Annotated in this window: 40 protein-coding genes (2 of these 40 cut by a window edge); 20 read left to right on the forward strand and 20 right to left on the reverse strand. The window is 47.3% G+C overall.

Annotated elements, in window-relative coordinates; translation table 11 throughout:
• Together BUQ91_RS07915 and BUQ91_RS07920 are read right to left on the reverse strand one after the other, a co-directional pair.
• Nucleotides 1–527: the 5' portion of a TrmH family RNA methyltransferase gene (locus BUQ91_RS07915; protein ID WP_072826923.1), read on the reverse strand. It extends 229 nt beyond the left edge of the window; only the first 527 of its 756 coding nucleotides appear in the window; the start codon lies at nt 525–527; its stop codon lies beyond the left edge, outside the window.
• Between the two features lie 2 nt (nt 528–529).
• A complete protein-coding gene (locus BUQ91_RS07920; RefSeq protein WP_254842285.1) occupies nt 530–1,738 on the reverse strand; it encodes a TolB-like translocation protein in 1,209 nt (402 codons plus the stop codon).
• 227 nt (nt 1,739–1,965) lie between these two features.
• Between BUQ91_RS07920 and BUQ91_RS07925 the strand changes: the two genes are divergently transcribed.
• Both BUQ91_RS07925 and BUQ91_RS07930 read left to right on the forward strand, forming a co-directional pair.
• Entirely contained in the window at nt 1,966–2,346 is a 381-nt protein-coding gene (locus tag BUQ91_RS07925) for a hypothetical protein (RefSeq protein ID WP_074208959.1), read from the forward strand.
• A 20-nt stretch (nt 2,347–2,366) separates the two neighbouring features.
• Entirely contained in the window at nt 2,367–3,941 is a 1,575-nt protein-coding gene (locus BUQ91_RS07930) for a THUMP domain-containing class I SAM-dependent RNA methyltransferase (RefSeq protein ID WP_074208789.1), read from the forward strand.
• 72 nt (nt 3,942–4,013) lie between these two features.
• Here the strand turns inward: BUQ91_RS07930 and BUQ91_RS15690 are convergent, their stop codons facing one another.
• Together BUQ91_RS15690 and BUQ91_RS07935 are read right to left on the reverse strand one after the other, a co-directional pair.
• Entirely contained in the window at nt 4,014–4,154 is a 141-nt protein-coding gene (locus BUQ91_RS15690; protein WP_175566615.1) for a hypothetical protein, read from the reverse strand.
• 2 nt (nt 4,155–4,156) lie between these two features.
• On the reverse strand, nt 4,157–7,477 hold the full coding sequence (locus BUQ91_RS07935; RefSeq protein WP_175566616.1) for an InlB B-repeat-containing protein: 3,321 nt from the start codon (nt 7,475–7,477) through the stop codon (nt 4,157–4,159).
• Between the two features lie 233 nt (nt 7,478–7,710).
• On the opposite strand from BUQ91_RS07935, the gene ilvD reads away from it, so the two are divergent.
• The gene (gene ilvD, locus BUQ91_RS07940) at nt 7,711–9,567 is read left to right on the forward strand and encodes a dihydroxy-acid dehydratase (RefSeq protein WP_074208791.1); all 1,857 of its coding nucleotides are present in this window, start codon (nt 7,711–7,713) and stop codon (nt 9,565–9,567) included.
• 145 nt (nt 9,568–9,712) lie between these two features.
• Here the strand turns inward: ilvD and BUQ91_RS07945 are convergent, their stop codons facing one another.
• Complete coding sequence (locus BUQ91_RS07945; RefSeq protein WP_072826918.1) at nt 9,713–10,009, reverse strand: STAS domain-containing protein; 297 nt, start codon at nt 10,007–10,009, stop codon at nt 9,713–9,715.
• A 26-nt stretch (nt 10,010–10,035) separates the two neighbouring features.
• Complete coding sequence (locus tag BUQ91_RS07950) at nt 10,036–10,449, reverse strand: ATP-binding protein (RefSeq protein WP_072826917.1); 414 nt, start codon at nt 10,447–10,449, stop codon at nt 10,036–10,038.
• Between the two features lie 125 nt (nt 10,450–10,574).
• On the opposite strand from BUQ91_RS07950, the gene BUQ91_RS07955 reads away from it, so the two are divergent.
• Nucleotides 10,575–11,060 carry an NUDIX hydrolase gene (locus BUQ91_RS07955; protein WP_074208792.1) on the forward strand — a complete coding sequence of 162 codons (486 nt, stop codon included), beginning with the start codon at nt 10,575–10,577 and terminating at the stop codon, nt 11,058–11,060.
• Nucleotides 11,061–11,222: 162 nt separating this feature from the next.
• On the opposite strand, the gene BUQ91_RS07960 is transcribed toward BUQ91_RS07955, so the two are convergent.
• Both BUQ91_RS07960 and BUQ91_RS07965 read right to left on the reverse strand, forming a co-directional pair.
• A complete protein-coding gene (locus BUQ91_RS07960; protein WP_074208960.1) occupies nt 11,223–11,738 on the reverse strand; it encodes an LptE family protein in 516 nt (171 codons plus the stop codon).
• Nucleotides 11,739–11,806: 68 nt separating this feature from the next.
• On the reverse strand, nt 11,807–14,569 hold the full coding sequence (locus tag BUQ91_RS07965; RefSeq protein WP_083601179.1) for a fibro-slime domain-containing protein: 2,763 nt from the start codon (nt 14,567–14,569) through the stop codon (nt 11,807–11,809).
• A gap of 204 nt (nt 14,570–14,773) precedes the next feature.
• On the opposite strand from BUQ91_RS07965, the gene BUQ91_RS07970 reads away from it, so the two are divergent.
• Nucleotides 14,774–15,391 (forward strand): hypothetical protein, encoded by a 618-nt coding sequence (locus tag BUQ91_RS07970; RefSeq protein ID WP_074208794.1) that lies wholly within the window; start codon nt 14,774–14,776, stop codon nt 15,389–15,391.
• Between the two features lie 51 nt (nt 15,392–15,442).
• Here the strand turns inward: BUQ91_RS07970 and BUQ91_RS07975 are convergent, their stop codons facing one another.
• A complete protein-coding gene (locus tag BUQ91_RS07975; protein ID WP_074208795.1) occupies nt 15,443–15,790 on the reverse strand; it encodes a hypothetical protein in 348 nt (115 codons plus the stop codon).
• A gap of 120 nt (nt 15,791–15,910) precedes the next feature.
• Between BUQ91_RS07975 and BUQ91_RS15695 the strand changes: the two genes are divergently transcribed.
• On the forward strand, nt 15,911–16,075 hold the full coding sequence (locus tag BUQ91_RS15695; RefSeq protein WP_175566617.1) for a hypothetical protein: 165 nt from the start codon (nt 15,911–15,913) through the stop codon (nt 16,073–16,075).
• Between the two features lie 76 nt (nt 16,076–16,151).
• On the opposite strand, the gene pgk is transcribed toward BUQ91_RS15695, so the two are convergent.
• Nucleotides 16,152–17,408: a phosphoglycerate kinase gene (gene pgk, locus BUQ91_RS07980; RefSeq protein ID WP_072801299.1), complete on the reverse strand. Its 1,257-nt coding sequence runs from the start codon at nt 17,406–17,408 to the stop codon at nt 16,152–16,154.
• A 297-nt stretch (nt 17,409–17,705) separates the two neighbouring features.
• Here pgk and BUQ91_RS07985 point away from each other — a divergent pair, with 297 nt between their 5' ends.
• Both BUQ91_RS07985 and folB read left to right on the forward strand, forming a co-directional pair.
• Complete coding sequence (locus tag BUQ91_RS07985) at nt 17,706–18,746, forward strand: hypothetical protein (RefSeq protein ID WP_072826911.1); 1,041 nt, start codon at nt 17,706–17,708, stop codon at nt 18,744–18,746.
• Nucleotides 18,740–19,108: a dihydroneopterin aldolase gene (gene folB / locus BUQ91_RS07990; protein ID WP_254842286.1), complete on the forward strand. Its 369-nt coding sequence runs from the start codon at nt 18,740–18,742 to the stop codon at nt 19,106–19,108. The genes BUQ91_RS07985 and folB overlap by 7 nt, the downstream gene beginning before the upstream one ends.
• Nucleotides 19,109–19,239: 131 nt before the next feature.
• On the opposite strand, the gene BUQ91_RS07995 is transcribed toward folB, so the two are convergent.
• On the reverse strand, nt 19,240–20,769 hold the full coding sequence (locus BUQ91_RS07995) for a YifB family Mg chelatase-like AAA ATPase (protein WP_074208796.1): 1,530 nt from the start codon (nt 20,767–20,769) through the stop codon (nt 19,240–19,242).
• 12 nt (nt 20,770–20,781) lie between these two features.
• Nucleotides 20,782–21,114 (reverse strand): SpoVG family protein, encoded by a 333-nt coding sequence (locus tag BUQ91_RS08000; RefSeq protein ID WP_139255847.1) that lies wholly within the window; start codon nt 21,112–21,114, stop codon nt 20,782–20,784.
• Between the two features lie 236 nt (nt 21,115–21,350).
• On the opposite strand from BUQ91_RS08000, the gene BUQ91_RS08005 reads away from it, so the two are divergent.
• Nucleotides 21,351–21,881, forward strand: a complete 531-nt coding sequence (locus BUQ91_RS08005) for a carbohydrate-binding family 9-like protein (protein WP_254842287.1) — start codon at nt 21,351–21,353, stop codon at nt 21,879–21,881.
• 39 nt (nt 21,882–21,920) lie between these two features.
• Here BUQ91_RS08005 and BUQ91_RS08010 read toward each other — a convergent pair whose 3' ends face one another.
• A complete protein-coding gene (locus BUQ91_RS08010) occupies nt 21,921–22,676 on the reverse strand; it encodes an acyl-[acyl-carrier-protein] thioesterase (RefSeq protein ID WP_072827173.1) in 756 nt (251 codons plus the stop codon).
• 34 nt (nt 22,677–22,710) lie between these two features.
• Here BUQ91_RS08010 and BUQ91_RS08015 point away from each other — a divergent pair, with 34 nt between their 5' ends.
• Nucleotides 22,711–23,262 carry a pseudouridine synthase gene (locus BUQ91_RS08015; protein ID WP_072826908.1) on the forward strand — a complete coding sequence of 184 codons (552 nt, stop codon included), beginning with the start codon at nt 22,711–22,713 and terminating at the stop codon, nt 23,260–23,262.
• On the opposite strand, the gene BUQ91_RS08020 is transcribed toward BUQ91_RS08015, so the two are convergent.
• Together BUQ91_RS08020 and BUQ91_RS08025 are read right to left on the reverse strand one after the other, a co-directional pair.
• Nucleotides 23,255–24,454 carry a hypothetical protein gene (locus tag BUQ91_RS08020; RefSeq protein WP_074208798.1) on the reverse strand — a complete coding sequence of 400 codons (1,200 nt, stop codon included), beginning with the start codon at nt 24,452–24,454 and terminating at the stop codon, nt 23,255–23,257. The two genes, BUQ91_RS08015 and BUQ91_RS08020, sit on opposite strands and share 8 nt — an antisense overlap.
• A gap of 4 nt (nt 24,455–24,458) precedes the next feature.
• Nucleotides 24,459–25,304 (reverse strand): DUF4423 domain-containing protein, encoded by an 846-nt coding sequence (locus BUQ91_RS08025; protein ID WP_074208799.1) that lies wholly within the window; start codon nt 25,302–25,304, stop codon nt 24,459–24,461.
• A 179-nt stretch (nt 25,305–25,483) separates the two neighbouring features.
• Here BUQ91_RS08025 and BUQ91_RS08030 point away from each other — a divergent pair, with 179 nt between their 5' ends.
• Both BUQ91_RS08030 and BUQ91_RS08035 read left to right on the forward strand, forming a co-directional pair.
• Complete coding sequence (locus BUQ91_RS08030) at nt 25,484–27,217, forward strand: arabinofuranosidase catalytic domain-containing protein (RefSeq protein ID WP_074208800.1); 1,734 nt, start codon at nt 25,484–25,486, stop codon at nt 27,215–27,217.
• Nucleotides 27,218–27,320: 103 nt separating this feature from the next.
• Nucleotides 27,321–27,950 (forward strand): hypothetical protein, encoded by a 630-nt coding sequence (locus BUQ91_RS08035; RefSeq protein WP_072826904.1) that lies wholly within the window; start codon nt 27,321–27,323, stop codon nt 27,948–27,950.
• Between the two features lie 71 nt (nt 27,951–28,021).
• On the opposite strand, the gene BUQ91_RS08040 is transcribed toward BUQ91_RS08035, so the two are convergent.
• Nucleotides 28,022–29,941 (reverse strand): S8/S53 family peptidase, encoded by a 1,920-nt coding sequence (locus BUQ91_RS08040; RefSeq protein ID WP_139299712.1) that lies wholly within the window; start codon nt 29,939–29,941, stop codon nt 28,022–28,024.
• A 359-nt stretch (nt 29,942–30,300) separates the two neighbouring features.
• Nucleotides 30,301–31,938 carry a fumarate hydratase gene (locus tag BUQ91_RS08045; RefSeq protein ID WP_073318735.1) on the reverse strand — a complete coding sequence of 546 codons (1,638 nt, stop codon included), beginning with the start codon at nt 31,936–31,938 and terminating at the stop codon, nt 30,301–30,303.
• A gap of 445 nt (nt 31,939–32,383) precedes the next feature.
• Here BUQ91_RS08045 and BUQ91_RS08050 point away from each other — a divergent pair, with 445 nt between their 5' ends.
• The 6 genes from BUQ91_RS08050 (at nt 32,384) to BUQ91_RS08075 (ending at nt 50,081) form a co-directional block, all read left to right on the forward strand.
• Nucleotides 32,384–33,112, forward strand: a complete 729-nt coding sequence (locus tag BUQ91_RS08050; protein WP_074208802.1) for a hypothetical protein — start codon at nt 32,384–32,386, stop codon at nt 33,110–33,112.
• 300 nt (nt 33,113–33,412) lie between these two features.
• The gene (locus BUQ91_RS08055; RefSeq protein ID WP_074208962.1) at nt 33,413–39,817 is read left to right on the forward strand and encodes a glycoside hydrolase family 9 protein; all 6,405 of its coding nucleotides are present in this window, start codon (nt 33,413–33,415) and stop codon (nt 39,815–39,817) included.
• Nucleotides 39,818–39,883: 66 nt separating this feature from the next.
• The gene (locus tag BUQ91_RS08060) at nt 39,884–45,742 is read left to right on the forward strand and encodes a glycoside hydrolase family 9 protein (RefSeq protein WP_074208803.1); all 5,859 of its coding nucleotides are present in this window, start codon (nt 39,884–39,886) and stop codon (nt 45,740–45,742) included.
• 108 nt (nt 45,743–45,850) lie between these two features.
• Complete coding sequence (locus BUQ91_RS08065; RefSeq protein ID WP_072826898.1) at nt 45,851–48,142, forward strand: ATP-binding protein; 2,292 nt, start codon at nt 45,851–45,853, stop codon at nt 48,140–48,142.
• Nucleotides 48,142–48,516 carry a response regulator gene (locus tag BUQ91_RS08070; protein WP_072826897.1) on the forward strand — a complete coding sequence of 125 codons (375 nt, stop codon included), beginning with the start codon at nt 48,142–48,144 and terminating at the stop codon, nt 48,514–48,516. Before BUQ91_RS08065 ends, BUQ91_RS08070 begins: the two co-directional genes overlap by 1 nt.
• A gap of 8 nt (nt 48,517–48,524) precedes the next feature.
• On the forward strand, nt 48,525–50,081 hold the full coding sequence (locus BUQ91_RS08075; protein WP_074208804.1) for a sigma-54 dependent transcriptional regulator: 1,557 nt from the start codon (nt 48,525–48,527) through the stop codon (nt 50,079–50,081).
• Between the two features lie 24 nt (nt 50,082–50,105).
• On the opposite strand, the gene BUQ91_RS08080 is transcribed toward BUQ91_RS08075, so the two are convergent.
• The 3 genes from BUQ91_RS08080 to BUQ91_RS08090 form a co-directional block, all read right to left on the reverse strand.
• On the reverse strand, nt 50,106–51,158 hold the full coding sequence (locus BUQ91_RS08080) for a class I SAM-dependent rRNA methyltransferase (protein WP_074208805.1): 1,053 nt from the start codon (nt 51,156–51,158) through the stop codon (nt 50,106–50,108).
• 124 nt (nt 51,159–51,282) lie between these two features.
• Complete coding sequence (nrdR, locus tag BUQ91_RS08085) at nt 51,283–51,726, reverse strand: transcriptional regulator NrdR (protein ID WP_072826894.1); 444 nt, start codon at nt 51,724–51,726, stop codon at nt 51,283–51,285.
• 174 nt (nt 51,727–51,900) lie between these two features.
• Nucleotides 51,901–53,976, reverse strand: coding sequence for a transketolase family protein (locus BUQ91_RS08090; protein WP_074208806.1), 2,076 nt, complete (start codon nt 53,974–53,976; stop codon nt 51,901–51,903).
• Nucleotides 53,977–54,170: 194 nt separating this feature from the next.
• Between BUQ91_RS08090 and BUQ91_RS08095 the strand changes: the two genes are divergently transcribed.
• Nucleotides 54,171–56,732: an NPCBM/NEW2 domain-containing protein gene (locus tag BUQ91_RS08095; protein ID WP_074208807.1), complete on the forward strand. Its 2,562-nt coding sequence runs from the start codon at nt 54,171–54,173 to the stop codon at nt 56,730–56,732.
• Nucleotides 56,733–56,851: 119 nt separating this feature from the next.
• Nucleotides 56,852–57,671 carry the 5' portion of a glycosyltransferase family 2 protein gene (locus BUQ91_RS08100; protein WP_072826891.1) on the forward strand. Its footprint extends 92 nt past the window's final position, so only the first 820 of its 912 coding nucleotides appear in the window; its start codon is at nt 56,852–56,854; its stop codon lies beyond the right edge, outside the window.

A 57,671-nucleotide genomic window follows, 5' to 3' on the forward strand; every position in this document is an offset into this window, starting at 1 on the left:
TCGTAGCCGTTTTCCTTGTGCCATTTGATACATTCGAACGGATCGTCCCAACGCTTAATCGGAATCCATTCCTGACATCCACGTGCAGCACTTTTAACCGTCACATGGTCCGGGCCACAGCTGTAACCACTCAAATGCACACCTTCAAGGCCAAAACAATCCGTACTGCGAATGATGGAACCGACATTGAAAGCGCTACGCAAATTGTGAACAAGCACCGCAAATTGAATCGGCTTTTCATTGGCAACTTCGCGGTCGCCCGGTTCCTGTTCCAAATAAATGTCACGTTCAAAACCAAGACCAGCACGAGTGCGGAAGGTTTTGTACAAGTCAATCATCTGCGCTTGATTCTTGCCCACCAGGCGTTCAGATTCGGGCAAATGCAGCCACTCGGCGTAAGTTTCAAATTCACGACGAGCACGTGGCACATCGTCGCCCAACTGCAGAATAATGACGCGTAAAAGTTCCGCCAAGCGTTTGAACTTGGAGGTTTCTTTCATCGCTAAAAATTTTGGTTCAGTGTACATTGTTACTTCTGTGGAGCAAGTGCCTTCACGGCTTCGGTCAAGCGGTCAATCGCCTTGATGAGTTCATCCATCTTGGCTTCGCTCACGCCACCCTGCACGACAGTCGCGGCACTTGTAGCAGTCGCAGCCGCCTTCGCAACATCAGCGACAGCACTAGCTGCGCTCACCGGGACCTTACCAAACCAGATATCCGGCCAGCGGTCATTACCACTGTTGTACGTAATACGCGTTGCAGTTTCGACAGGTTCACCAATCTTCCACAGATAAAGTTCATAGTCGAACAAGTCATGGTCGTGACCCTTGTCCGTTGCGCCCCACACAAGCCACTTGCCATCCGGCGACAAACGCGGGAAGTATTCATGACTACGGCGGCCCGGCAAGTCCATCAACTTCACGTTCTTCGGAATTCCGAAGAAGCCGACCTTTTCCACCTGTTTACCATCTTTTGCAGTGAACCACAAAATTTCACTCGGAGCAGCCGTACCACCGTTACCCGTAGGGTTCACGCGATAAAGCTTAGAACCGTCAAAGTTCCAGTCAATTTGACAACCATCGCCAGACTTTGTCCAAGATTTCTTAGCCAAGTCCCACACGCCCGTTTCGCGCATAGAACCGCGGAGCGTAATGGCAAGATGCTTTCCATCCGGACTCATGTTCGGTTCCTGCAAAATCACGCCAGCCTTATTGAACGCTTTTTCGCCATCAAGCACAAGCGTTTCTTTTTTGCTTGCGAGGTCCATCGTAAAGACCTTGCCGGCACGGCTAAACACAATCGACTTGCCATCCGGACGCCAAGTGCCCCACGTTGCATTTTCGACAATCTTCGTCTCGTTCGTACCGTCAATACCGACAGTCCACAAGTCCCACTTTTCAGGGTAGTTTGCATCGTTTTCAGGAACCCAGCCAGCCTTGCTGCGGTTAAAGAGCACCTTCGAGCCATCAGGTGCTACACGCGGGAACCAGTCCACGTTATTGCTCTTGGTGAGCGCACGAACATTCGTTCCATCCGCATTCATAATCCAAATATCATGGAGGGAATTCGCACGGCTCGTAGACCAGACAATAGCCCCCTCAAGCTTACCCTTCAAGGCATCGAGAGCCTTCTGTTCTTCGGGAGTTGGATCGACAGAAGCACCCATCGGAGCCCCCTGTGCAGCAAACGCGGAAACGGCCAAAAAGCCCATCGCAGAAATCAAAGCAAACTTTTTCATTTTCATATTAAAAAAGATAGTAACACGCAGAAAAAAGTTTGAAAGAACGCCAAATATCGCATCATTTTTCCGCAAAAATAGCAGTAAGTTTTCCGTAAGATTTCTAACCGAATAAAATATACACATAGAGAACGCCTCGAGAACATTTAATGATTTTAACAGATTTTTTCGCAACCGCTTATGGAAACGTCAATATATTTTTACAACGAGTGAAGAGTGGAATGAAAATGAGATACCAGATTTTTAAAATCCTGCTACTAGCTGGAACCATAGCTACAGCTTGGAACTGCTCCGAAAGTGCGGCAGTTCAGGAACCTGCATCCAAAACCACAACAGGTGGTTTGGACATTCAAATTCCGCAAAACATCGTCGTAAGCGAGCCCAGTTACTTCTACCAACTTGGCACAAGCTATTATGTCATTGCACCGACAACCATGACCGTAAGCGATGGTTTTGGAAAAGTCATCGGTACATTCAATACATCCACAGGCGCCATCATGTCACTTTCTGGCGACATCATTGCTATCAACTTAGATTTGAGCAAGCTGCCCGTGGTCGCACCGACTAAACCTTCGAAGAACTTGATTGCGATTGATCTGGACATGTAGCAATTTTTATATTGCAGTCCATGAGTGACGCCTTCGACAAACGCATCAAAAAGCACATCATTGGAAAACCGCATCGTTTTTTGGCGGTAGTGCCACTCGGTTTCGAACAAACGCTCATTAACGAACTTAAGTCCATAGGCGTCGAAACATTCAATGCAAATAATCCTGCCGATCAGCCTCACATTGTTGGGGACGGCAAAGTTGAATTCACTGCAAAAATAACGGAAGCCTGGAAAGCGGTCGCATTCAGTCGCATTGCAAATCGCGTACTGATGCACATTGCAGACTTCAAAGCAGAAAACTTCCGCGAGCTCGAAAAGAAAGCCGCAGAAATCCCGTGGGAATTGTATTTACCAGACGACAAATGCGTAGGACGAGCGTCGCGACCATGCTTGCATGAGCATGACCGAGTCCAGCATTTGGGATTAGAGCGAAGCGATAATCCAAAGACAAGCAACGTCATCCCGAACTGCGCGAGGGATCCAGTTAAGTTCACCAACGCATTAAACATTCACGTTACTTGTAAACATTCTCGCCTGTACCACAGCGATGCCATCGCTGAACGTTTATATAAAATAATAAAAGGGGTAAGCCTCCCCCTCGCTCCTGCCGACACGGCATCCGCTACCCCCTCTGCGGGGGCACCCCGCAACGCCCCGATGCAAAACCTATACGTTACCCTCATTGATGACCGTTGCACCATTTGGCAAGACCTCGCCGGAGAAGAGCTCTACAAGCGCGGCTTTGAGCGATTCGTGAACGACGCCCCGCTCAAAGAAACCATAGCCGCTGCGATGATCTTCGAAGCTATAGAGATCCTTCGACTTCGTGCTACGCGCTCCACTCAGGATGACACTGAACATCCGCGAAACATCACCCTTATCGATCCGATGGCCGGCAGCGGCACATTCAGTCTCGAAGCCGCCAGCATTGCAAATAAAATCATCCCCGGCATATGCAGAGATTTTGCCCTCAAGCATCACCCCGCCTTTAAAGAAGCCACCTGGAATTTTATTACGCGAAGCGGCACACCGAACGATACAAGAAACAACACACCTTCACACGTCACCCTGAGCGAAGCAAAGGCCCCAGTAAAGTCTTGTAATGCGACAAAGCTTCCCATCATCGCTAAAATTCTAACGAGCGACATTTCCGAACGCTCCATCAAAATCATCAATCACAACGTAGATTGCAGCCCGCTCGCAAGCATCGAGCCTAAGCCCATCACTCCGCAAATCCGCGACTTTTTCTCTTATACTGCAAAAGAAATCGCAGATGCAAGCGGCAAAGCCTCCCCCATTATCGTACTGAATCCACCCTACGGCAAGCGTCTCGATTTCGATGCCCCAAAGCTATATACAAAAATAGGCCGTAAGCTTACAGAGCTTGGAAACGACCTTAAACAGTTCCACAAAGAACTTACGGTTGCCATCCTTGCACCCAAAGACGACACCCACGTAGGTTCCAAATATACTTGCACATCAAATCTATTGCGCGAATGTTCCGCGTTATCGCCCAAGCGCAATCCCACAGCAAAGCAAATCGTCACCAGCCATGGCGGATTTAGCCTTAATGTGTTTATCGCCAAAGTTTAAAGAAACGCAAAAAATTCCACGGACCGAAAAGATCCGTGAAAAAAGTTTATTCCATCTCAATGAAGGCTTTAATTAAGCCAAGCGATCTGTATCGCAAGGAATGGGAGCCTGTCCCACTTCACTATCGTTCGAAACATCCAATAAAGCAACTTGAGTTTTCAAGCCGACAACCTTCATATCAGGCGCAACGTATTCTCTTTTTTTCTGTTCCATAATTAATAAATCCTTACTCGTTTACCGTTATAATAATAAATTCCCTTAGCCGTTGGCTTAGCTTTCAATTTGCGTCCCAACATGTCGAACCAGCCGTCAAGCATTTTCACCTGACCAGGAGCAGCTTTCCACATGTTGAAAGCAGGAGCCGTTTCGCCAAATTTTTCCTGTTTTCCATCTACAATCACTATATCCATCGTTTCCGGCAAAGCAAATTCATCTATAGAAGCCAATGTTGCCGTTTTGGATAAGTATCCCGAAGCCACCTTTTGAGGTGCAGAGATCTTAGATTGAGGTGTATAGAGGAGGTAAGCGCGGAACGGATAAATGTATGCTTTTGCGACATTCCGTGCAAACTGTCCCACAGGAACGTTCTTCGTAGCCTTGGCTGTATAACCATAGGCAAAACCAAGTTCCTTGTCACCAGCAGCCCATTGCTTGTAAGAATACATTCCACGAAGTTCCCAGAGACCATCCGTGCTCTTAGTGTTTTTCGCATCACTTGTATTCATTACAACAGACTCGCCATCACCAATATTGAACGAGAGATGTTCCTTGGTGGTACGGATGATATACGGCTTATTGGCTTGAATCTTATCACCTTCCACAAGGCTAATCTGAACTTTTTTAGTTCCACCATCGTTTGCGACCCCTTTAAACTCATAGAATTCAGCACCATCGACCTTGCTCTTTGCAATGGTAAAGGGCAACACAATCGTAGAGTACATTTTATCATCATCAGTTTTGTTCACCGGGAACTTACGGTCGTAAGACACAAAGCTAACACCAATATCGCTATTAATATTAACCTTGCTCTTTGAACCGTTTTCCATCACAGCGCAATTCACGCCATTGTCCCTATAAATCTTAACAGCTCCATAGGTTTTAAATGCCGAGAAACTATTCCACTTTGCATAGAACGTCAAATTACCTTCAGTTCCACTCTTAATCTGTGTTACTGCAGATCCCGTGAACTTTTTGTTATCGTACCAACCATCAAACTTATATCCGCACCTAAACGGAGATTTCAATTCAATCACCTTACCATCTTCTACATCTTCATCAACATAACTATCTACATTCGCAGAATTGTTAACTCCACCGTCCAGCTCATACGTAATCTTATATGACAAGGCCTTCCATCTCGGGAACAGCATTATTGATGCATTCTCCTTGTATTCTGCACCTAAGTCATAAATCTTAGTACTATCGGCATTCAACCAGCCAACCTGTCTGAATTCTTCACGATGGAAATAATCTTTGCCCTTAAGCTTTACAGATTTTCCATAAACAAGAGTATCCGGAGCAAGCGTTCCGTATGCATCAGGACCCGCCAAATAGTAAATCACGTATTTTGTTGCTTCCCATTCAGCATACAAGTCCTTCTTGCCCGTTGTTCCCTTGGTCACCTGTGTTGCCTTTTCATTAAACTCAGCATCATAATACCAGCCCTTAAAGACATGGCCATCCTTTACAGGCGCTTCAAACATAAACGTTTCAGTATCAATATCATAAGATGCCGGATTCTTTGCGTTATTGGTTCCACCATCCAAATGATACTCGATATCATACTTTACTTTATTCCATTTAGCATAAAGTATCTCATTTTCGTTAATTACAGTACTTTCAAAATTAAACTTGTTTTCGCAAGTAGATTCAGTATACCATCCATCAAAAGCATAGCCTTCATCCGGAACAGGAGCTTCCGGAGCTGCTATTTTTTGCCCTTCTTCGGCAAGAACAAAGTCAACAACAGTCTTGCCACGGCCATTATCATTAAAAGCAACTGTATAGAAAACAGCTTCGTTCCAAACAGCATACAGCGTTTTTTCTGCAGTTATTGTCGGAAGAACATCAAGCGCCTCTAACGCTCCAGACTCACTAGCCCAGCCCTTAAAGTAATACTTTGTACTACTTTCTGCATCTGTATATGTGAATGGCAATTCCAAGTTATTCACGGAAACTCTTTCACCTTCGACCACAAGAACAGTTTCTTCTTCATTTCCATTGGGGAACTTTCCTGGAGCCGCACTAAGTGTCACTGCATAAACAGGTTTCCATACAGCATAAATTGTCATAACCTTGTTAACCAGTCCCAAATCACTAGCAGGTTCATTGGCATCACTCGTCAAAGCCCAGCCTGCAAAAGCAAAACCTTCACGGACCGGCGTCGTAATTTCATCGCCCGTAATAGTTTTTCCCCTTTCAATGAATTTCCTTTTCTTTGCCTTTGCAGGGAAAGCACCTTCATTCGCATTGAACGTCACCATAAAGCCATCAGCACCATAACCCTTTAAGGATACAGCCGAGTCTCCGGTAAACCAGGTTTCACCTTCTGTAATACTACAAGTGCCACTCGATTCCGTCCATACACCGCCATTCATCACACAAATGAATGGTTCACTATTAGGTTTTTTAACACCTTTAGAACCATCTTGCGTATTTTCTCCATTTATTTGACCAATACCAGCGTCAGCAGCTTCCGAATTATAAAAAGAACTTTCAACAACTAAAGCTTTATCGCCGAGTTGCTGACCAACAATACCACCAACATGGCCTGTTTCCGTACTTTCCAATGCACTCCCTTCATAAACGCAGGATTGTATTGTCACGGCATTATCTTTTGTCAATCCAACAATACCACCAACTTCAACATTCTTACCCGAAGCGCGAATTTCAACAGAACTCAAGCAATTCGTGATTGTACCATTGTGCAAGTTACCGACAATACCACCAACACCTTGCCCGTTACCACTTGTAATAATAGAACCAAACGCAGAACAATTTTCAATCGTTCCGCTCTGTTGCCAGCCAACAATTGCACCCACCGAAATCTGGTTAGATGAACCCACAACACCTATATTCGTGGAACTTTGGATATTCACTTTTTCAAGAACTAAATCTTTGACTTTTCCGCCAGCACCCAAAACACCAATAAAGGCGATATTCTGCCCATACCTAGGATCATCTTTCTGCTTAGCAATCGTTTCTCCATTGATAGTCAAGTTGGAGATAATGTGGCCATTACCATCAAAGACACCCGTATAATGCCTGTCACCGCCACCACCGCAAATAGGCACAAACAGATGATTGCCCATATCAAGATCAGTCATCAACTTAACATTGACTTTATAGTTCAGAGTACCTTGATCAGACTCTTTGATATTCAAAGAATCCGAAAGCCAAGCCAATTGAGCTTCGTTTTCAATCAAAAAAACGCCTTCAGTATTCTTACTTGGCTTTTCCTTGGAAACCCCATCCCAAGCTGCAAAAACTTGCCCCATGCCAACCACGAGGCTGATCAACATGATAATTCTTGTCATAGAGCTATACCCCTTCATTAAGATTCTCTTTTTGTTTAATATAGATTAAGACCAGAGTTTTCAAAATAAAATGTAATATTTTAATAACAATTTTTACATAAAATATATTACAAATCACAACAAAGCCTGTTTTTTGGTCCAAAAAACTTCATAATTGTGTGCAAATCCACTTTTTTTCTACATTTTGACCCAAAATTTGGCGCAGTAGCCGCCGCATTCATGAGGATTAAATTATGCCGAAACTTCGTTCGCTCAAGACTATGGAAGGCCGTGAAATGGCCGGTGCACGTGCCCTTTGGCACGCAACAGGAACCAAGGTTGAAGACTTTGGTAAGCCAGTGATTTGCGTCGTGAACAGCTACACTCAGTTTGTTCCGGGCCACGTACACCTCAAAGACTTGGGACAGGTTGTCGCCCGCGCTATCGAAGCCGCAGGCGGTGTCGCGAAGGAAATGAACACCATCGCTGTAGACGACGGTATCGCTATGGGCCACGACGGCATGCTCTACAGCTTGCCGAGCCGCGACCTCATTGCCGACTCCACCGAATACATGGCAAACGCTCACCGCGCAGACGCACTCGTTTGCATTTCTAACTGCGACAAGGTGACTCCGGGTATGCTCATGGCTGCCATGCGTCTTAACATTCCGGCAATCTTCGTTTCTGGCGGCCCGATGGAAGCTGGCCACGTCACGACGAAGGACGGCAAGGACCGCGCTCTCGACTTGATCGACGCCATGATTGATTCCGCCGACAACACAATCAGCGACGAAGAAGTGGCCGCCATCGAAGCAAACGCTTGCCCGACTTGCGGTTCCTGCTCCGGCATGTTCACCGCAAACTCCATGAATTCTCTTACCGAAGCTCTCGGCCTTAGCCTCCCGGGCAACGGCACCATCGTTGCAACGCACGCCGAACGTAAGAAGCTCTTCGAAGCTACCGGTAAGCGCATCGTGGAACTCTGCCACCAGTATTACGATTTGAACGACGAAAGCATCCTCCCGCGCAGCATCGCCACGAAGGACGCCTTCGAAAACGCCATGCGCCTCGACATCGCCATGGGCGGTTCTTCTAACACCGTTCTCCACTTGCTCGCCGTCGCTCAGGAAGCTGGCGTGGACTTCACCATGAAGGACATCGACCGTCTCTCCCGCAACACGCCGTGCATCTGCAAGGTCGCCCCGACCGTCCACAACATCCACGTTGAAAACGTGAACCGCGCTGGTGGCATCATGGGCATTCTCGGTGAACTCGACCGCATGGGCCTCATCCACAAGAATGCAAAGACTGTTCACGCCGCCACCATGGGCGAAGCTCTCGAAGTGAACGACCTCAAGCGTAACCCGAGCGCCGAAGCCAAGCAGCGCTATCTCGCAGGCCCCGGCCGCAAGTACAACATCGAAGCCTTCTCGCAGAACTTCATGTACCCCGACCACGACCTCGACCGCGCAAACGGCGCTATCCGCGATGGCGAACATGCCTACACCAAGGACGGCGGTCTCGCTGTTCTTTACGGTAACCTCGCTATTGATGGCAGCATCGTGAAGACCGCAGGCGTTGACGAATCCATCTGGAAGTTCACCGGTCCGGCAATCGTGTTCGAAAGCCAGGAAGAAGCCGTCGAAGGCATCCTCGGCAACAAGGTGAAGGCTGGCGACGTCGTCGTCATCCGCTACGAAGGCCCGAAGGGTGGCCCCGGCATGCAGGAAATGCTCTACCCGACCTCTTACCTCAAGAGCCGTCACCTCGGCAAGTCCTGCGCCCTCCTCACCGACGGTCGTTTCTCCGGCGGTACGAGTGGCCTCTCCATCGGCCACGCTTCTCCGGAAGCCGCCAACAAGGGTAACATCGGCCTCGTGCACACGGGCGACGTTATCGAAATCGATATTCCGAACCGCACCATCAACGTGGAACTCACCGATGAAGAACTTGCTGCACGCCGCAAGGAAATGGAATCTCGCGGCGCCAAGGCTTGGAAACCTGAAACCCGCAACCGCGTCGTGTCCAAGGCTCTGCAGGCATACGCTGCCATGGCCTCCTCCGCAGACAAGGGTGCTGTGCGCGACCTGAGCCTCATTGGTGTGAAGTAATTATAAAGATGATTCCCGGCACAAGGCCGGGATGACATACGGAATTGTCATGCCCGCGAAAGCGGGCATCTCCTTTTTATACAAAGAACGGCACCCCGCAGGTGCCGTTCTTTTTTAACATCCATACAAACTATGCATTCAGATTTTAGACAACCGTCAAAATATCTGAAAATCCCGTCACCTCAAAAATTTCTTTTATTTCATCACATACGTTCTTGATAACCATCGTGCCTTGCTTATTCATAACCTTCTGCGCAGCAAGCATAACACGCAAGCCTGCCGAAGATATATACGTCAGCTTAGCAAAATTAAATTCCAAGTCCGTAACACCATCCAACTTGCCTTGAATCTCAGATTCGAGCAAAGGCGCAGTCATAGTGTCCAAACGACCTTCTAGGGCAAATGACACCTTGGATGCATCCACATTTTTTTCGATTTTCATTCTAGCCTCGATTTTAGTTTAATAAATTAAGTCAGTTTTTTTACAACTGTTAAAACATTCTTTTGGCCATCGCGTTTGTATTCAACGCCGTCCATAATTTTCTTCACAAGAAAAATTCCAAGCCCACCAATTTCGCGATCTTCCGCCGAAAGTGTCACGTCCGGATCAGCCTTCGAAAGCGGATCATACGCTACACCTTCATCAATAAATGTCAACTTTGCGGTTAACACATCCTCGTTCACATGCAGGATGAGTTTCATATTTGCAGATCCCGAATAACGAACAACATTACTAAACAACTCATCAATGGCAACGCCAATTTGCGTAACAGCTTTCATTGACGGATGATAGGGTTCTAGAGAACTTTCAACAAACTCAGTAAGAGCCCTGACATTTTCGAACTTCGAATCAACTACAATTTCTTTAACGCAATTTTGCATAGTCCTAGTCGCATGTTTTGTAAAACATACAATAATTATACATTTATCTCGCAAGAAATGTCAATTTTTTTAGCAGGAACGCTCCCAAAAGCTTTATTTTACAAACAATTCTATATTTGAGCAGTATGATCAACACAACCCTCTGCTATATCGAACAAGACAACAAATACCTGTTGCTCCACCGAGTCAAGAAAAAAAACGACATCAACAAGGACAAGTGGATCGGCATCGGTGGCAAGTTCGAAGAATGGGAATCCCCCGAGGACTGCATCCACCGCGAGGCGCTCGAAGAAACCGGACTCTCATTGATACACCCCAAATACCGCGGCATTGTCACGTTCATCAGCGACGGCATGGACCAGACCGAATTCATGCATCTCTTTACGGCAACTGAATTTACGGGTTCGCTCAAGGACTGCGACGAGGGCGTACTGGAATGGGTGGACAAGCAAAAAGTGAAGGAACTCCCCCACTGGGACGGAGACTTGATATTCCTTGCGCTACTCGAACGAGGAGAGCCGTTCTTCTCACTAAAGCTGACTTATAAAGGGAGTACGCTCACGGAAGCTTTGCTCAACGAAAAAAAAGTCACACTCCAGGAATTTCTCTAGAGAAATACTTTTTACACTATTTTTCGGTATAATTTGATATTAGGGGCTTAACAAAACACATTAAAATAAGCATATTTGTAATACTCCAAACCAACCCCAGACTCGGCAAGATGCGCCTTCAAGCGATATTGCCGAGTCGCTTTTTTTTATTACCCTTTTCTATTACCACTTGGCAAGAGCGTTCGAGACAATCAGGTCTTGGAGTTTTTCAACGGCACGCGTCTGGCCATGGCGGTCTTCGGTCTCGTTAGCTTGGACGTCATAGACTCCATCAGCAGAAAGCGACTTGCTTTCATAGATGATTCTTTCTTTTACGTTATCGTAAAACTTTACTTCAACACGTATTGTAACACGATAAGTTTCCACATCGCTATTGCTATTATAGTTTTCAGGCTTGTTCGAATAGCTTAACAAAGTAATTTCAAAATCAGCATTGGCATCATTGTTCACCAAGCGCACACCGCCAGCATTGCGCTTGAACATATCGACAACAGCTGTATGGATGTTGTTCGCAAGTACCGGGTCAAGAGTCTTGTCATCGACCTCATGAATGTTGACGGTCTTGATATGGCTCGGAAGCGTACTTGCCGTAAAGCTATAGCAGCCCGAAAAAGCGCAAGCCAGCATAGCAAGCATCAAGGCAACAAACAGGCGAGAAATAAACTTACGATAAAACATAGTCACAATGTAGAAAAACACCCCGCGGCATAAACCACAGGGTGTTCAAAATTCTATAGAACTAAGCCTTATTTTTTCTGGGTTCTGCGGTAACCACGTCTAATCGTTTCGGTAGTACGCTGGAACGGCATGGTCATAGTCGTCGGGTTGTTACCATTACTTTCGTAGCAGTAAGTGTAAGCATCCTTCACAACCGTCATCTGGTACACATACGGACCCGTTGCAAGCAAGCGACCCTTATCCGTTACCGGATACATCTTGATTGTGGCAAGCATAGCACCCGTTGCACCATACATCGGCGTATCACCGCAGCCTGGCATCTTAAGACCAGCCGACTGAGTAGAAGAACGCAGACCATTCAAAGCATTTTCGAATTCTTCCTTAGTCACGCGCTTATTGTACTGGTTCACAAAGTGACCCAAGTGGTCAAACACGCGAATGTTCACATGGAACGGCTGAGTCGTCGGGAAAGACCAACTTGTGCAAGTTTCATTACTCTTTTTGCCCGGGACATTTGCAGAACCATCGTTATAGCAGAGAGTCTTGTTTTCATTCTGGCCTGCACCATACACAACAGAGGAGCCCACCGGCAAAGCAGTTGCACCCTGCGGACCAGATATCATAAGCGTTTCAGCATTGTCCTTAGCCCACTTGAGCGGGTCAGAATTGCTTACAGCCGGAATCGGAGTCAAAACAAGGTCAGCAGTCATGTCCGTCGGGAGCGTGCCGCTACCAGCAATGTCTGTAAGCGTTTGAGCTTCAGCGGTAAAGTCCGGACGGTCAAATGCCGGATCATCAGGAATAACAGGAGTCTGAGCGACAGCGGTATAAGAAATCTTACCCCACTTTTCGCGTTCATCGAAACCTTCCACATGCTTACCAGAAGAAGCAGCCACATAGAAGTTCACCTTCTGGGACCAAGCCATCAACTGAGTCCATTCCATAGCGGTATAGTTACCGCCATTGCCGTCGTCATTAAGACCCTGGCTGTACGGAACGTTGAATGCAAGACGGTCATCGCCCAAAAGGCCACCATCGATAACATTGCCATTCAAATCCTTCACGACACCTTCGAACTGGTACATCAAACCAGCAGCACCTTTGTCAATCGGGCCTGTCATCGTAGTTACATAGAAGCCATAGACCATCGTCACAACAGAATCCTGCCCCGTAATGGTCTTAAGCGGTGTACCATCAGGACCAAGCACAGTTATGTTGCGCAAAACAACCATAGACGGAACATTCGGATTGTTGATAGCAACAAGGCTAGAGTCAGCAAGCGGAACGTTCATGTACATGCTGTTATGAGAAATACCGTTTTCGTCAACCTTCACAACGACATCGTTCACCGTGGGCTGGCCATAGCGAGACGGAGCGAGTTCGGCAAGAGACGTGCGGATGTAAATGTTGGAACCATCGGATTGACGGTCAGCATAGAAGAAGTGCAAATGATGCCAAGTATCATCAGCCCAACCTGTTGCATCAGAAGCACCCAAGCAGTTTGTATAAGTAGCGAGAGGTTCACCTGCATGGCAACCATGGTTGTTCACAGCCAAAGTCTGGATATTGACCTTACCCGGAGCAGACAAGTGCGTACCGCCCAAGTCCACAACGAGCACACCATCCACGAAAATCCACATGTCATCGTCACCAGCGAATTCGAACACTTCCGGTGTCGGAATCTGGTTGGACTGCTTGTACTTAAAGCTAGCATAACCCATCATAGTAAAGGCGTAGTTACGGAGATGCTTCATGCCCAGTTTACCAGGGTGAGTGGCATCGTACATCACAGCAGCCTGCCAAGCAGCACTATGGCCAGAACCAGCCGAATTCGTGGCACGCGGACCACCCTGATTCAGCCATTCCTTGCAAAGTTCAAAGGTATTATTGCCCAAGAAGTCTGCCTGGTTATTCGCATACTGATAGTTATAAGGCGGGCAGAAAATGGAAAGCGTCTGCGGTTCAAACTGGTCACAAACACCGTTCGGCTGAATCGAAGCGTTACAGGGCTTGTTCATCACCCATTCTCTTGTAGTCGGGTTGATGCTATCCAGCGGAGAGTAACCACCATTATTATAGTTATAGTCGTAGACGTAGTATTTGGAATTCGGGTCTTTCGGAATATCCATCGTCGTATTCACGCGCTTGTTTTGACCCGGCACATCAACATACCACTGTTCAAAGAACTGGTTATCACAATACAAATTCGCTCTTTGAATGATAACGCCGTCATACATATCCAGTTTTTCACCATCCATCTTGGTGAAAAGCAAATAAGGCATCACCATTCCAGGAGTGTAAATAACCGGGTTAGACCAGTTCGTATTTCCAGCAGGGCACTTGTAGCCACTCACGTCATCTTTTGCGTTTTCGTAACCACGCAAAGTCACATCTGCACCGGTAACAGCATCTTTAGTCTTCTGGTTACATTCACCATATTTCAAGACCGGACCAAGAGATGTGTTCTGCAAATATCCTGGCAAAGAAAGATTAGCCTTCATCGGAAGACCATCAACGCCAATTTGGGTACCGAAACCATACTTTTCAAATGCATTCATGTTTCCACAGGTATTGTGGAGAGATGAGTTTCCATACCACACAGCATCGTAACCGAAGGCGTTCATTGCAGCGCCAGTAGCTGTTCTGTAGTTATAAATTTCGTTGATATGATTGACAGATTCTTCGGAGAAGTTTTCAAAGTCAGGGTGATTCGGTTGGAAATCGCGAATAACAATATCCAACGTACGGACATCCTGGGCAGCCGTTTGTGCAAAACCAACTACGGAGCAACCAAACAGAGCACCGAGAGTAATCCATCTATAAAATTTCATAATAGTCCAATCTCCACCTAATAATAGGTTACAACAATTCCACCTAAATATAAACCAATTAAAGTCAAATGAGGTTCGATGATAATGCAAAATATATGTAAAAACGTAATATATTTTACTTATCCTGAAAACACACGTATAATATGTGCAAAAACACCTAAAGGGCCACCCCTTTTTTAGACGGATTAGCTATTTTTCCAGCCCATGAATTGGTCCATTGTATTTTTCGTTGTCATGATGCTTTTGCTCTTGCGCATTTTGCGCCTGAGAATCCGCGCCAACAGCACCCGTTCGGAATCATTCAAGAGGCTTCCGCCCAAAGACCAGCTTGCCGTGCTCAAGGAATGCCTCCTGAACAACCCTTCCGAGGCAAATTTAAGGAATCTTGCCGATTTTTCAAAGCGCACATCGCTTGAAATCGACGTTGAAAGCTACCGTCCGTTCCTCAAGTCGCAGTTGGAAATTTTCGGCCGCAAGGACGCCATTGCCGACGACAACGAGCTTTACGCCAAAGAATGTGAGTGGATGGATGCGATTACGCCTTTAGAATTCGAGGAAGCCAAAGCGTTCAAGCAAGAAAACGAGACACAGAAATTTATCGAGCGCACTCTCGAAGGAATCGCCCGCCTGTACTCCGACGACGCCATTTTGAACGCACTGTCGGAACTTGCACCGGACTATCCGCACGCAAACGAGCTCGCCGAAAGCTACCGCGCACTCATGCAAGCCCGCGACGAAAGCCTTGCCGATGACAAGTCCCTCGAAAAGCTCCGCAAACAAAAAGAAGCCTGGGAAGAAGACCTGCTGAACGTGAGAATATAGACTAGGCTTTCAATTTCGTCATGCTGAGGGCAAAAAGCCCGAAGCATCCAGTTATTTTTCCAAAAAATCCAGCGCTTCGCCCGCCAGTTCCACGCAACGGTTGCACGGAATAATCTTGTTCGGGCGAATTTCCTGACATTTGGTGCATCCCTGCGCCCCACGCTTAAAGACTTCTTCAATCGCTTCGGCATGGTCCGGCTGCATCATCTTCGCTGCATAAAGCGCACCACACAAGCCATCAGGAGCCTTGCCACCGCCAAAAGCACGGAACATTTCGGCAGCCTTCACAGCCTCTTCTTCGGATTTGCCCGTTGCACGAGCGTAACCATAAGCTACAGCCATAGCACAATTACCACGCTTATCTGCATGAAATTTCTTCGAAAATTCGGCAATCGACATAAATGCTCCTTTGCTAAAGACACTGTAAATCTACAAAAATCATGTAAAAACGGTCTCTTTAAATGTCATTCCCACCCCCGAGCGGGAACCTCCTTTTCAAATGATTTTTATATTCATTACATGCCTAACGAAAACAACGACATCAAGAATCTCGACCTCGACCAACTCATCGGCAACATGAGTTCCATCAACAGCGAAGACTACTGGTTTACCAAGGTCTCAAAAATCGAAGAACACGACGAAACCGCCGAGCCAAAGCCGGATTCACAACAAAATCAGCAATAAAAAAGAAACCCTCGCGCAAACGAGAGTCTCTTCAAGATGGCGATCCCGGCTCAATGGCCGGGATGACTTTTAATGATTACTTATCAGTAAGCACTGCTACACCGGGGAGGACTTTTCCTTCGAGGAGTTCGAGGGAAGCGCCACCACCCGTAGAGGTGTGGGTCACCTTCTTGTCTGCGCCGTACTTCTTGGCAGCCGTAGCGGTATCGCCACCACCGATCACGGTGATTGCGCCAGCAGCGGTAGCTTCGACGATAGCGTCAGCCATAGCCTTGGTAGCCTTTTCAAAAGCTTCGAATTCGAACACGCCTGCAGGACCGTTCCAAACGATGGTCTTTGCGGACTTGATAGCGTTCACGAAGAGCTTGGTGGATTCAGCGCCCACATCGAGGCCCATCCAGCCAGCCGGAATGCCTTCAGCGTCAGAGACAGCCTTGGTAGCAGCGTCGGCAGCGAACTTGTCAGCAGCGATGTAGTCGACCGGGAGGATGATTTCCTTGCCAGCAGCCTTAGCCTTAGCCATGAGATCCGGAACGAGCTTGGCACCTTCTTCGTCAAACAAAGAAGAACCAATTTCGATGTTGTTGAGGACCTTCTTGAAGGTGAAAGCCATGCCACCGCCGATGATGATCTTGTCGGCCTTGTCGAGGAGGTTGTTGATGAGCTGGATCTTGTCAGCGACCTTTGCACCGCCGAGGATGGCGAGGAACGGACGCGGAGGATTGTTGAGGACCTGGTCGAATGCCTTGAGTTCCTTGTTCATGAGGAAGCCAGCGGCACGCTGCGGGAGTTCAACACCAGTCATGGAAGAGTGATCGCGGTGAGCGGTACCAAAAGCGTCGTTCACATAAACGTCAGCGAGCTTGGTGAGGCTTGCGCGGAATGCCTTGACGGCTTCCTTGTCGGCCTTTTCCTTAGTTTCAGTGCCATCAGCGTTCTTGATCTTGCGCTTGCCTTCTTCTTCGATGTGGAAGCGGAGGTTTTCGAGGAGGATGATTTCACCCGGCTTGATAGCAGCGCAGGCAGCTTCAACTTCCGGACCAACGCAGTCCGGGAGGAACTTCACCGGCTTCTTGATGAGTTCTTCGAGCTTCTTAGCAACCGGAGCGAGCGTGTACTTCATGTTCTTTTCGCCATTCGGACGGCCAAGGTGGGAAGCGAGCACGACGGCTGCACCCTTGTCGAGAGCGTACTGGATGGTCGGGAGAGCGGCTTCGATACGCTTGGTGTTGGTGATTTCGCCAGTCACCTTGTCCTGCGGAACGTTGAAGTCAACACGGATGAACACGCGCTTGCCGGCGAGTTCGAGATCTTCGATAGAAAGCTTTGCCATTATAGCACCTTCTTTTTAGGGTTAAAAATTACGGAAACAAATATAGCAATAAGAATAGCAATAAGAACTTAGTTGGTAGAACTTAGAGCTTATAAATAGTAAACAACAGCGCGCATCTTGTAAACGGATGTTTACAAACAAAACATAAAAGAGTAAAATTAACTCACATTTTTATCACACCAACAATTTATTAGCCCCAAAGTTGGTTCTTATCGAGAAAAAAAATTATATAATTTACTATTGGTGTTTTTTTTATATATTTTTCCAAAAAAAATTGGAATACTCGGAGTAGAAACGATGAAGCGTTCTTTTTTATTGGCCCTTTGCCTTTCCGCAGCTGCAGCATTCGCTGGAGTTTATGATATCGCTGATTTTACGGCTAAAGATGCCGTTATGTCTGACAATCAGGTTTTTGCCGCCAACGGTGGTCAGCCGTTGAGCACTGCAAGTGTCGAAGAAGCATCGGCCGTTCCGGCCGGCAATATCGTCTTGCGCCAGAAATTCGCTCAAGAATCCGGTCTTAACGCTTACCAGCTTTACATCGGCAGCGTTGGTGATGTTTCTTCCATGACCGCCTTGAGCGTTCCTACAGGAACCTCCTACAGCGACGTTGTTAAGGCTAAGCTTTATGCACGCCGCGGTATGAAGCCGGGTGACGATGCCGAAAAGGTCTATTTCGATGGTAAGTTTGTTTACCTCCCTGGTGCAACATCTGCAGTCGCATTCGTTAACGGTGTTCAAATCGATCTTAAGAATGAAGCTCCGGCAACCCAAAGCGCAGCAGCTCCGCAACAGGAATGTGATGAATTCGATGTTTCTTGCGATGAAGACATCATTGCAATGAAGAAGAACAAGAACGTCGATGTTTCGGGCGACTTGAACCAGTCTAATTCTTATGCCGACTCTCGCGATTACTCCGCATCCGCAGCAGCACAAGACGTTAAGGACCGTTTCGGTATTGCTGACGAAGTTCGCTTCTGGAGCGCAGTCGCTCTCTCGGCAGTAGCAGCAGGTAGTGCAGTTGTTGGCGTGCTCCAGCACATGAAGTCCAGCGAAGCAAACAAAGCCTATAAGGATCTTGAAAAGGTAGCCAACACCGTTGAAGGCAAGATCAAGGAAGCTTGCGGTACAGTCAACAATCCTGACAAGTGCGTGGCATTCTTCAAGACTACCACAGCAGACAAAGCCTTCATGTTTGACAACTGGAATTACGTAAACATTCAACAGAGAATGAAAGTCAACAAGGACACCAAGGATTCTTACGCAATGGGCCGCAATATCTGGTTCGGCGTAACAGCACTTTCCTTGACAACAGCTATCGTATTGTTTGCATGGTAATAGAACAAGGGCGAATCCGACTCAAAGATCTTCAATTTGATTGTATTGTAGGCATACTCCCCTACGAACGCGAACATGAGCAACCAATCATATTGAACCTAACCCTTTGGTTGGACTTTGCCAAAGCTGCACAAACAGAAGATTTAAACGAATCTATCGATTATGCAAAGTTGGCGGAAGAACTAAAAGGGTTCATCCGCCTTTCTTCTTTTAAGCTCGTCGAAACTCTTGTGGTAAAGACTGCTGAATACGTTCTAGAACATTATCCTAAAGCTAACGCAGTCGAAGTATCCGTCGCAAAGCCACAAGCTGTTCCCGGTTGCTTAGGAGCAGAAGCAAGCATTAAGATTAGTAGGCAGTAGGAAACAAAAGTAACTAGTTTCGAGTTACTAGTTACTAGAGAATTTTAAATCAACATCTTCTTTTGACCAATAACTAATGACCAAAGACTATTAACTAGTAACTAAGTTCTAGTAACTGCGGCAAAGCCGCTCTAGCCTTTAAATGCACGGTAGCGCAAGGCTTCGGACAAGTCCATGACGTCTACGGCAGATGCGCCACGCAGATCAGCAATCGTGCGCGCGACTTTTAACAACCTAAAATATCCGCGCGCACTCAATTCCATTTTGGCAGCAGCTGACACAGCAAATCGTTCCACATCCGGATTCATCGCTGCAAATTTTCGAGCATATTCCGAAGACATTTCTGCATTGGATTTAAAAGGCAAATTGCGGAAACGTTCACGCTGGACAGCTCGTGCTGCACACACGCGTCTGCGAATATCTGCAGACGACTCCCCTCGCCCTTTTACCGCAAACATTGCGGCATCTACAGGCGGCACGCTCACCTGAATATCAATACGGTCTAACAGCGGGCCCGAGATTTTTTCACGATAACGTTTACGAGCCTCAGGCAAGCAAGTACATTCGCGTTTCGGATCCATCGAATAACCGCAAGGACACGGATTCATTGCAGCCCCCATCATAAAACGCGCAGGCCAAACCACCGTTCCACTTGCACGACTTACCGATATTTCACCTTCTTCCATCGGCTCGCGTAACGCTTCCAACACGCTCCGGTTAAATTCCGGCAACTCATCTAGGAACAACACGCCGTTATGGGCTAAACTCGCCTCCCCCGGCAAAAGCCGCGTACCACCGCCTACTAGCGAAACCATCGAAGCCGAATGATGTGGAGAACGGAACGGCCTTGCCATCACCGGTTTAAAATCATCCGAATCACCAGCTCGCCTCGCACAAGAATGAATACGTGTCGTTTCTAGAATTTCCTGTTCAGTCATCTCGGGCAAAATTCCAGGCAAGCATTTTGCACAAAGCGTTTTGCCTGCACCCGGTGAACCGACTAGCAAAAAATTATGAGCGCCAGCAGCAGCAACTTCAAGAGCTCGCTTTACCGCATCCATTCCGACAACATTTTTAAAGTCAGGAACTTTATCGTCAACATCCACGCGGTACGAAGCAATTCCCTTTGCATCTTTCACATCTTGATTTGAATTGCGCTCCAAGATTTCAACACATTCACCGAGAGAATTAGCACAAACAAAATGAAGACCTTCCACCAGCGAGGCTTCTTGCATATTTCCTCGCGGAATGACAAGAACACAATCACGCTCTGCGACCAAATTCATTGCGATGGATAACACTCCACGGACAGGCTTCAACAAACCATCCAATGAAAGTTCACCCACAAAGACGTAACGATCTAATTGAGGGACCTCAATTTCACCCGTCGAGACAAGCATGCCAATCGCTAGCGGAAGGTCTAAAGCACTCCCCTCCTTTCGCAGATCCGCTGGAGACAAATTAACCGTTGTACGGAAACCTGTTACCACTTTTCCGATGGAGCGTATCGCCGAAACGACACGTTCTCGAGATTCCCTTACCGCATTGTCTGGCAGCCCAACAAGCGTAAAACCAGGTAAACCCTGAGCTGCATCAACTTCGACACTAACAGGAACAGCCTTTATTCCAAACAAGCAATAAGAACGGATTCTGCGAAACAATTTTCACCTACCTTATGCTACTGCGGCCTGGTATTTTTCGAGCACACAATTTTCGATATGTTCACGAAGTTGACGCGTAATCGGCAAGCATACGGTACGATAGTCTTCGCCCTTGTAGAACGTATCGATCGGATAACCGACAAACATTCCATTTTCACCGTCCATCACGCGAAGCCCACGAATCTGAATTTGGTCATTCAGCACAATCGTCGCAAGGCCTTTCATATGCCCGAGATTTGCGCCCTCCTTAAATGGGAACACTTGAACGTTCGTCACGGCAAGGCAATCAAAAGCCGGAGACATGGTGGGGATAGTCGATGTTTTCTTTTCTGTTTTTTCAGCCATTTTGGCCTCCTATTTTTTGAAGATTAGCCGCAGTCGAATACACTCGCATTCATGCGGAATCGCCACACATAATGCAAAACGCGTGCCAATCACAAAATTGGCGATTTTGAGCAAATTTCGCCATTTCTTTTCTAGAAAAAAAGTGATTAATCGATTTAATCACTGATTAATCACTTTTTTAGTTTATACAAAACAGTAACTTTTTCTAATTTCTATTCATGCTTTTAAAACCGAATATGAAATGGACGGCCAACCAGGGAATTATCCACCCGATGGTCACAGCCGAGTTTTCGCAAACCCCAAACAGCGCTATCGTCAAATTCACAATTGAAGAACCCGTAGATTGCTACCGCGCAGCCGTTCAAGAAGATAACGGACGAAGCTGGGAAGATTCCTGTGTGGAAATCTTTTTGCAGAACCCCGCCAATCCGGCTGAGTATTTCAACTTCGAAACGACAAGCCGAGGCTTTGTACTTGCCGCCCGCGGAACCGGTCGCGAAAACAGACAAACGCTCCCATTCGAAGCTATCGCAAAGATTAAACGCTCAGGCACAGCGCCAAGCATCCAAGACGATTCCGTTTATTGGACAATGACTGTTGAAATTCCTGCCGAGATTTTTGGAATTAAAGCGTTTGAGGCGCCCCTCCACGGAAACCTCTATAAGTGCGCCGATAAAGCAAATACGCCCCACTACTTGAGCGCATTCCGCATAGAAACAGAAAAGCCGGATTTTCACCGGCCAGAATTCTTTGATGTTTTAGGATAAAAGGCGATTCCGGCTCGGGGGCCGGAATGACAGACTCAGCTACATCATTCTGAGTTTCATCTCGAAGACGGCGCGGTCCGTTTCATCGAGAATGCGCATGTAAGTAGCACCATTGTGGTCTGCGCGGAAAATTCTCATCGTCTGCCCTTCCTCGGACTCGCCCAAGTAATGAACTTCGAGTTCTGACGGAATGCAGAGTTCCAAATCCGAAGCGCTAAACACGTTCAATGCAAGCTTCACATACTCGATGTTGTTCATGTGGTGCGACATATCGATATGCTGCGGCAACACTTTTTGCTGATAAACTTCTTCGTATTCTTCGGGTTTAACATTAAAGCGATCAAAATCATCCGTCATAAACGCTTCAGGGAAACCTTCTGTTGGGAAGTCCACCGAAGAAAGCCGCATCGGGCGATGGCGATCGAGACTCAAGCAGCACATTTCTTGTTTTGCAAAAATAATCGGTTCGCCTTCAATCGTCGTAATCGCAGTATTTTCATTCAAACGAATCAGTTGATTATCCGCCGGGAAAGACGTCGTCACAACCTTGTCGCGCCAGTACGGGCGTTTGAGGAACTTGAACTTAGCCTTGTAAACAACCCAAAAGCCGCCCTTTTCCTTCACCACAAAATTGTCCATTTTCATGGCGCCAAAATTCTCGGTAATATTATCCTGGATCATGAGCACCGTTTGAGCAAGTCCCATTTTACCAGACACATCAATATAAGCCGAAGTAATCGTTCTCGGCTTCTGAAACACTAGCGGATTTTTCGACAATGCGTAAATATCAATCATGGTTTTAATATAAATTTTTTTATCATTTGCGCAAATGTCGACCGTTATTATTTTCAACAAGCCATTCGGCGTTTTAAGCCAGTTTACTCCAGAATCGGGCCACCCCGCTCTGGATACTTTTGGATTTCCGCCGGGAGTGTATGCAGCAGGCCGTCTCGACCACGACAGCGAGGGGGCTTTACTCCTGACCGATAACGGCAAGCTCATCAAAAAACTTCTGGACCCCAAATACGAGCATCCGCGCACGTACTTGGCACAGGTCGACGGTCAGATTACCGAAGAAGCTGTTCGCAAACTTTCCAAAGGCGTCGACATCAAAGGTTACCACACCAAACCCTGCAAGGCAGAAATCGTCGAAGCCCCGGACTGGATTTGGAACCGCAACCCGCCGGTACGCTTCCGCGCAAACATTCCCACCAGTTGGGTAAAACTTACACTTATCGAAGGCAAGAACCGACAAGTGCGCCATATGACCGCAGCCGTGGGCTTCCCTACACTGCGTCTAGTCCGCGTGCAAATCGGGAACATTCCGCTTGGAAACTTAAAGCCCGGTGAATGGCGTATAGTTACAGATAAAGTTATTTAGTGATAAAATCACTCGGTTTGACACCATATAGTGTAACATCATCAAACCAGAATTCAGTATCGTCGTAGGCGGCTATCGAAATTGTTGTCACCGCCTTGCTGATAACCTCCCAGCCAAGGTTACCATAAAGGTCGTCGCGCGGTTTGAAGTCTGAAGGCTTTATACTGTAACGTTTCCACTCATCACTCGTCTTGAGCGTATCGTAAGCCAAAGTTTTTCCTTCTGTATTTGACGAGCCAAGCGTCTCGAGCGTAATCGAGATGACACCGTTTCCGCGAGCATAGTAGACAATGGAATCAATAGCAGACAAGTCACACGGAGAGTCTTCCTTGCAAATCCAAATTCCATAGAACGACCAATTTCCAAGCCTTGCCGAAGACTCCCAGTGAATAGCGTTCCCTTCGCGACCCGCTCCGGCCTCCACGATAAATTCCTCAATATCTTTGCGAGTTTCAGGCACCGTCGCCACATTCGGAGTAACCTTCACGCTCGTATCCGTAGCGGACATGTAACCCGCCTCGCGGATTCCGAGTTCCCTGATAATAAACTGCGCATCCGCAGATTCAAAATCCAGCACCTTGAAAGAATCCGGTTCAAACGCGTAAACATTCGAGCGCGTATCCTCGCCAGCACCAACCAACGCCGATTGTTCGACAACGCTATCACCCACAATGACGCGCAAGTCGTATTCATACGGCGGGAGCGAATCCATTTCGTAGAATCCCTCGCCATCGGTCTTTACCAGACGATCGGAGCCATACACCTGAACCCAAGCGTAGTCAACGCCTGCCGGCAGATAAACCCTTCCTTGCACGCTTCCCATCTTTTCGAGAACGAATCGCACAGAATCACCTTCGCGTACATCATCAGCAAGGATTTTCCTAAAAACACCTTCACCTTCATTGAGAATTTCAATCGTCACCGAATCGACATCAAGACCGTTCAAACGAATATATCCCAATGAATCAGCAACGTATTCTGCAAGGAATTCTTCTACAGAATCAGACTCAACGTTGCGAATAAAATCCACAGCACGAACGCGGGCCACCACATTTGATGCCGGTAGCGAGTCACTGCGAACAACCTGAATCAAAAAAGCATTTTGCGTTTCAACAGAACTAATGCCCGATACATCTCTATCGGAGCAGGCGCAAAGCGCAATCAACACGAGAAGTAAAAGCAACTTTTTCATCGTTTTACACCTCCTTTTTGGCGCTATCACCACCGGAAATGTCTGCTACCGGGTATAGTGCAAATACGAACTGCATGGCGCGATTCACATTTTTCACCTCTGCAGTCCTTTTTTGAACTTGCCGTCTAAATTCAAGAGCCATTTCATTCAAATCGTCAAAGCACTCATCGTCTACACCCACCAAGAGTGATGATATATTACGCTTGGCAGGTTCCACCGCAACAAGGGCATTCTGCGCCAAAGCCAAAAGTTGGTTTTGATAACTGCGAATGGCGGCAGTCTTTACAGCCGAACCCTCTGAAGTAAAATTAGCAACAGTCGTTGCATAACGTTCCGACGCAAGCGGTGTTATCAGTTTTAAATCCTTGAGAACCTTTATAGCTTCGCGCACTTGGTCCTCGGAAACTGTCGGTGAAATCTGTTTTACTAACCGTGAGACTTCGGCATGGCCACCATTCATTTCGATAAGAGCCCGCACTACAGGAATCCACCACTTGCTCAAGAAAAGATATTCGCTAGCACTGAACTTGCGCAAATCAACATCCTGGAGCGAAAGCGCCATCTTATAAAGCTTGTCTTTTTTTGCAGGAGATTTCGTCTTGGAGGCAGCCACTAAAATCTCGAAAATTTCACCATTGCGGCCTTTCAAATCCAGCAAGTTTTTTGCCAAGGGAATACTGCGACTTGGCAAATGGAGATCCTTATTCAACACGCGGAACATTTGACTCGTTTCGAGCCCAAGCTTTTGCCCCATCATTTTATAGGAATACAGCGGCATATCCAACTTGCGCTGGGTATAATAATTCTTGAGCAAATCCCTGTAATCACTGATTTCGTTAATGTTCAGCATAGGCAAATTCTCGAAAAATACAATTGTCCAATCAATAAAATAATCTATTACTTGCCCAAAAGCTCTTAAAGAATATATCGCCTTTGATAAATTTTCAATGAAATCTTATAAAGCACCCGTTCATTTTTGCTTTTTCTAGAAATATTTTTCTGGTAGAATACAACCAAGGGGATATTTGGATGATTAACAACACACTTACGTCTGTTGCAGCTTTTGTTGTGGCTGCAGCAGTTTCTCAGGCAATCGCGGAAGGCCCATGCGACATTTACGCAAAGGCAAAAACACCATGCGTTGCTGCCCACAGCTTGACACGCGCGCTCTACTCCAGCTACAGCGGGAACCTCTACCAAGTCCGCAGAGCCGATGGACAAACCAAGGACATTCCAGTCGAAGAAGCGGGAGGCTTTGTCAAATCCTCCGTACAAGACGACTTTTGTGCAGGCTCCAAATGCACAATTTCAATCATTTACGATCAGAGCAGCTACAAGAACGATTTGAAGAAATCGCCGCCAGTCTATTGGCTAAAAGAAGGCGCCAAGGAAGCGGACGCCAACAGAGCCCCGATTTACATCAGCGGGCGCAAGGCTTACGGATTCTATCGCGACGCCTGGTCCGCTACCGGTTACCGCAATAACAACACCAAAGGTGTAGCCACCGGCGATGAAGAAGAATCCATGTACATGGTGGTTGATGGCAAGCATTACAACGACTTGTGCTGTTTCAACTACGGAAACGCAGAAACGACCGGCAACGACGACGGCCCGGGAACTATGGAATGCATCTACTTCGGAAGCGACAAGGACTGGGGCGGCCCAGGACAGGGCAATGGCCCGTGGGTAGCCGCCGACTTGGAAGATGGTGTATTCAAGGGAAACGATGCTGGTTGGCAATGGGGCAAAACCCATACGACACCGTGGCCAAACGCACTTTCTATTGAAGCAGACTATGTAACCGCCATGCTGAAAGGCCCGAACGACGGAACGTTCAAACTCAAAGGCGGCAGCGCCCAAAAAGGAAAACTCAACACCATGTGGGATGGCCCACGCAAAAGAGGCTACAGCCCACGCAAGCTGCAAGGCGCCATCGTGCTCGGCAATGGCGGTGACGGCAGCGACGGCGGTGCAGGAACGTTCTTCGAAGGTGTGATGACAATCGGAAACCCGCCAGATTCCGTAGACGATTTGGTACAAGCAAACATTGTCGCCGCCGGTTACGGAAGCAAAATTGAGCTCAAGAAGCCTGATCCGATTGAACCGTTTAAGGATACGCTTACCATCCCGGGAAAAATCGAAGCAGAAAACTACGACAAGGGCGGCAACGGTCAGGGATTCTTGGACACCGACATTGAAAACGAGAATTCCCTCTACCGCGATGACAACGCAGGCCTCGACAGCGCAGAAGGCGCCATCATTTACGGCTGGGGTTATGCCGATGACTGGTTACGTTACACGGTAAAAGCGTCCAAGAACGACTCGCTCACGCTCACGACGCGCGTCGCCTCCCCAAGCGATAGCACATTCTTCTCCGTACTCGTTGACGAAAAGAACGTCGCCACCGTGATGGTCCCGAACACCGGTGACTGGAAGAAATTCGAAACGGTTACAGTCTCCGTGCCTGCAATTGCGGAAGGGGCACATGTGCTAAAAATAAAGATTGACAAGCCCTACTTCAATCTTGACTGGATTGAATTTGCAGTCGCCACATCCCAAACAGAATCCATCAAGTTTACAAGGCAAGCCGCAGCATCGCAAGTCTACACAGTTTACGATGTCCTTGGAAACCGTGTTACCTCATTCCAAGCAAACGAAAACGCTATACGTAACATTTGGGACAAAGTCCGCATAAATATGCCAGGCGGCATTTACGTCATCAAGACGATGAACAAAACCATTCGAATTTCAAATATAAAATAATACACCTCAAACCAAACTCACTTAAGTAGGTTTCGCAAGAAGCCTACTTTTCAATTATATAAAATTTTACTATTATTTTAATACAACCTAAAAAGGAGATTCTATGAAAAAAGTTTTATCGATTTCACTTGTTTTAGCAGCATTTGTACTTTCTAGCTGCGCTGTTCTGATGGGTACAAGGATGCAACCCATCGTTCTTGGAGATATGCTCATCTACGTCCGCGTATCAACAGCAAAAGCATTCATTGCAACAGGAATGCCCGAGAAACTCGAAATTGACACCCCATTCGACGCCAATGGCAGGTTCTATTACAAAAATGCCGTTCACGACACCACTAAAGGTATCGCCTCAGTTACATTAAATGATGAAGAATTAGAAATGAGCATGATACTCGCATCATACAGTAAAGCAGCACAAAACAATCCTGAAGTTTTCCAGAACGATATAAGCGATTCTTTAAAGACAACCAGAATTTTTTCTGCTTACGATGCTCTTTTCAAAGATTGTACAAATGAAAACCTAGTCGATGCCGACTATAATTCCGAAAAGAAGTATACTTACAGATGCTACAAAATAACACATGATGACGGAACGCCAGAGGACATGTGTCTCGCATCAAGATTAACAAAACAGGGAAACATTCTCCTTGTCATCATGCGAAGCTTCGCTTTCGGCACAAGTGTTAGAAACGAGCTTTTGGATGCCATTGAAAGCGTAGAATTCAAGGAATAATTTTTCAAAATAACGAATAAAAAATATCCCGCCGGTTTTACCGACGGGATATTTTGCATTCATCTAAACGATTACGCAGCCAAATCAAAGCCCAAAATCATTTGGCCATAATTTTCAGCTTCATCATCATCTTCATAAAGAACGATACGAACTACGATATAATCAGAATGTGCGGTAAATGCAACCTTTTCAAAGGCATTTGAACCATCAGCAGAAAAGTCAGCAGCACTAGAATTGTTTCTTGTATCAATATTATTCACATCATTACCTTCATAAATATAAAGGTCGAAATCTTGAGGAATCTTGCCAAGTTTCGCAATATCATCACCACTGCTCAACCATGAAATTGCAGCCCTAACATATCTTGTCGTAAAATCAGAAAGATTTACAACAAATCGTATTTCCTTTTTATTAGAACCACTATAATTTTTCATCAACTTATTCACATCACCAATCCAGAAACGAGAATCATGCATACATCCATAATTTGGATTTCCTCGTCCCGGCAATAAGCTGAAATAAGTAGGAGCATTAGAAGCACTAGCGCTCGTCAACAACACAGATTTGACAACTTCAGGATGTCTACGATAAAACGCATTGGTTGCCAAAAGATCAGAAACCATCCCTGCAGTATAAGCAGCAGCGGCTTCAGTACCGTCATAATACGGATCTTGTGCAGAAGTTGCCCCTGATGCAGAAGTATACTTTCTACCAATATCAGTCTTCCTTTCACCTTCATCAAAATAGAAATGGGAGTAATTATAAATTTCCGGTTTTGCAGAACCATTCACATAATCAGGATAAGTAGACTGTGCGTTACATTTGCCAATCCCTTTTTTGCAATACCTAGGAGTATTAGTAGGCGTATAAGCTGTAATCTTTTTTGTCGATTGATTAATAGCACCAACTGTAATAGCGTTTGCAGCATGGGCTTCATAAACAAAGTTCTTATTATTTGCAGATGCATTTCCGGCAGCTACAATTTCTACAGTACGATTATCATATATGAAGTTATCTAAATTTCGAGCAGTACTTGTATAATACAGACCTTTAGAAGTGCCTCCTTGCTTACCTTTACGGATTCGAAGACCCATATAAACGTTATCGTCTTCATAATATTCAGAAGAACCGATATAGACATTCGAATTTTTAGATGAATTCTTTATAATTTTATATGCTTTCGACACATCCATTTCATGTCCAGGGACAAAATTATAACTGGACGATGGTGTCTGAACATATTCAATGTAATCATTATGAGCCATCTTAATTGGCGTTGCATACGAAGGCATGTAAATACCAACTTTAGACCATTCAGGCAGCCATTCAGAATACGGTTGATAATCAATAACCCAACCATAATCTAAGCTATTTTGGTCTCCATACCAACTTTCAATGGACAATCTAGAAGAATGAGTTGCATTTCTTCTTATTGGTGCAAAATTACTATAATAGAGTTGTTCGCCATCTCCATAAGGTGATACTCGTTTTGGATTCGAGAAATTGAAATTATACTTAGATACGTCATACCCATTATTAACTGTATTTGAGTTCATATCCGTCTTACGAACAAAAGACGTAGCAGACGATCTAGATATATTTTTAAAATAACGATTCGACTTATCTATAAAGCCTTTTTCACCATCATACAACTTTTTTCCATAAGCTACGGCCGCGCTATATACAGGATTTGGATTGTACACTTGCAGATAATAGTAATCATCATTGTGGTTAGACCAGCCACGACTAAAATAAGCGCCTTCCATAGCTTTTGCATTTTTCAAAAGGCCCGATGCCCTTTTTGCAAGCGCATGATTTTCCAATGACGAACCAACTTTTTGTTCATTCTTCTTAATCTTGGAATAATCTATATCTCTATAGACCATCGGCGAGTTCATTTTACTGCCACGGCGGCCAAGAACGTCATAGTTCATAGAAGCTGCGAACGCCCCTACACAGCCAACAGCCATAATTAAAGTTAACTTTTTCATATATCTCCTTTATTTGAAGTCAACGAAATATAAAAACTTCAATTGCAACTTTATTTACAATAATACTACAACTTTTATATAAAATAATCAATTTACCTTATACTAACAATTTATACAAAATATCATGACATATAAACAAATTAATAACAAAACAAATTGCAAATTTCATTATTTTATACACAACGTTTCATTTATCATCATTTTTTTCACATCATCTTTTCAGCTTATCATAAAACATACAAGTCATTAAATAAACTTCTTATATATACAAAAGCGCCCCGCAAGCTCAAACTTGCGGGGCGTTTCTGTTTAGATCCTTCGACTCTGCCCTACGGGCTTCGCTCAGGATGACAAATGTGTTAGATCAAGCCTTCGAAGAAGTTGTTGCCCTTGTCATCCACGAGGATGAATGCGGGGAAATCCTTGATGGTGATCTTGCGGATGGCTTCCATGCCGAGTTCCGGGAAGGCCACGATATCGTTGGACAGAATGTTCTGTTCGGCGAGGATGGCTGCCGGACCGCCGATAGAGCCGAGGAAGAATCCACCGTACTTCTTGCAAGCGTCGGTCACGTCCTGGCTGCGGTTGCCCTTAGCGACCATGATCATCGAAGCACCCTTGCTCTGGAAGCGCATCACGTACGGGTCCATACGGTTAGCCGTCGTCGGGCCGAAGCTACCCGTCGGCATGCCTGCCGGGGTCTTGGCCGGACCGGCGTAGTAAATCGGGTGGTCAGAAACAACCTTGAGCACGGTCTTTTCTTCGTCCGTGAGTTCTTCACCGCGTTCCTGCTTGTCGAAGATTTCGGCAATCTTGGCGTGGGCCATGTCGCGGGCCACAATCATCGTACCCTTGAGGGAGAGACGCGTCTTCACCGGATACTTGGTGAGGTCGGCGAGAACTTCCTTCATCGGACGGTCGAGGTCGATTTCAACTGCCGGAGCGAGGTTCACGGCATTGCCAGCCGGGATGTAGTTTTCCGGATGGTGTTCCATCTTTTCGAGCCAGAGGCCGTTTTCGTCAATCTTGGCCTTGATGTTACGGTCAGCAGAGCAGCTCACGCCGATAGAAACCGGGCAGCTTGCAGCGTGACGCGGAGCGCGAATCACGCGAACATCGTGCACAAGGTACTTGCCGCCGAACTGGGCGCCAATGCCCGTCTTCTGGCAGATGTGCAGAACCTTTTCTTCCATTTCGAGGTCACGGAAAATACGACCACCTTCGGAACCGGAAGTCGGAATATCGTCGAGGTAGCCGCAGCTAGCGAGCTTCACCATGTGCGTGTTCATTTCGGCAGAGGTACCGCCAATCACGATAGCGAGGTGGTACGGAGGGCAAGCTGCAGTACCGAGGGTCTTCACCTTTTCGGCGAGGAACTTTTCCAAGGACTTCGGGTTGAGGAGTGCCTTGGTCATGGGCCAGTAATAAGTCTTGTTGGCAGAACCACCGCCCTTGGCGACGAAGAGGAACTTCATTTCGGCACCTTCTTCGGCGTGGATGTCGATCTGGGCCGGGAGGTTGCAACCGGTGTTCTTTTCTTCGTACATCGTCAAGGGAGCAATCTGGCTGTAGCGAAGGTTCTTGGTGGTGTAAGCGTTGTAGACACCTTCAGAAATCGCTTCGGCGTCATCAAAGCCCGTCCAGACCTGCTGGCCCTTGTGGGCAACGCAGATAGCCGTACCGGTGTCCTGGCAGAACGGGAGGATGCCCTTGGCGGCAACGCAGGCGTTCTTGAGCATGGTGAGGGCGACAAACTTGTCGTTATCCGAAGCTTCCGGGTCCTGGAGAATCTTGGCGACCTTGGCCGTGTGAGCCGGACGGAGGCAGAATTCAACTTCTTCGAAAGCAGCCTGGGCGATCTTGGTCAAAGCTTCCTTAGAAACCTTGAGAATCTTCTTGCCTTCGAATTCGGCGACGGAAACGCCATCTTTACCGAGATTTACGTATTCGGTAGTATCTTCACCGTGCTGGACGGTAGCTTCGTATTTGAATGCCATAGTAGTTTGGGCGCCAGAGGCGCAGTTGATAGTTAAAGGACAGGTCCACAGTCATTGGTCAATAGTCATTAGTTTTATTTAGGCGCCAAAGGCGCAATTATATCTAATAACCAATGACCAACTACTAAAAACCATATTTCGTTACTTTCGGCTGTAAAAATAATTCTTTCCACTGAATGTTACAAGTACTTTTGCAATAGACTGCAGAACTTAGTTACTAAGAGCCTTCGGCATTGTTACTAGTTAATAGAGAACCCTATTTTAAGATATTCTCGTAACTCAAAACTTGGGACTAGTAACTCATCTTATCCCCCGATTTCGACCATTCATCCCCCTTTTTCACATATTTTTTGAACTTTTTTACTTTTTTTATGACCAAAATCACATAAGATGTATTATTTTTGATAACGAAACAAAAAACTCATTTTTATAAGAGGATTGAATAATGAAAAAGATTCTGCTCGCCACGATGATTTCGGCAGCTATGGTTTTTGCAGCTCCGGCAGCAAAAACGGTTAGTAAGGCCGCCACAGCAAAGAAGGCTGTTGCCGCCAAGGTAGAAAAAGCAGCCGAAGCACCGGCCGCCGCAGAAGCAAAGGCAGCAGAAGCCACCGCCGCTGCTCAGACGCAGGCTGCAGCAGCTACTACTGCAGCACAGGCTCAGGCTACTGAAGCAACAGCTACTGCAACCCAAGCTGCTGAGAACACCGCAAATGCAGCTCAGGCTCAGGCAACTGCAACCGCTGACGCTGCACAAGCACAGGCCGCTGCAGCACAAGCTCAGGCAACCGCAGTAGTTGATTCCGCAAAGGCTCAGGCAACTGACGCCGCAGCAGCAACGCAAGCCCAGGCCGCAGCAACCGCAGACTCCGCTAAGGCTCAGGCACAAGCTGTCGTAGACACCGCTAAGGCTCAGGCCGCTGAAGCAACTGAAGTTCTCGAAGCCAAGGCTGCCGAAGCTCCTGTTGACTCCGCCGCTCTCGCCAAGGCCGAAGAAGAAAAGAAGGCCGCCGAAGCAGAAGCTCAGGCAAAGGCTGAAGAAGAACAGAAGAAAGTCGAAAACGAAACCAGCGGCACCGCAAAGTCTGCAGTCATGGACAATCCGTGGGAATTCATCGCTGTTTCCGCAGCATTCATCGCTTCTGTCCTCGTTATCATCTTCACTGGGGACTAATAAGCGATTCTAAAAACGCTTTGTTAAAGTTTATAGACCGCCCGAAAGGACGGTCTTTTTTTTTGAACAATTTAACTTTTGTAAACTTTTCAAAACACGGAAATTTTGAAAAAACAGGACCTAAAAAGTCTATATACTACACCCCAAGAAAAAAACGCAAAAATGGAGTATAATTTGAGAACAAAAAAACATTTATCCCAAAACTTTTTTTCATAAATAATCTATTTTATCTTTTGAGAGATTATAGCTAGAGGGCAAGACTTGTTTTGCCCGCTTTTTTGGTTATACAAAGGAGACAAAGTGAGTATTAAGAAGTTTCTGTTAGCATTGTGCGCAGCCACGACCGTAATGGCTGAAGATCCAACTCCTTATGAATTGCTTCGACCAGTGTTCCCATTAACATGGGATAGTACGGTATTTAAGGATTTCGACACCACTGTTACGAGAAAGCACAACGTTCTGCCGAAAAAACTAACTCCTAAAGAATATGCGCCGAACGCGATGATTCCTGATACGCTTGAACAAGCGTACTTGGACGCCATGAACGTCAAGATTTCCCCGATTCGTGTTAACCAAGCGGGTTATTTGGAAAGCGACCCCGAGCGTCAGTTCTATTACGTCGGTAACGAGACCACCTTTGAAGTTGTCGATATCGACGGAAAATCATTTGTACCAGCATTCACAGGAACACTCAAGCCTACAGGCAGCACCACATCATCTGATTGGACAATTGTTGCCGGTACAAACGCAGCAACAGCAGACCAAAAGCGTTATAAAGTTACCACATCCGGCCCTTCCGGAAAACTCATGTTCGGTAACATTCCTCAGAACGTGCCTACCGAAACCCGTCTCCGTATCAAGGTTGGCAACAATATTTCGAGTACATTCATCGTCTCTGAAAAAGTTTACTCCATGGTAAAAGATGCAGCGCTCAAGTTCTACGGCATCAACCGCAGCGGTTTTTCCGAATCATGGTTCCGCAATCGCCTAAAGAGCCATACGAAAGATGGCGGTGGTCTAGTTATAGATGGTCCATTAGATGCTGGTCGAGGATATTACGATGCATCCATGGCAGGAACTCTCGAAGGCGGTTACTACGACTGCGGCGACCACTTGAAGGAATCACAAACCCAGATGTATGCCTTCATGGTTATGGCTTTGATGGCCGCTGCCAATCCAGATGTTGACGAAGACCATTACGCATTTAACCAAAGTATCACCTCCACCACAGATGCTATCCCGGACATGCTCCGCGAAGCTAAACACGGAGCCGACTTTGTACTCCGTTCTTTCAAACGAGCAAAAGGCGTTGTTGACGACATGGCCCTCTCTATCGGTAACTACGGAACAGACCATGGCTGGTGGGGCCTCCCTGAAAACCAAGACTTTTTGCCTGTAGATACGTCTACAATTGCAAGGGACCGCGGTGGTCCAGCTTCAAGGCCGGTCCGTCTCGCAGAAATCGGTGCTAACGTTGGTGGCGAAACAGCAGCAGCACTCGCTTTTGTCGGCAAGATGTATAAGGACTATTTCCCCGAATACAAGGTTTTTGCAGATAGCTGCATCATGGTTGCCGAAAAGATGTACGATTTCGCCAAGGCTTTGGCACAAGGCAAAAACACCTATGATGGCGGAAAACAAATTGTTCACAACAAACAATTCGCTATTTCGTCTCCGGCATATAACGGAAATAACGAATTTGTAGATGACATGGCACTTGCATCCGTAGGCCTTCTCTACGCTACCGGCAAAAAAGAATATGCCGACGACATGATTCGAAACAAGAACATGTTCAAAGAGCAAGTTATTTCCCAGAATGGAGGTCCAGTATTCTTCGAAGGTGGTTGGTTTGTCACGGAAAACCAGGGATTCCTCAAGAATACAAAGAACACAAGCTGGGCAAACTCCTATGCCTATGCTCTTTACGCCCTCTATAAGTTAATTCTTGCAGACAAGACTAAAGCAACGACTGAATACGGCCTTACAGAAACTGAATGGCTAAACGCCGTCGAAGACTGCATTGCCAACATGATTGTAAACCTTGGCGATATGCGCTATGACGAAGGTGTTACAGAGACATTCCAATTCCCGAACGTCCCTAACATTTGGAAAAACAGCTCTGTTACTTACGACAAGATTTGGTACACGATGCACACGGACCAGACCTGGATTTACAACCGTTACCGCGCGGGCGACATTTTTGAAGTTCTTGCCTACGCCGAAATCGCAGCAGATATCGAAAAGAAAGGCATAGCACTCCCTGCTATGGGCACCCCAAACTGGAAAGCTGCCGAAGCAAAACAATTCGGAATCAACCAATTGAACTACTTGCTAGGCGTGAACCCATGGGATATTTCCTTTATCATGGGCGTTGGCGATAAGAACGATGCCCACCCACACCATCGTGCAGCCAACCCCGAAGGTAAAAACGTTCCCGGAGCAAACTACGTCTATAAAGTTCCTATCGGAGCCCTTTATGGCGCAGTACCTCCGAACCAGCACATGAATGGCTCTGGAGGAAATGCCGGCGGAGGAACCCTTTCTTGGGAAAATTATCAAATGTCCGAAGTCTGTATTGATGCAGCAGCAACGCTTGTCAGTACGGTTAGTCTTGCATCACAAAAAATCGACAAGACCGCTGCTCCAGACATTGACGTTGAAATCCGCCATGTGAGCTTGGATTCAGCCATCGTGACCGTCAAACTGACCCAACGCGGAACAGCTACAATTTCTTACGGCACAACCGAAGGCCAGTACAATCTGACGGCAACAGACGGAACCGCAGGCGTTCAGCATAATATCGTTCTCCGTGACTTGCAACCAGGTACTACCTACTATTTCTATGTCACAGGAGCTAACGCATACAAGCCTGAAAATACAAAGACCAAGTTCCGCGTCGATAGCACCCAGACTCCATATAGCTTCATGACGCTCCCCAATCTCGAAGACGCAAACATCGTGAATGTCACGGTTTGTAACGTCACTGCCGACAGTGCCGAAATCATGTGGTACACCCCCAACGGCGAATACGAATCCAAAGTTTACTGGGATACCATACCGCACTCTACGGCTGCAGAATTTGCATACAACACCGGAGCCGGTAACGCAGACGTCGCTGGCATTCCGACACAATTCCACTATGTGAAAATTGGCGGACTTAAAGAAAGCACGACCTACTACTTCATGGTCGAAAGTAACGGAATCATTGTAAACCTCAACGACAAGGGCGAACTTCTTAAATTCAAGACTCCTGTAACCTGGTACGACTTTAGTGTTCGTGGCTACCAATACATTTTCTCCGACATGGACTTCTTGAACCTGAACATTTACAACAACGAAGCAAGACCATTCGACAGCTTGACGCTCCGCCTTTACTTCACTGCATTGCCAGAAGAAGTTGACAGATGCGCAACCTTGATCGACTCCGATATCTGCTTTGCATACGATGAAGGTGGTTTTAGCGTTCCGTGCGAAAACGACCGCGAACTCAGGGACTTGATGAGAGCCGCGTTGCCAGTCCGCCTCGACGACACTTATGACCCGGCTACCGGTAAATATTCTTACTACTTCCCGGCCCCGCTCGGTTCTACCGTTATCAAGTCCCAGTCCCGCCTCCGCGTAGACTTCGGCTTCTCTTACGGTATTTCGAACGATGGTTACAAGACTTGCGAAACATTACGTCAACCCGGCAAGAAACGCTTTAGCAAGAACTCTGGCGACTGGTCTTGGCGCCCGCATAGTTACTTGGAAGATGGCGCCGATTACGAAGGCATGCCTGTATATGCCAAAGATTACGGCGATATTGACGTCAATGTTCCTATAGATCCTTATATTGCCGTTTATCGTAAAGACCAGTTCATCTGGGGTAACAGCCCGTCCAAGAAGGAAATGGAAACCAAGAGGGCTAACTACAGAATGGACCTCAAGTTAGACGCTCCGTTCAACCTTTCCAACGGTTCCCATATCAATATGGACCAGCCGAGCAGCATCGTCCACGTCAAGGGTCGAGTCAAAATTACCGAAGGCGGCTATGTGACAAAGATTTGGGCAAATGGTGTTAAAGTCACCGGCGAAGTCTTTGCAGAAGGAACCGATAGATGGATTCTGAACGAAGCCGGAACAGATGTCGTCGCAAAGTACGATATTCCGACTGACGAATGGGTTCTCGATATTCCTGTGAAGATGACGATCGGCAGCAATAAGGTCGACGTGACTATCTTTGCAGGCCCAGATCCAACATGTGATGCTTGCACTGAAAATGGCGGTTGCGCATTCGAGAACAGAACATTCTATGTGGAATTCTCTAAGGGCGATGCAACAGCTTCTATCTTGGTTCTCAAAGATGCAACAACAGGCACTCCGGTCATAAGCCCTGCTGCACCTGAAGGAACTACATTCATTATCGATTTGAAGGACGAAGACAAGAAGAAGACCAACCCCCAGACTCTCGAAGTTCAAGTCCTGAACAACAAGAAGAACGACATTCTCAAGGTGACCTTGACGGCTGACCCGGCAACACCGGGACACTATGTCAGCGCTCCGATTACCGCAATCAGCCACAGCAAGGAAACAAGGAACCAGACTTCTGAAATATCCTTCTTCGCAGGCGATACAATCGTGGTCACCTATATAGACCCGAACGACGAAGAAGATATCTCTAAGTATTCCTTCTTTGCCGAATCCAAGATCCCGTCGCCGCAAGTCGCTCTCGCCGAAGACAGCAATTGCGACAACAAGGCAGACCAGCTGAGAATCAAGTTCACGAACAAGCTTACTGAAGGCTACACACTCGACAGTATCCGCTACTTTATCGAAGGTATGGCAGATACAGTCAAGCTCCCGCTTGTTGCAGCCAACTATGCTGAAATGAACGAAATTCTCATCGCAATCGACACAAGTCTTATCCAGACCAATGCTAATCCGACAGGCAAGATTACGACTTACATTACCGACAAGGGAACCGCAAACGCAGAATTCATCAAGATTTCTGATGGCATCCTCCCCACTCTCGTAAGCGTATCTATCCTCGAAAAAGCAGACAACAGCGATCTCGACACCGTCATGATTGCATTCTCCGAACCCGTCATCCTCTCGTCTGTAAACGAATGGCCGCTCGTTATCGCTGGTACGGTTGGAGTTCCGACAGTTGTCGGAGCTGCTTCCACGACAAACAACGGCAAGACCTGGCAGCTGGTTATCAGCGGCAATGTCAACAATACACTCGTTCCGGTCGGAGCTTTGGCTAGCGCAAGAACCGCAGGCGGATTCACAATTACCGACCAGAACTTCAACCAAATTAATCCGCTGGGTTGCAACCCGAGTGTGCCTGTAACGCTCATTTCTCGCCCAGTCCCGATTTACTATGCAGAAATGGTTGACAAGGAAGGCGATGGCGTTCCGGACTTGGTCCACATCATATTCGAAAGAAAGCTCAAAAACAAGGATGTATTCGACAGTATCGTGACGATTTGGGGCAACCCGGGCATCACCCGCAGCTTCGTTACTACAGCAGATACATCTACCGGCGTAATCGTTCCGAAGGAAGCTTACTGGACCATCCGCGACTCTGTTTCGGCACCGTTCCAAGTCCAAGTCGATTCCGTCACAGTAAAGGATTCTGTCAACACCTATAGCATTATCGATATTACCATTCCAGCAACACACGCTTATCCATACGGCTCTACAAGCGGTGACAAGGACGGAAATGGAACAATTTCGCCGATGAAGGGCGTTGCAAACGGATTCTTCGAAACAAACTTCACATTGTACGACAAGTGCGCTCCGGTTATTTCTTCTGCAAGAATGATCAATAACGGAATACTCAACGTCAACATGTCTGAACCGCTCAACATGCTCGCATCGGGCAAATATATCCAGCGTGAACGTGACGAATACATTCCGTCTGAAATTCCGCAGGGTTCCGGCAGATCCTACATCTTCACCTATAACGAAAAGGATAACGTATTCCACGCCGGAGACCGCGTACGCCTTGTTCCGCAGACACTTGGTTCGGCTTATATCGACAAGAACAACAACGTGCCGACAATAGATAACCCCTACGTGCGCATCACCGGTGATGACAATGTTCGCTTTACGGTAACGCTAAAGGAACCTGTTGCTACACCGAAGGTCGGTGCTAACATCGGCCGTCCGGAACAAACGCAGAACGATGCATTTGTAACATCAGCAGTAATCAACGGCAAGCGTAACTTTATTAGTAGCAACGGGACATTCCTTGGTCAAGTGGATGATGCCGCTTACGTTAGCTCGGGTCCGAGTTTCGAAATTGAAGTCGTGATGCCTTCCGCAAGTTTCATAACACACGAAGGCTTAGCGATGTACGATTTCCACCTGAAGATTGTCACGGATCTCTACGATAACATTGGGCAGTATATCAACACTTACACGCTTGATATTCCGAAAGAAAACTTCGCAACGATCAGAAGCTTTACCGATAATGGAACCCTCAAGCTCAACGTCGAATGGGCCGCTAAAGACAACGAAGCACCAGTCGCCAAGAAGGGTCACAAAATCGGAACCGGCGCTTACATCGCTAAGTTTGACTTCACTGCAGAACCGTTCTGCGCAGCCAAATTCGATGAAGCCAACAACGATTACAAGGCCAAGTGTTCTGAAATCGGAGCTAAAGTCGGTAGAGTAACCAGCAACAAAACAAAGACCCTCGGCTTTAAGAGAAAGAAATAACAAAACAACAGCCCCAGGATTTAACAGTCCTGGCGGCTCTTTATTTTTAGAACAAAAGATAAACGTATGAAAAAACTATTCAGCATTATTTCGTTACTAGCACTGTTCTGCATTGACCAAGCCGCTGCAATACCTGCCGCAGAGCTTCCGAATATCGATAGGACGTGTACAAACTGCGACCGTCGATACTTGGACTCTATCAACGTCTACAACAGGCGCCCTATTCGCGTCAACCAAGTCGGTTTCAGACCTCAGGACAACAAGTACGCCTATGTTGCCGATACCAAGGAAACGACGTTCAAGGTTATCGACGCTAAAACCGGCAAGGAAGTCCCTGGTGGCGGGAACCTGGAAAAACTTGGAGTTTATCCAAAGCCAAACATATGGGTCAATGGAGCATTCAATTCCCTCGAAAGCGTCTATATATTCGGATCAAACGATTCCATCGCTTCGGGAACAGAGACCCTTTACAAAGCCGACTTTACACCGCTCTCGACAACGGGTGAATATTTCATCGTCATCGGAAACGATACATCAGCAACGTTCAACGTTCATCCGTCGATTTACAACGCCATTATGGAAAACGCGCTGCGCTTCTTCGGAGCACAGCGTTGCGGAGATACCGATTCTTGGTTCCATGGCGCCTGCCATTTGAAAGACGGCTCCGAAATCGGGCATGACCTCACCGGCGGTTGGCATGACTGCGGTGACCATTTCAAGGTTTCCGAAACCCTCGGCTATACCGCTTATGCGCTAGCAACAACATACATTGTCTACAAGGACAAAGCCGAAGACCGTTACGGCAAAACCTACGCCGACACATTCCCGGACGGCATTCCCGATATTCTCTACGAAGCAAAGATTGGTGCTGACTACATTTTCAAGCTCTACAAAGCGTCTAAGGCCGACAAACTCATAGATAAAGGCGACATGTACCACTCCATCGCCGTCGGTAGTGAAGACCACCAGTTCTGGGACGTTCCTGAAAAACAAGATGCACAGCCCCAAAGCAAGGGTGGTCCGCATCGCCATGTTGCTAAAGGAATTGGAACGGCATCCGGCATGTACATTGCAGCCCTTGCCTATTTCGCCATGGGTTGGAGCGAATTCGACCCCGTTTACGCCGACTCACTTGTAGAAGCCGCAAAGGATATTTATGCTAAAGTGATGAAGCCCGTATCTCCGACCACCGTCAACAATAGCCATAATTATAAAAATACAGAAGAACTCGGAGGATTTTACCCCGGTGGTTCTAGCGAAACGAACATGATTGACGATGCCGCCGCAGCAGCTCTTGCCTTGTGGTACGCCACAAAGGATACGATTTACCAATACGACCTCTACAAGAACACAGCTATCAACGACAACGCGACCAACTACTTCTACAACAACGAACCTAATGACGCAGGTCCGTATTTCAGAGCAGGTTACCTCGGTCTTGTCAGCGGCTTCTATCCGGGTGGATGGATGACGGACTTCGAAAACGTCCATTCTTATGTGTTATTCTCGTTCGTAAAGCTCATCCTTAAGGACAAAGAAACCGCGCAAATGTACAATGTGGGCGAACTGGAACGCGACACGCTTATCCAGCGCGCTACAAACGCACTCCGTCGCCTTACGGATGACGGGTCTGAAGGAGATGTCACCATTTACGAAAACCGATTCGGAAGCGTGACAGCAACAAAACCGTACAATCTTGTGTGGACCTCTAGCAACTGGGGTTTCAACCGTTACAACATGGGTGCCGCAAACGCCATCTTTATGCTCTCGGAAATTACGTCCGGTGCAGAAAAAGAAGCCTACAAGAACCTTGCTCTCGATAACATTTATTACAACATGGGCGCAAACCCCTGGGATATTTCGTTCATGATGGGTGCGGGCGACAAGAACTCGAACCACCCCCACAACCGCGCTGCAAACCCGGACGGCTACAATGCCGGTAGTATGCCGTACAAGTACAAATGCCCGAAGGGCGCTCTCATGGGTGGCCGCGCCCCCGACAAGACTTTGCTTGAAGACTGGAGCGATTATACGGCAACAGAAACCTGTATCGACTTCTCCGTGCAGCTCCTGATGCCGGCACAAAGCTTTGCAGAAACACTCCCGCCGGACAACGAAGGCCCGATATTCAGTAACATCATCGGAACGCCTATTACGGAAACTACCGCAGTTGTCAGCTGGGACGCCAACGAAGTTGCAACGGTAACCGTGTTCTATAACACCACTCCGGATGTAAGCACCGCAAAATCGGTCCAGCAAGAAAAAGCCTCCAAAGGCGGCTCTGTAACGCTTAAAGACCTTGTCCCTGGCCAGACTTACTACTTCTTCCTCGAAGGCATGGACACCAAGAAGAACCTCACGACGGATGATAACCATGGTTACTGGTACCAATTTACCATGACCCCGATCAGCACGACAATCAAGGGCGTCACCATTTGCCAGGTGGATCACCGCAGCGCAAAGATTTACTGGTGGAGCACCGACCGCTTGAACGGCATCGTGAACTTCGGTAAGGCCAAGGGCCAATACACTTCGTCCGTTTCTGCAAATGGTGGCGCAGTGCTCTTCCACGAAGCTGAACTCACAGGACTCGAAGCAGGCACAACATACTACTTCACCGTTTCTTCGGGCACAACCACATCCGATGAATATTCGTTCACCACAGAAAAACATGCCACATACGCAGACTTTGACATTTACTTGAAACCGAGTTCTTACAGTAGCGATGCTAGCTGCAGCAACTGGCAAGATTGTCACGCATTTATCTTGTCCATTGCAAACAACGATACCGTTCAATTTGAAGATTTTGAAATTCGCATGTACCTCAAGGATTCAAACCTTGCTGCTCTTGGTAACGCCCATCAGAACTTCGGTGGCGACGGTCAAATGGGCAAGGCAATCAATGTTACATTTGGAGCCGCACAACCTGATGGCTTTGGCGGATACTATCTGCCGATTAACGTAAAAGCCGTTCTGGAAGTTTCAGGACAGTTGCTCATTCAAATCATCTTCAAGGATTACAACCCTGCCGTACCGACAGTAACCTTCAAGGACATCAAAGGTTCCTGGTCTCTGCGCGCTCACACGGATGAATCCGATCCTGAACATTTTGAAGGCATTGACTTGACTCAAGCCCCCTACTTCAAGGGGTCTGAAACGACCTTCCTCGAAACCAACTCCAATGGCACAAAGGTCATCGCCTTTACACGTGACCCCTACATAGCCGTCTATTATCACGACAAGCACATCTACGGTTACGGACCGGACTACACACCGGAAACAGCACCGCAAGTCAAACGCACGATTACAACAAACTTTACAAGTCCGTTCATAAGCCCAATCCACTCTGTTGAAAAGGTGGATCCGCTCACGACATACGCTGCAACAAGTACTGTTGCGCCGACCGGTCTCCTCGATGCCGTGGAAATGAACAGCAACCCCTATCCGTTCGCATACGCAACGGCAAACCGTACAGACGCCATTGTGTTCGGTGGCGATACGACTCTCGCCTACGGCAACAACTACATGGAATGGGTCACCTGGCACAACAGAAATGCAAACCAGAAGGCCGATAACAAGTACGATTGCGCATGCTCTATCGTACGCTCTAACGTCGAAATCGACAGTATCACCAAGCCGCTCGAAAAGCGTTACCTCGTATTCGACAAGCCAACCATTACCGGTTATAAGGACAAGTTCGTCGAAGTCCAGATTTCGCTCCTCGATAGCAATCTGGACGTTATCACGGAAGAAAAGAGCTTGAACATCGATCTCATTACAGCAGACCCAAATGTTCGCTTCTACACCGACCCGACGGCAACCATCCCGGTAACAACAGTTACGCTCTACGATGGCGTCGCAACAATTTACGTCAGTTCCGATGTAGCCGTGAAAACGACGATTTCTGCTACACACGGCAATACGGCAGATTACGCCTATACACCGGCTACCGCCGAACTCACCATCGAAGAACTTCCGCCTTGGCCGATTATCGATGTCGCAAAGATTGTGGACTTGAACTGCGACCATATTCCTGACGCCATGGATATCACGCTGTCCTCGGAATACGCAGAAAATCAGTCTTTCGCTTCTATTTCGTTCACCTACGGTAACGAAACCATCGTATCAAACAAGGTGAAGTCTTTAGCAGGCAAGTCTCTCATTGTTGAGATTTCTGTCCCACAAGAAATCATGACAAACGCAACAGGAAAGATTACGCTCGAAAGTACAATCCAGGGTGCATCAAAGATCGTCGACGACATCTACTCCGATGGAATTTCGCCGGCACTGCTATCTGCAACAATCCTCGAACGTCAGGATACTTCGACAACCGATCACCTTTACTTGCAATTCAGCGAACCGATTTCTGCTCCGGGTACAAAATTCCCGCTCGTCCTTTATAGCGCAGATGCAATCACCCCGGTTGCGATTCCAACAGTTGTCTCAGCTAAGCTCTATAACGAAGCCAAGAACATTTGGGATTTCGAACTCGCCTATGATGCCGGAAACGGATCTATGGTAACTGCCGGCATGTGGGGTCAGCTCGATGTAACAGGAACAATCACCGACTTGAACGGCAACGGAGTTGCTGGCATCTGCACACCGGAAAAGGTTCAAATCCTCCTGAAGATTTTGCCGATTCCGATGACATACGCCGTTATCACAGACAAGTTCCAGAACGGTTATGCAAGCCATGTCGATGTTACATTCCAAAAGCCGCTCGACGAAAAGCATACGCCAGAAAAGTTGGAAATCATCTTTGGTATGGCAAAGCCCGAAACACTCACGGTTGAAAAGAGCAAGTTCGTATTCATCGGAGAAAATCTCTCCATTGACCTTGAAAAGCCATTCCAGTTCGGTAATACCGCAGGCAATTACGAAGGCTCCCTCCCAGGAGGAAAGGTCCTTACGAACGCAGGTCTTGTGACACAGTACCTCGGAACAGGTGCTGCCGCCGAAACGAATACGGTTCTTGCCGAAGATAAGGTTGGTCCAGTCTTTGTTTCTGCAACAATCAACCAGACGGCAACCACCGACATCTTAAGCATTGTCGCAAGTGAACCGCTTGTCATTGCCGACGAAACACAGCAATTCTACAGACATAAACGTGCAGAAAAGCAGTCCAATGCGTTCAGCACCAGTTTCACGAACTGGAACTTTATGCAGTATAACGCAGGTATCACGCTCATCTACACAGGTGACCTTGCCGGCACCGTGATGGAAGGCGACTACGTCAGAATGGGTTCTATGATGACAAGTACCTTCAAGGATGCAAACGGCAACTATCCTGAATTTGAAGTACCTTGGATCCTTGTCAACGGTAAGGGAACCCCGGTCATCAAATACGATGTCAAGCTGCGCGAAATCGTCAATGATGCAAACTCCATCAACCGCTCGAAGGTTGATGTAGCCGAAACAATGCGCTTCTATATCAAGAATCCGACAACGAGCAAGTTCGACCTCATTCAGAACGGCAAGATTACGCTTGCAGGAATCGACTCTGCCGACATCAGCGGCGCCATCTTCGACGTGAAACTCACCGTACCGCGCGGAGCCTCTTATGGTGAAGAATGTGCTTGGGACAATCTCCTCGTCAGGTTCAATATTCCTATTTACTCGAACCTCGGAAGCTTTGTCAACCGATTCCACAACTCCTTCAATGTTGATCCGAAGCAATATCTTTCTGCCAACAACATGGTTGAATTTGCTATCGAATGGGCAAACAAGGGGCCGTCGGGTATCCGCACCAAGGAAGACAGGGCTGTGGGTACAGGCGCATACATTTACAAGGCTGAGATTGATGCAACATTCTCGCCGAACATGAACAACCCCGAAGTAAAGAGCAATGCCAAAACCATCAGCAACTTCTCGACAAAATCTTCGTTCGAGCAGAGAAAGACTTTTGGCATAAAGAGAACAAAGTAAAACAAAACAAGTGATTGGGAAAATATGCAAGAGAGTCTATTTACAAACTCACCCTACGTCATTGCACTATCTGTTATAGCGTTAATCGTCGTATGCTATTTTCCCATCATGCTTGGACAAAAAACGTCCGTCAAGCAGCTTCCGCAATCCATTCACCAACTGGTGATTATCAGCATCTTTTGGCAGGCGAGCAACTTGATTGGCGATATTTTCTTTAGCGGTGCAGACTTTGTCGCAGGAACAAAAGCTTACACGGCAAGGCAACTTGTTTTTGGCGCCGCAGCTCTTGGCTGGATTCAATTAGGAAATGCGGTACAGCATACTGCAGAAATAAGCCTCAAGATCAAACGAAAGAACGGTTGGAAGCTCATGAACATTATCGGAGCTGCCGCCGTTATCATTTCGACTTATCTATTCATTAACAACAACTCGTTTATTCCAAGCCTAAACTTTTTTGGATACAGGCCCTTTGCTGAAAGACCTGTATTCAGTTTTTATTCTTTGTTATTCTGCATTTTTGTACTCCCGAACATTATCATCACAGCATACGTTTTTCTTCGCAATATCGTGCAATCTAGCGATACGACACTTCCCCATCAAGTCAGTATCTACATGCTTGCATCGTTCGTATTTTTCGTAACGCTTGCTGCTCTCTTTGATTTTGTCATTCCCATTTCTACGAAATTCAACAATTACGATCAGTTCCTCAAATGGTCGCAGTTTATCTCGGTATTCCTTGCGATTCTTTCGGGACAATACTTCACATCGGTTTCGTTTAAAAACAAAAGCGCTTCTTGGTTTTTAGACAAACTAAGAGAAAAAATGGTCGATGGACTTTTATACTACAATTACAAGGGCGAAATTCAACTTGCAAACCCGGCTGCATTAAACATTTTGCACACGACGCAAGAAGCGTTGCACAATAAAAAAGTATCATCGATTTTCCCGCAAATTACAGACCCTTCAAGAGAATCGACTTACAACAAAATAAGAGTCAAGATTGATAACGAAGACCATATCTTTAACGTCTCCATTTTTGAGATTCGCCAATCACTGACAACAAACTACAACGTAGCCTTTTTTAGCGATGTTTCGAATACGTTGCATTATCAGCAAATTATCAAGAACCGCGATGAGCAGTTTAAGGAATACCAGCTCGACCAAATTCGCTATCAGGAACGTTTGAACATTTGGAAAAAGAAAGTCGATGAAAGTAAATACTTCCTGGATACGCTTATCAGTACACTACCCTTCCGTTTTTGGTCCAAGAACGAGCAAGGCGTGTTCATGACGCAAAACCAGACCGACATCAAGAGTCGCGGAAACTTATTGCAAACATCAGAACCCGACAATAGAATCTTGCCGGAAGAACTTCTTGCGCGAAACGAAGGCGAACCGCAGAGTTTTATTTCTTACGAGCGAATCAAAAAGCCTACTGGAAATTTGGAAGACGAAGATACTGTCGAAATTTTGAAGCAAGATGAATACAATATGGAAGTGCGCAAAGGGCAAGCCAAGGATATCATGATTTTCGAAAACATGTTTATCCCGATTATCGCGCCGCGCAAGCCGTATAAAATCATCGGCATCAAAATTGACATTACCAATGAAAAGCGACTCGAAAAAGAACGTGACATGTTGCAAGAACAAAAGCACATCCATTCGAGACTCGAAGAATTGGGAACCATCTGCGGTGGCTTTGCTCACGACTATAACAACATCCTGGGCTCGCAAATCGGGTTCTGCGATCTTGCACTCGAAGTTCTCGACAAAGACAACCAGGCATACATGTTCATTCAAGAAGCGCGAAAGGCCGCTACACGCGGTAAGGAATCGCTCGAAGAACTTTTGAACACCATCCGTGGAAAGACATCCGAAAAGGACAAACTCACAGAATTTGCACCATACATGATTATCGAAGATGTGGTGAAGAAACTCTGGATTACCCTCCCTCCGAACGTGAAGGTAAAGGCAGACGATATAGACAAGAACATCCGCATTGTCGGAAACGTGTCGGCACTCGACCGCATTATCAGCAACCTTGCGAACAACGCCATCTTTGCCATGAAGGAAAATGGCGGAACGCTCACAATTGCTTTAAAGCGTGAAGTGCTCACGGAGCCTCTCATTACGCCATACGCACCACAAATTGATGCGGGCACTTATGCGAAAATAATCGTCGAGGACACAGGCACTGGTATGGATACAGCCACCCTCGAACGAATCTTTTCACCGTTCTTTACGACCAAGGCGCCGGGCGAAGGCCTCGGTTTAGGCCTGTCTTCGGCATTAAGACTGCTAAAAGAAGGCAATGCAGGCTATACAGTACAAACAACCTTGGGCGAAGGAACTATTTTTAATCTATATTGGTCTATAAGAAACGAGAAAATGGAGGCTTAATGTCTACAATACTCATCATTGACGATGACGCTCAGCTCAACCTCATGTTGAAGTCTGCCCTGGAATTGAAAGGTTACACTGTCGATACTGCTTGCAACGGTAAGAAGGCTAAGTCGCTTTATCAGAAGAATACCTACGATGTAATTATCACCGACATCATTATGCCGGAAGGTGACGGATTTGAAGTAGTTCTTGATCTTCGCCGCATGGGCATGAGTGACCGTACGATCGCTATTAGCGGTGGTGGACGTACTTCTGCCGAAGACTACCTTGCAACGGCACAGCATTTCGATGTTGCCGCAATTTTCAGCAAGCCGCTGGATCTCCAGCTGCTCCGCAACAAAGTTGACGAGATAATCAAAGCTCATTCGTAATAGCATAAATGATGAATATCCTGATCGCTGATTTTGATCGGAAATTTGTCGAGGAGCTACAGCGCAACTGGTCCACTCCCGGAACGAACCTCCTGGTCTGCTCCGACGAAAAGACTCTGATGCCGCTTATAAAAAAGACGTCGATAGACCTTGCGTTTATCGAGGTTCCTTTTTTAATGCTCGACAATATGGATTTAATCAGCTATTTGAAGGAACGTCAGCCTGGTATCGAAATTTTCGTACTGTGCGACGACCGCAATTGGCAAGGTGCTGCAAGTGCCATTACACGCGGTGCTACAAGTTTTTTGAAGAAGCCGGTCACGTTATCACTTCTTGAAAACACAGCTAGCAAAATCCAAGCTCAACAGCAAAACAAATCCAACACGCAGCTGATGGAATCACAAGTGTTGGATAGCCTTCTCGGTGACACTCCCGAGATGCGCAAAATCTTAAAAACAGTATACAAGGTCGCTCCGACCAACAGTACCTTGCTCATAACCGGTGAGTCCGGTTCGGGCAAGGAGTTTTTGGCAAACGTCGTTCACCGCTACAGCAAACGCGCGAACGAACCGTTTGTGCCCGTGAACTGCGGAGCCATTCCCGAGAACCTCGTCGAAAGTGAACTATTCGGCAGCAAGAAAGGTTCTTATACCGGTTCTACCGCAGATAAAAAAGGTTTGTTTGAATCTGCAAATGGCGGCACGCTATTCCTCGATGAAGTCGGCGAACTGTCGCTTGCAACGCAGGTCAAACTTTTACGTTTCTTACAAAGTCACGAAATCAGGCGCGTGGGCGAAACAGAAGCCCGTTATTTGGACATTCGCATTATCGCGGCTACAAACCGCGATTTGCAAAAATCCATGCACGAAGGACGGTTCCGCGAAGACCTTTACTACCGCTTGAATACGTTCCACTTGCAACTTCCGCCGCTTCGCGATAGAAAGCCGGTCATTCCGAACTTGATACGTTACTTTATTCTAAAAAATAAGGAGGCGCAGGGTAAGGAAATTCACGACCTTGAACCGGCGGCTCTTTACGCTCTTTCGAAGTACCCCTACCCCGGCAATATTCGCGAACTCGAAAACATCATGGAACATGCCATAGTGCTTTCGGAAGGTGGTGTCATCAAGCTCGAAGACTTGCCAGAATATGTGCAAGTAGAAGCACGCGAAAAGACCGTTGCAATCCCGCATATCAAGGATGATGGCGGCTACAAGGAAAGTGCAAGCGAGCCTGTACGCGACATAATCGAAGAAGTTGAGGAAAACGAAAAGTCTGCCGAGAATCCGATTGGAAAACCGATTCATTTTGAACCGATTTCGGGCAAGACGGATAACGCAGGGCTTTTAACGCATAATCCAACAAAGTACTTGACGCACAATCCCGAGCCCGTTGAGGAAGAAATTCTTTCGCTTGACGAATTGGAACGCAGGCACATTTTGCACGCCCTCAGCATTTGCAAGGGCAACAAGACCGAAGTCTGCAAAAAGCTCGGAATTAGCCGCGCCACTCTTTGGCGAAAGCTCAAAGAACTCAAAATCGAAATGGTCGGCGGAGAAGATTAGCGCGGTCGAAAACTGCGCAAATTCCTACACTTCTACGAGAGTTGCAACAAGGCAAGAATCTTTCGTAGAACCGCTACCGACAAAGTCTACGTCTTGGGATTTTTTCCAAGACGTTTTTGCATTCGGGTGCACAGAAGAAACTGCGGCGAGAACATCGCGGGCAAAAACGGACAAATTGAATTCGCTGTAATTGGAACTCACCATGAAAAATCCGTTTAGATTCAGGAGCGTCGCGCAATCGGCAACAAGCGGCATCAAGTGTTCACGCACGTTAAAGTTAAAGCCCTTGAAACGCGCAAAGCTCGGCGGATCAAGTACGATACCATCAAAGCGGAGCCCTTTCTTTTGAGCCCAATGCACGTATTCGATGGCGTTACCGCGGAAGAACTCTCCTGGACGCAAATCGAGGTCGTTTAAGGCATAATTTTCACGCCCCTTATCGAGAATTTTGCCGCTGATATCGGCGTTTGTAGCGATGGCGGCTCCGCCCAAGCGCGCATGAACCGAGAAACTGCATGTATAGCTGAACAAGTTCAAAAAGCGGAGGCCGGGTTGCGCGGGATTCTCGAGATTAGCCGAGTCAGCGAGATGCGACGAAGATGCGTTTGCGAATTCAAGATTCGACGAAGATGCGCCGGACATAGCGCGGAAACGTTCTTCGACCTCGAGGCGCACATGACGCATGTCTAAAAAAAGCCCCGGATTAATCGTATCAAGCAAATCTACATGGAATTTGGCATGGCCTTCACGCACAACACCTACAGCATCTTCGCGGGAGCCCAAAACAACGTCCATAGGAGCGTTTTCGAGCGATTTCCCTGCACTAGAAAGGCGTTCCTTCGCAACGACGCAGACAGGCTTAAAAAGGGCCGCCAAAGCCTCGACAATTTCGGTCTTGCTCGTCAAAAGCTCCGGTCCAAAAAACTGCATCTGGTAACGGTCACCAAACTTGTCAATCGTAAGTCCCGGGAAACCGTCGGCGGCGCCGTTCACAATGCGATAAGCATCTGTAACATCAAATAACGGGGCTCGCTTTTCGAGCGCAATCGCTAACTTGTTTTTTAAATCAAAAGCCATAAACAACAAGGTTACAGGTTGTAGGTTATAGGTTTTAGAAGAAAAATCGCGCTTCGCGCATCATCAGAGGCGGCTCTGCCGCAATTATAATCCTAAAACCTAGCACCTAATAGCTAAAGCCTACCTATTTATCCAGCGTCTTAATCTGGTCGACAAACTCGCCTACTTCCTTGAATTCACGATAAATGGAAGCGAAGCGAACATAGGCTACAGCATCGAGTTTCTTGAGTTCCTGCATAACGAGGTTACCGATCTGGTCGTAACCGACTTCAAAGCCTTCGGACATCTGCAAGGAATTTTCAACACGGGTCGCAAGCTGTTCGATATCGTCAACAGACACCGGACGCTTTTTGCAAGAGTTCATGATACCGCGCAAAAGCTTTTCGCGCTGGAACGGTTCACGTTCACCACTGCGCTTGATAACAGTCAACGGCTGAAGTTCGATATATTCACGGGTCGTAAATCGGCGACCACACGCAAGACATTCGCGGCGCCTACGAATCGAGGTTCCGCTCATGCGACTATCGACAACTTTGTCGTTATCGTTCTTGCAAAAAGGGCAAATCATGCATTGAATATAGCACTTTTTAAGGGGAAAGTGCACAAAATCACAATAAAATTACATATTTAGCCAATAGTTGTTAGTCAATGGTCAATAGCAATTAATGGAAGTTGCTCAAAAAAGGAGATCCCCGCTCAGAGGCGGGGATGACAAAGAAAAGGGGCCGCGAGGCCCCGATTTTTAAGCGTTAGCTTTCTTGAAGTCTTCGACGTTCTTGGCGTATTCAGCGAGGTATTCCTTGGCAGCTGCGGCAACAGCTTCTGGAACGTAACCGAATTCCTTTTCGAGGACGCCTGCCGGAGCAGAAGCACCGAAGCGTTCGAGACCGGAGACCTTACCGAAGCCACCCACGACCTGGGCGAACAAGAGCGGAAGACCGCTGGACTTTGCAAACACCGGAGTCCACGGAGCGATGATGCTGTCGCGGTAAGCCTTGTCCTGCTTGAGGAAGAGAGCTGGGCTGATCATGGAAACCACGCGAACGGCCTTACCTTCGGCGCGGAGGAGTTCAGCAGCCTGGTGTTCGAGGAGAACGTCGCTGCCGTTTGCAACCAAAGTAAGTTCCGGCTTCTTGCCAGCGGCAGTGTTATCGCTAACAATGTAAGCGCCCTTGCGGCAAGCCTTGGCAGCTTCGTAGCGGTTGTCACCCGGAAGAGAATTTACGACCTGACGAGTGAGGATGAGAGCCGTCGGGCTATCGTTGTTTTCGAAAGCCATTTCCCAAGCAGCGAGCGTTTCAAAAGCGTCTGCCGGACGGAGTACGAGCATTTCGGCCTTGCCGTTTGCCTTGGTGAGACTTTCGAGCAAGCGAATCTGCGTTTCATGTTCGATCGGCTGGTGCGTCGGGCCGTCTTCGCCCACGCGGAAGCTGTCGTGCGTAAACACATACTTGACCGGAAGGCCCATGAGAGCAGCCATACGGATAGCCGGCTTCATAAAGTCACTGAACACGAAGAACGTTGCGCAAATCGGATAGAGACCGCCGTGGAGAGCGATACCGTTTGCAATAGCGCCCATCGTGAGTTCGGCAACACCGACCTGGACAAATGCACCCTTGAAGTCGTTAGCGCGGAAGATGCCCGTCTTGTCGAGGAATGCCTGAGTATTGTCGGAGTTCGAAAGGTCAGCAGAGCTGCAGATGATGTTGTGATAATTTTCGGCGAGGTAGCCAAGAACTGTACCGCTCGTGACGCGAGTTGCAACGCCTTCCTTGATATTGAGCTTGGAGAGGTCGATCTTGAGACCCTTGCCCGAGAGCCATTCGTTGAGGGTTGCAGACTTTTCGGCGTTAGCCTTGTCCCAAGCAGCCTTGGCCTTCTTCCATTCGGCAACTTCCTTGCGGAGTTCGTTAGCGCGGGCTTCAAAGCCAGCCTTCACGTCATCAAAGACCTGGAACGGATCGTCCGGGTTACCACCGAGATTCTTGATCGTAGCAGAAGTAGAAGCACCTGCGGCATTGAGCGGCTGACCGTGCGTAGAGACTGCGCCTTCGTAGCTCTTGCCGTCTTCGGCGATTGCGCCCTTGGCCATCGTGGTGTGACCGTAGACGAGCACCGGCTTTTCGGTTTCGGCCCAAGCAGCCTTGAAAGCCTTGCGGAGTTCTGCAATGTTGGAACCGTCACATTCGATGACGCGGAAGCCCCAAGATTCGTACTGCTTCACGAAGTCGTGGTCCATCACGTCTTCGGTCTTGCAACTGAGCTGGACCTGGTTTGCGTCGTAGAAGAAAATGAGGTTCGAAAGCTTGAGGTGACCAGCAATACGGCCCACGCCGTATGCGATTTCTTCTTCGAGGCCGCCGTCAGAAACGAGGCAGACCGTCTTGTGTTCGAGGATAGAGCCAAAGCGTTCGACCATGAAGCGTTCGGCGATAGCACCACCGAGAGCAATGCCGTGACCGATACCGAGCGGGCCCGAGGAGTTTTCAATGCCGAGGGCGACATCGACTTCCGGATGGCCCGGAGTGCGGCTGCCAAGCTGGCGGAAGTTCTTCACGTCTTCGAGCGTAAGACGGTTCGTGAGGACGAGTTCAGAGTAGAGGAGCGGGCTCATGTGACCCGGATCCATGAAGAAGCGGTCGCGAGCCATCCAGTTAGCGTCGTCCGGATCGAAACGCAAAAATTCAGCAAACAAAAGCGTAATAGCGTCGGCGGCGCCCATGGCTCCACCCGGATGTCCGGACTTGGCCTTCTGCACCATGGCGGCAGAAAGGATACGGACGTTGTCAGCTGCTTTTGTAACTAATGAATCTTGCACGGTCTAACCCCTTTAGAGTTTTGTTTTTACGCGGCAAATTTAGTTTTTTCTTGCGAAACTCTCAAGGTATATTGTCAAATGAAAAGCCCAAAGCAATAAAAAGTTATATTTTCGCAACAACCTAAAATAATCCACAAACGCCCCAAAAGAAGCAATTTCTGGAGCGCTTTTACGTGTTATCGAGAAGGAACCAAATGAATATTAAAGACGCTATCTTGAAGCTATTCAAGAACTTAGCTCACCCCGCAGGCATTTTCGGCACACTCGTTGCTATAGCCATTCCCGCCCTTATTTACCTCGCCCCGAACATCAAACACAGGGAAACCATCCGACAGATGGATTTGAACTGGCCGCTCCCACTTTTTGCGATTCAGTTCATTCTTGGAATTGTTCTTTTCTGCTTTTTGAGCAAAGATTTTAGGGAATGGATCAAAGGAATCCTCCCCGCAAAGTCCGTAAGCATCATGACGCTAGTGTTCGCAGTCGCGATTTCCATTTTCGCAGGCACACAGATTGAAGCCCGTCACCGCGTGCAAAGCGACGAAAGCGTGTTCATGGCCGTTGCTCAAAACATGTACTACAACCATGTATCGGGAACATGCAATCAAGGCGAATTCGACAAGAACAACCTTCAATGCATAGCGAACTCCAACAGTTTCAAAACCAAGGGGCTTTCGTTCCTCTACTATCTCGGCATGTTCTTGAACGGCAAGGATCTCCATTGGATTTTCACAGCGGAATTCATAATGCTCCCGCTCTCCTTCTTGCTCATGTTCCTTGCAATTGTCGCATGGACAAGGCAACCCCTCCTTGCATTCCTCGCCGCACTTCTCATGGCACTCCAACCGACGGTTCTATTCCAGTTCCGTTCCATGTCCGTTGAACCGCTTTACATTTTCCTCTCCGCATTGTCGCTGCTCATGTTTAAGTGGGCTTACGACAGAAACACTGTAATGCACTGGGCGTTCCTAGCCCTCATTCTCGCCTTCTTCGCCCAAACACGCCAGGAAACAATTTTCTGCATTTTCGCTTTCATCATCTTTGCGCTACCCAAACTGCTCGACAAGAAAGACGAGAAAGCACCTGTTTTCTTCGCGACGTTTACCCTATTCTCCGTGCCGGTGCTCCTCACCATCAGCTATTTCCAAGGATTCGGTTTCCAGGGCGGCGAATTTGAAGCCCATGGACATTTCTTCGAAGACCTCGCCAAGAACTGGGATGTGATGACAGCAAAGCTCGACAAGAACGGCAATCTCACAAATCCGTTCCTCAGCTATTTCAACTACCTCTTTGCAATTGGCGGCATTTACCTTATCTTCCGCGCCATCAACGATGCAAGAAAGAGCGATTTCACATACCTTAAGATCCTCGCCTTTTTGCTCCTGTACCACATCCAGACGTATGTGATTCTCGAAAACGTCTCGGGCGATTTCACCATCGAAATCAACCAGCGCTATAGCCTTGTAATGCTTCCGTCGATGGCATTTGTGGCAGCACTCCCCATCGCCCACATGATCCAATATTTTGCAACTCCGACAAACAGTACGGAAAAAAATGGCAAGGGCGCCATTATCGGCACGCTCATCGCAGCCATCATCTTTACCGGCTGGACGTTCCATTACAAGCAGAGTTTCAATAACAATATCATGTATAACCGCAACCATTTGACCATCGAAGAATACGAGATTCTCAATTGGCTTAAACAACAGCCCAAGGCAGACCGATTCTTCATTTATGGTCGTCCGTGGCATTTTGTCGGTTACGGCATTTCTTCCATTCATTATGATGAAGCTCGTAGAATGAGCAACTCCAAGATGAATGAACTCATCGAAAAATATAAAGGCGAAGTCTACTACATCCGCGGACTGGACTGCTGGGATAGCCAGACATACCACAAGAAAGCTGTGGAACACCGTATCGCCACGACCTGCGACGTATTTGAACGCGAAATGGACATGACCGGAGTCAAGAATATCTTGATTACGAACAACTACTGGGTACAAATTGCAAAGTTCAACGGCCGCAAGAATTACAATCCCGAAAAAATTATTTCGACTAGCGAACTAGAATTTGTCCCGGCCGATTCTGCAGCATCAAAGCCAGCCGTGCTCAAATTCCATTACGATCTCAATGAACAGGGACAGACAGCCGCCAACTGGAAATTTGCCATCCTTATCAACAAAAAAATAGTCAAACAAGGGGACTACAAATACGGCTCTTATGATAAAGAAGTGGAACTTGCACTTTTGCAGCCAGGCTATAACCAAGTGCGATTCCTGGTACAAGATATGGCTACAAGAAGTAAGCTTGCCGATATTTCCAAGTTCTACTTTGAAAAGGGGAACGGCGCTATAGCCCTCTCGGACTACCCCATCGAAAGCCACACCCAAGAATGGGGAAAAATGCACAAGGACGAAAGCATCGATGGAAACAAGTTTAACGTAGATGGTCAACGTTACATGTACGGCATCGGAGTCCACGCCGCCTCGACAACGACATTTGATATCGGGAAAAAATTCTCTACGCTCCAATTTTCTACAGGACTGGACGACGAATCGCTTTGCAGTGAAGGCGTTGCTGTAGAAGTTTTCGGTGACGGGAAGTCGCTTGCAAAGACACCGTTCTTCAAGAACGGCGAATTGCAAAAAGTCGAAGCCAATGTTGCCGGGGTGCAAAAGCTTATCATCAAGACATTCCCCAAAGAAGGCATCAACTGCAGCCACGTAGACATTATCAACCCGGTACTTATACCTTAGTCATTAGTCAATAGTCACAAGTCATTAGTTTTACGTATGGCGGCAAAGCCGCGATTATTTAGCTAATGACTAATGACCAACTTCTAAAAACTTTATCATAAAATTGCTATAATTGCACTATGCTTTTATCCGTAATTATACCTGTATTTAATGAAGAAGAGATCGTAGCCGAAACTTACCGCGTCTTGGAGGAAGAGCTTAAGGATATCGAGCACGAACTCATTTTTGTCAACGATGGTTCCAAGGACCGCACCCGAGAAATCGTGGAAGGTCTCCTCCCCGGAAACCCGAACAACAAGATTATCAACTTCAGCCGCAACTTCGGGCACCAGGCTGCATTTAGCGCCGGTCTCGACCATTGCATTGGCGATGCCGTGGTAATCATTGACGGTGACTTGCAAGACCCGCCAAGCCTGATTCACGAAATGCTCGAGAAATGGCGCGAAGGCTATCAAGTTGTTTACGCCCAGCGCAACAAGCGCAAAGGCGAAACGCTCTTCAAGCGCTTTACGGCATTCTGCTTCTACCGCTTGATTGGCAAGCTCACTAGCATCGACATTCCGCCTGACACTGGCGACTTTAGACTCATGGACCGCTGCGTGGTGGACCAGCTCAAGAACCTTCCTGAACGTAGCCGTTTCTTGCGCGGCCTCGTATGCTGGGTTGGCTTCAAGAAGATTGGCGTCAAGTACGACCGCGCCGAACGCACTGCAGGCACTTCGAAGTATCCGCTCAAGAAAATGTTGCGCCTTGCATTTGACGGCATTACAGGGTTCAGCTCTGCACCGCTCAAGCTCAGCTTTTACATGGGATGGATTGCAACGGTAGTCGGCTTTGCCTTGCTCGTCTGGTCGATTCTCGAAAAGTTCCTCTCCCCTGCAACAACGGTTCCCGGTTGGGCATCGCTCATGACCGCCATCGTGTTCTTCGCAGGCGTGC

This window comes from Fibrobacter sp. UWB11 (assembly GCF_900143015.1).
Taxonomy (GTDB): Bacteria; Fibrobacterota; Fibrobacteria; order Fibrobacterales; family Fibrobacteraceae; genus Fibrobacter.

Excerpts from the sequence above, each read along its gene's own strand:
- BUQ91_RS07965 (WP_083601179.1), bottom strand. The coding sequence starts at position 14,569 with ATGAAATTTTATAGATGGATTACTCTCGGTGCTCTGTTTGGTTGCTCC.
- BUQ91_RS08075 (WP_074208804.1), top strand. The coding sequence starts at position 48,525 with ATGATGAATATCCTGATCGCTGATTTTGATCGGAAATTTGTCGAGGAG.
- BUQ91_RS08050 (WP_074208802.1), top strand. The coding sequence starts at position 32,384 with ATGAAAAAGATTCTGCTCGCCACGATGATTTCGGCAGCTATGGTTTTT.
- BUQ91_RS07955 (WP_074208792.1), top strand. The coding sequence starts at position 10,575 with ATGATCAACACAACCCTCTGCTATATCGAACAAGACAACAAATACCTG.
- BUQ91_RS08065 (WP_072826898.1), top strand. The coding sequence starts at position 45,851 with ATGCTTGGACAAAAAACGTCCGTCAAGCAGCTTCCGCAATCCATTCAC.
- folB (WP_254842286.1), top strand. The coding sequence starts at position 18,740 with ATGGTAATAGAACAAGGGCGAATCCGACTCAAAGATCTTCAATTTGAT.
- BUQ91_RS15690 (WP_175566615.1), bottom strand. The coding sequence starts at position 4,154 with ATGGAACAGAAAAAAAGAGAATACGTTGCGCCTGATATGAAGGTTGTC.
- BUQ91_RS08070 (WP_072826897.1), top strand. The coding sequence starts at position 48,142 with ATGTCTACAATACTCATCATTGACGATGACGCTCAGCTCAACCTCATG.
- BUQ91_RS08000 (WP_139255847.1), bottom strand. The coding sequence starts at position 21,114 with ATGGCTGAAAAAACAGAAAAGAAAACATCGACTATCCCCACCATGTCT.
- BUQ91_RS08025 (WP_074208799.1), bottom strand. The coding sequence starts at position 25,304 with ATGCTGAACATTAACGAAATCAGTGATTACAGGGATTTGCTCAAGAAT.
- BUQ91_RS07960 (WP_074208960.1), bottom strand. The coding sequence starts at position 11,738 with ATGTTTTATCGTAAGTTTATTTCTCGCCTGTTTGTTGCCTTGATGCTT.
- BUQ91_RS07935 (WP_175566616.1), bottom strand. The coding sequence starts at position 7,477 with ATGACAAGAATTATCATGTTGATCAGCCTCGTGGTTGGCATGGGGCAA.
- BUQ91_RS08015 (WP_072826908.1), top strand. The coding sequence starts at position 22,711 with ATGTCGACCGTTATTATTTTCAACAAGCCATTCGGCGTTTTAAGCCAG.
- nrdR (WP_072826894.1), bottom strand. The coding sequence starts at position 51,726 with ATGATTTGCCCTTTTTGCAAGAACGATAACGACAAAGTTGTCGATAGT.
- BUQ91_RS08060 (WP_074208803.1), top strand. The coding sequence starts at position 39,884 with ATGAAAAAACTATTCAGCATTATTTCGTTACTAGCACTGTTCTGCATT.
- BUQ91_RS15695 (WP_175566617.1), top strand. The coding sequence starts at position 15,911 with ATGCCTAACGAAAACAACGACATCAAGAATCTCGACCTCGACCAACTC.
- ilvD (WP_074208791.1), top strand. The coding sequence starts at position 7,711 with ATGCCGAAACTTCGTTCGCTCAAGACTATGGAAGGCCGTGAAATGGCC.
- BUQ91_RS07945 (WP_072826918.1), bottom strand. The coding sequence starts at position 10,009 with ATGAAAATCGAAAAAAATGTGGATGCATCCAAGGTGTCATTTGCCCTA.
- BUQ91_RS07970 (WP_074208794.1), top strand. The coding sequence starts at position 14,774 with ATGAATTGGTCCATTGTATTTTTCGTTGTCATGATGCTTTTGCTCTTG.
- BUQ91_RS07930 (WP_074208789.1), top strand. The coding sequence starts at position 2,367 with ATGAGTGACGCCTTCGACAAACGCATCAAAAAGCACATCATTGGAAAA.
- BUQ91_RS07925 (WP_074208959.1), top strand. The coding sequence starts at position 1,966 with ATGAGATACCAGATTTTTAAAATCCTGCTACTAGCTGGAACCATAGCT.
- BUQ91_RS07950 (WP_072826917.1), bottom strand. The coding sequence starts at position 10,449 with ATGCAAAATTGCGTTAAAGAAATTGTAGTTGATTCGAAGTTCGAAAAT.
- BUQ91_RS08045 (WP_073318735.1), bottom strand. The coding sequence starts at position 31,938 with ATGGCATTCAAATACGAAGCTACCGTCCAGCACGGTGAAGATACTACC.
- BUQ91_RS07975 (WP_074208795.1), bottom strand. The coding sequence starts at position 15,790 with ATGTCGATTGCCGAATTTTCGAAGAAATTTCATGCAGATAAGCGTGGT.
- BUQ91_RS08020 (WP_074208798.1), bottom strand. The coding sequence starts at position 24,454 with ATGAAAAAGTTGCTTTTACTTCTCGTGTTGATTGCGCTTTGCGCCTGC.
- BUQ91_RS07985 (WP_072826911.1), top strand. The coding sequence starts at position 17,706 with ATGAAGCGTTCTTTTTTATTGGCCCTTTGCCTTTCCGCAGCTGCAGCA.
- BUQ91_RS08095 (WP_074208807.1), top strand. The coding sequence starts at position 54,171 with ATGAATATTAAAGACGCTATCTTGAAGCTATTCAAGAACTTAGCTCAC.
- BUQ91_RS08080 (WP_074208805.1), bottom strand. The coding sequence starts at position 51,158 with ATGGCTTTTGATTTAAAAAACAAGTTAGCGATTGCGCTCGAAAAGCGA.
- BUQ91_RS08010 (WP_072827173.1), bottom strand. The coding sequence starts at position 22,676 with ATGATTGATATTTACGCATTGTCGAAAAATCCGCTAGTGTTTCAGAAG.
- BUQ91_RS07920 (WP_254842285.1), bottom strand. The coding sequence starts at position 1,738 with ATGAAAAAGTTTGCTTTGATTTCTGCGATGGGCTTTTTGGCCGTTTCC.
- BUQ91_RS08005 (WP_254842287.1), top strand. The coding sequence starts at position 21,351 with ATGAAATGGACGGCCAACCAGGGAATTATCCACCCGATGGTCACAGCC.
- BUQ91_RS08035 (WP_072826904.1), top strand. The coding sequence starts at position 27,321 with ATGAAAAAAGTTTTATCGATTTCACTTGTTTTAGCAGCATTTGTACTT.
- BUQ91_RS08030 (WP_074208800.1), top strand. The coding sequence starts at position 25,484 with ATGATTAACAACACACTTACGTCTGTTGCAGCTTTTGTTGTGGCTGCA.
- pgk (WP_072801299.1), bottom strand. The coding sequence starts at position 17,408 with ATGGCAAAGCTTTCTATCGAAGATCTCGAACTCGCCGGCAAGCGCGTG.
- BUQ91_RS08040 (WP_139299712.1), bottom strand. The coding sequence starts at position 29,941 with ATGAAAAAGTTAACTTTAATTATGGCTGTTGGCTGTGTAGGGGCGTTC.